55 protein-coding genes and 1 pseudogene (1 of these 56 only partly in view) are annotated in these 57,671 nt (G+C 47.6%); 17 read left to right on the forward strand and 39 right to left on the reverse strand.

What is annotated here, in order from left to right:
- Nucleotides 1-178 precede the first annotated feature (178 nt).
- The 5 genes from ABXS70_RS16665 to ABXS70_RS16685 all read left to right on the forward strand — a co-directional run bounded on the left by ABXS70_RS16665 (nucleotide 179) and on the right by ABXS70_RS16685 (nucleotide 6,527).
- On the forward strand, nucleotides 179-1,546 hold the full coding sequence (locus tag ABXS70_RS16665) for a YheC/YheD family protein (RefSeq protein ID WP_366289292.1): 1,368 nt from the start codon (nucleotides 179-181) through the stop codon (nucleotides 1,544-1,546).
- 30 nt (nucleotides 1,547-1,576) lie between these two features.
- Entirely contained in the window at nucleotides 1,577-2,770 is a 1,194-nt protein-coding gene (locus ABXS70_RS16670; protein WP_366289295.1) for a YheC/YheD family protein, read from the forward strand.
- A 61-nt stretch (nucleotides 2,771-2,831) separates the two neighbouring features.
- Nucleotides 2,832-4,205 carry a YheC/YheD family protein gene (locus ABXS70_RS16675; RefSeq protein ID WP_342555184.1) on the forward strand — a complete coding sequence of 458 codons (1,374 nt, stop codon included), beginning with the start codon at nucleotides 2,832-2,834 and terminating at the stop codon, nucleotides 4,203-4,205.
- Entirely contained in the window at nucleotides 4,205-5,311 is a 1,107-nt protein-coding gene (locus ABXS70_RS16680; protein WP_342555183.1) for a YheC/YheD family protein, read from the forward strand. Before ABXS70_RS16675 ends, ABXS70_RS16680 begins: the two co-directional genes overlap by 1 nt.
- A 37-nt stretch (nucleotides 5,312-5,348) precedes the next feature.
- On the forward strand, nucleotides 5,349-6,527 hold the full coding sequence (locus ABXS70_RS16685; RefSeq protein ID WP_342555182.1) for a YheC/YheD family protein: 1,179 nt from the start codon (nucleotides 5,349-5,351) through the stop codon (nucleotides 6,525-6,527).
- A 160-nt stretch (nucleotides 6,528-6,687) separates the two neighbouring features.
- Here ABXS70_RS16685 and ABXS70_RS16690 read toward each other — a convergent pair whose 3' ends face one another.
- The 9 genes and pseudogenes from ABXS70_RS16690 to ABXS70_RS16730 form a co-directional block, all read right to left on the reverse strand.
- Complete coding sequence (locus ABXS70_RS16690) at nucleotides 6,688-8,598, reverse strand: alginate lyase family protein (protein WP_366289299.1); 1,911 nt, start codon at nucleotides 8,596-8,598, stop codon at nucleotides 6,688-6,690.
- A complete protein-coding gene (locus tag ABXS70_RS16695) occupies nucleotides 8,595-8,930 on the reverse strand; it encodes a cupin domain-containing protein (RefSeq protein ID WP_342555180.1) in 336 nt (111 codons plus the stop codon). Before ABXS70_RS16695 ends, ABXS70_RS16690 begins: the two co-directional genes overlap by 4 nt.
- A 106-nt stretch (nucleotides 8,931-9,036) precedes the next feature.
- Nucleotides 9,037-10,437: a sugar ABC transporter substrate-binding protein gene (locus ABXS70_RS16700; protein WP_366289302.1), complete on the reverse strand. Its 1,401-nt coding sequence runs from the start codon at nucleotides 10,435-10,437 to the stop codon at nucleotides 9,037-9,039.
- A 129-nt stretch (nucleotides 10,438-10,566) separates the two neighbouring features.
- Nucleotides 10,567-12,174, reverse strand: a complete 1,608-nt coding sequence (locus tag ABXS70_RS16705) for a helix-turn-helix domain-containing protein (protein ID WP_366289305.1) — start codon at nucleotides 12,172-12,174, stop codon at nucleotides 10,567-10,569.
- Nucleotides 12,175-12,188: 14 nt separating this feature from the next.
- A complete protein-coding gene (locus tag ABXS70_RS16710; protein WP_342555177.1) occupies nucleotides 12,189-13,934 on the reverse strand; it encodes a histidine kinase in 1,746 nt (581 codons plus the stop codon).
- 115 nt (nucleotides 13,935-14,049) lie between these two features.
- Nucleotides 14,050-14,932, reverse strand: a pseudogene (locus tag ABXS70_RS16715) (carbohydrate ABC transporter permease).
- A 28-nt stretch (nucleotides 14,933-14,960) separates the two neighbouring features.
- Nucleotides 14,961-15,851, reverse strand: coding sequence for a sugar ABC transporter permease (locus tag ABXS70_RS16720; RefSeq protein WP_342555175.1), 891 nt, complete (start codon nucleotides 15,849-15,851; stop codon nucleotides 14,961-14,963).
- Nucleotides 15,852-16,047: 196 nt separating this feature from the next.
- Nucleotides 16,048-16,734 (reverse strand): HAD hydrolase-like protein, encoded by a 687-nt coding sequence (locus ABXS70_RS16725; protein WP_342555174.1) that lies wholly within the window; start codon nucleotides 16,732-16,734, stop codon nucleotides 16,048-16,050.
- Nucleotides 16,735-16,764: 30 nt separating this feature from the next.
- Nucleotides 16,765-17,733, reverse strand: coding sequence for a Gfo/Idh/MocA family oxidoreductase (locus ABXS70_RS16730; protein WP_366289310.1), 969 nt, complete (start codon nucleotides 17,731-17,733; stop codon nucleotides 16,765-16,767).
- A gap of 347 nt (nucleotides 17,734-18,080) precedes the next feature.
- Between ABXS70_RS16730 and ABXS70_RS16735 the strand changes: the two genes are divergently transcribed.
- The 4 genes from ABXS70_RS16735 (at nucleotide 18,081) to ABXS70_RS16750 (ending at nucleotide 21,689) form a co-directional block, all read left to right on the forward strand.
- Nucleotides 18,081-19,721, forward strand: coding sequence for a thiamine pyrophosphate-binding protein (locus tag ABXS70_RS16735; protein ID WP_342555172.1), 1,641 nt, complete (start codon nucleotides 18,081-18,083; stop codon nucleotides 19,719-19,721).
- Nucleotides 19,722-19,730: 9 nt separating this feature from the next.
- The gene (locus ABXS70_RS16740) at nucleotides 19,731-20,102 is read left to right on the forward strand and encodes a carboxymuconolactone decarboxylase family protein (protein ID WP_366289313.1); all 372 of its coding nucleotides are present in this window, start codon (nucleotides 19,731-19,733) and stop codon (nucleotides 20,100-20,102) included.
- A gap of 190 nt (nucleotides 20,103-20,292) precedes the next feature.
- Nucleotides 20,293-20,634 (forward strand): hypothetical protein, encoded by a 342-nt coding sequence (locus tag ABXS70_RS16745; protein WP_342555170.1) that lies wholly within the window; start codon nucleotides 20,293-20,295, stop codon nucleotides 20,632-20,634.
- Between the two features lie 62 nt (nucleotides 20,635-20,696).
- Nucleotides 20,697-21,689, forward strand: coding sequence for a 3-oxoacyl-[acyl-carrier-protein] synthase III C-terminal domain-containing protein (locus ABXS70_RS16750; RefSeq protein WP_366289316.1), 993 nt, complete (start codon nucleotides 20,697-20,699; stop codon nucleotides 21,687-21,689).
- Between the two features lie 186 nt (nucleotides 21,690-21,875).
- On the opposite strand, the gene ABXS70_RS16755 is transcribed toward ABXS70_RS16750, so the two are convergent.
- From ABXS70_RS16755 to ABXS70_RS16785, 7 genes are all read right to left on the reverse strand, one after another.
- A complete protein-coding gene (locus ABXS70_RS16755) occupies nucleotides 21,876-22,445 on the reverse strand; it encodes a manganese catalase family protein (RefSeq protein WP_342555168.1) in 570 nt (189 codons plus the stop codon).
- 22 nt (nucleotides 22,446-22,467) lie between these two features.
- On the reverse strand, nucleotides 22,468-22,743 hold the full coding sequence (locus ABXS70_RS16760) for a spore coat protein CotJB (RefSeq protein ID WP_342555167.1): 276 nt from the start codon (nucleotides 22,741-22,743) through the stop codon (nucleotides 22,468-22,470).
- Entirely contained in the window at nucleotides 22,736-22,972 is a 237-nt protein-coding gene (locus ABXS70_RS16765; protein WP_342555166.1) for a spore coat associated protein CotJA, read from the reverse strand. The genes ABXS70_RS16760 and ABXS70_RS16765 overlap by 8 nt, the downstream gene beginning before the upstream one ends.
- Nucleotides 22,973-23,250: 278 nt before the next feature.
- Nucleotides 23,251-24,597: a hemolysin family protein gene (locus ABXS70_RS16770; protein ID WP_342555165.1), complete on the reverse strand. Its 1,347-nt coding sequence runs from the start codon at nucleotides 24,595-24,597 to the stop codon at nucleotides 23,251-23,253.
- A 46-nt stretch (nucleotides 24,598-24,643) separates the two neighbouring features.
- The gene (gene yfkAB / locus ABXS70_RS16775; protein ID WP_342555164.1) at nucleotides 24,644-25,780 is read right to left on the reverse strand and encodes a radical SAM/CxCxxxxC motif protein YfkAB; all 1,137 of its coding nucleotides are present in this window, start codon (nucleotides 25,778-25,780) and stop codon (nucleotides 24,644-24,646) included.
- Between the two features lie 219 nt (nucleotides 25,781-25,999).
- The gene (locus ABXS70_RS16780; RefSeq protein ID WP_366289321.1) at nucleotides 26,000-27,121 is read right to left on the reverse strand and encodes an HD-GYP domain-containing protein; all 1,122 of its coding nucleotides are present in this window, start codon (nucleotides 27,119-27,121) and stop codon (nucleotides 26,000-26,002) included.
- Between the two features lie 69 nt (nucleotides 27,122-27,190).
- On the reverse strand, nucleotides 27,191-28,621 hold the full coding sequence (locus ABXS70_RS16785; RefSeq protein ID WP_366289324.1) for a bifunctional UDP-sugar hydrolase/5'-nucleotidase: 1,431 nt from the start codon (nucleotides 28,619-28,621) through the stop codon (nucleotides 27,191-27,193).
- Between the two features lie 118 nt (nucleotides 28,622-28,739).
- Between ABXS70_RS16785 and ABXS70_RS16790 the strand changes: the two genes are divergently transcribed.
- Nucleotides 28,740-29,483, forward strand: coding sequence for a molybdenum cofactor biosynthesis protein MoaE (locus ABXS70_RS16790; protein ID WP_366289327.1), 744 nt, complete (start codon nucleotides 28,740-28,742; stop codon nucleotides 29,481-29,483).
- A 126-nt stretch (nucleotides 29,484-29,609) separates the two neighbouring features.
- Nucleotides 29,610-30,656: an HD-GYP domain-containing protein gene (locus ABXS70_RS16795; protein ID WP_342555160.1), complete on the forward strand. Its 1,047-nt coding sequence runs from the start codon at nucleotides 29,610-29,612 to the stop codon at nucleotides 30,654-30,656.
- Between the two features lie 88 nt (nucleotides 30,657-30,744).
- On the opposite strand, the gene ABXS70_RS16800 is transcribed toward ABXS70_RS16795, so the two are convergent.
- From ABXS70_RS16800 to ABXS70_RS16845, 10 genes are all read right to left on the reverse strand, one after another.
- Nucleotides 30,745-30,885 (reverse strand): YjcZ family sporulation protein, encoded by a 141-nt coding sequence (locus ABXS70_RS16800; RefSeq protein ID WP_342555159.1) that lies wholly within the window; start codon nucleotides 30,883-30,885, stop codon nucleotides 30,745-30,747.
- Nucleotides 30,886-30,975: 90 nt separating this feature from the next.
- A complete protein-coding gene (locus ABXS70_RS16805) occupies nucleotides 30,976-31,686 on the reverse strand; it encodes a M23 family metallopeptidase (RefSeq protein WP_342555158.1) in 711 nt (236 codons plus the stop codon).
- Between the two features lie 212 nt (nucleotides 31,687-31,898).
- Nucleotides 31,899-33,254: a jacalin-like lectin gene (locus ABXS70_RS16810; protein ID WP_342555157.1), complete on the reverse strand. Its 1,356-nt coding sequence runs from the start codon at nucleotides 33,252-33,254 to the stop codon at nucleotides 31,899-31,901.
- Between the two features lie 186 nt (nucleotides 33,255-33,440).
- Nucleotides 33,441-34,838, reverse strand: coding sequence for a Fe-S cluster assembly protein SufB (gene sufB / locus ABXS70_RS16815; RefSeq protein ID WP_342555156.1), 1,398 nt, complete (start codon nucleotides 34,836-34,838; stop codon nucleotides 33,441-33,443).
- Nucleotides 34,839-34,858: 20 nt separating this feature from the next.
- On the reverse strand, nucleotides 34,859-35,290 hold the full coding sequence (sufU, locus tag ABXS70_RS16820; RefSeq protein ID WP_090920111.1) for a Fe-S cluster assembly sulfur transfer protein SufU: 432 nt from the start codon (nucleotides 35,288-35,290) through the stop codon (nucleotides 34,859-34,861).
- On the reverse strand, nucleotides 35,280-36,500 hold the full coding sequence (locus ABXS70_RS16825; RefSeq protein ID WP_342555155.1) for a cysteine desulfurase: 1,221 nt from the start codon (nucleotides 36,498-36,500) through the stop codon (nucleotides 35,280-35,282). The genes sufU and ABXS70_RS16825 overlap by 11 nt, the downstream gene beginning before the upstream one ends.
- Entirely contained in the window at nucleotides 36,497-37,801 is a 1,305-nt protein-coding gene (gene sufD / locus ABXS70_RS16830; protein ID WP_366289334.1) for a Fe-S cluster assembly protein SufD, read from the reverse strand. The genes ABXS70_RS16825 and sufD overlap by 4 nt, the downstream gene beginning before the upstream one ends.
- Nucleotides 37,802-37,825: 24 nt before the next feature.
- The gene (gene sufC / locus ABXS70_RS16835) at nucleotides 37,826-38,608 is read right to left on the reverse strand and encodes a Fe-S cluster assembly ATPase SufC (protein WP_342555153.1); all 783 of its coding nucleotides are present in this window, start codon (nucleotides 38,606-38,608) and stop codon (nucleotides 37,826-37,828) included.
- Between the two features lie 436 nt (nucleotides 38,609-39,044).
- Nucleotides 39,045-39,623, reverse strand: coding sequence for a DUF1802 family protein (locus ABXS70_RS16840; protein WP_342555152.1), 579 nt, complete (start codon nucleotides 39,621-39,623; stop codon nucleotides 39,045-39,047).
- Nucleotides 39,624-39,767: 144 nt separating this feature from the next.
- Entirely contained in the window at nucleotides 39,768-40,229 is a 462-nt protein-coding gene (locus ABXS70_RS16845) for a Dps family protein (RefSeq protein WP_342555151.1), read from the reverse strand.
- Nucleotides 40,230-40,526: 297 nt separating this feature from the next.
- Between ABXS70_RS16845 and mtnK the strand changes: the two genes are divergently transcribed.
- Both mtnK and mtnA read left to right on the forward strand, forming a co-directional pair.
- The gene (gene mtnK / locus ABXS70_RS16850; protein WP_342555150.1) at nucleotides 40,527-41,744 is read left to right on the forward strand and encodes an S-methyl-5-thioribose kinase; all 1,218 of its coding nucleotides are present in this window, start codon (nucleotides 40,527-40,529) and stop codon (nucleotides 41,742-41,744) included.
- 5 nt (nucleotides 41,745-41,749) lie between these two features.
- Nucleotides 41,750-42,832, forward strand: a complete 1,083-nt coding sequence (mtnA, locus tag ABXS70_RS16855; protein ID WP_342555149.1) for an S-methyl-5-thioribose-1-phosphate isomerase — start codon at nucleotides 41,750-41,752, stop codon at nucleotides 42,830-42,832.
- Between the two features lie 203 nt (nucleotides 42,833-43,035).
- Here the strand turns inward: mtnA and ABXS70_RS16860 are convergent, their stop codons facing one another.
- Nucleotides 43,036-43,338, reverse strand: a complete 303-nt coding sequence (locus ABXS70_RS16860) for a DUF1805 domain-containing protein (RefSeq protein WP_342555148.1) — start codon at nucleotides 43,336-43,338, stop codon at nucleotides 43,036-43,038.
- A 231-nt stretch (nucleotides 43,339-43,569) separates the two neighbouring features.
- Between ABXS70_RS16860 and ABXS70_RS16865 the strand changes: the two genes are divergently transcribed.
- Nucleotides 43,570-44,151 carry a hypothetical protein gene (locus ABXS70_RS16865; RefSeq protein ID WP_366289340.1) on the forward strand — a complete coding sequence of 194 codons (582 nt, stop codon included), beginning with the start codon at nucleotides 43,570-43,572 and terminating at the stop codon, nucleotides 44,149-44,151.
- Nucleotides 44,152-44,278: 127 nt separating this feature from the next.
- Here ABXS70_RS16865 and ABXS70_RS16870 read toward each other — a convergent pair whose 3' ends face one another.
- Nucleotides 44,279-44,665 carry a DUF423 domain-containing protein gene (locus tag ABXS70_RS16870; RefSeq protein WP_342555146.1) on the reverse strand — a complete coding sequence of 129 codons (387 nt, stop codon included), beginning with the start codon at nucleotides 44,663-44,665 and terminating at the stop codon, nucleotides 44,279-44,281.
- A 157-nt stretch (nucleotides 44,666-44,822) separates the two neighbouring features.
- Here ABXS70_RS16870 and ABXS70_RS16875 point away from each other — a divergent pair, with 157 nt between their 5' ends.
- Nucleotides 44,823-45,296, forward strand: coding sequence for a hypothetical protein (locus tag ABXS70_RS16875; RefSeq protein WP_366289343.1), 474 nt, complete (start codon nucleotides 44,823-44,825; stop codon nucleotides 45,294-45,296).
- Between the two features lie 113 nt (nucleotides 45,297-45,409).
- On the forward strand, nucleotides 45,410-46,258 hold the full coding sequence (locus tag ABXS70_RS16880; protein WP_342555144.1) for a DegV family protein: 849 nt from the start codon (nucleotides 45,410-45,412) through the stop codon (nucleotides 46,256-46,258).
- Between the two features lie 164 nt (nucleotides 46,259-46,422).
- On the opposite strand, the gene pdaA is transcribed toward ABXS70_RS16880, so the two are convergent.
- Both pdaA and ABXS70_RS16890 read right to left on the reverse strand, forming a co-directional pair.
- Nucleotides 46,423-47,202, reverse strand: a complete 780-nt coding sequence (gene pdaA / locus ABXS70_RS16885) for a delta-lactam-biosynthetic de-N-acetylase (RefSeq protein ID WP_342555143.1) — start codon at nucleotides 47,200-47,202, stop codon at nucleotides 46,423-46,425.
- 101 nt (nucleotides 47,203-47,303) lie between these two features.
- Complete coding sequence (locus tag ABXS70_RS16890) at nucleotides 47,304-47,711, reverse strand: hypothetical protein (RefSeq protein ID WP_342555142.1); 408 nt, start codon at nucleotides 47,709-47,711, stop codon at nucleotides 47,304-47,306.
- A 147-nt stretch (nucleotides 47,712-47,858) separates the two neighbouring features.
- On the opposite strand from ABXS70_RS16890, the gene cysC reads away from it, so the two are divergent.
- Nucleotides 47,859-48,497, forward strand: a complete 639-nt coding sequence (gene cysC / locus ABXS70_RS16895) for an adenylyl-sulfate kinase (RefSeq protein ID WP_366289347.1) — start codon at nucleotides 47,859-47,861, stop codon at nucleotides 48,495-48,497.
- A 116-nt stretch (nucleotides 48,498-48,613) separates the two neighbouring features.
- Here cysC and ABXS70_RS16900 read toward each other — a convergent pair whose 3' ends face one another.
- The 9 genes from ABXS70_RS16900 to ABXS70_RS16940 form a co-directional block, all read right to left on the reverse strand.
- On the reverse strand, nucleotides 48,614-50,458 hold the full coding sequence (locus ABXS70_RS16900) for an ABC transporter ATP-binding protein (protein ID WP_366289350.1): 1,845 nt from the start codon (nucleotides 50,456-50,458) through the stop codon (nucleotides 48,614-48,616).
- Nucleotides 50,455-51,588 carry a nucleotidyltransferase family protein gene (locus tag ABXS70_RS16905; protein ID WP_366296674.1) on the reverse strand — a complete coding sequence of 378 codons (1,134 nt, stop codon included), beginning with the start codon at nucleotides 51,586-51,588 and terminating at the stop codon, nucleotides 50,455-50,457. The genes ABXS70_RS16900 and ABXS70_RS16905 overlap by 4 nt, the downstream gene beginning before the upstream one ends.
- A gap of 52 nt (nucleotides 51,589-51,640) precedes the next feature.
- Nucleotides 51,641-52,123: a lasso peptide biosynthesis B2 protein gene (locus ABXS70_RS16910; protein WP_342555139.1), complete on the reverse strand. Its 483-nt coding sequence runs from the start codon at nucleotides 52,121-52,123 to the stop codon at nucleotides 51,641-51,643.
- 4 nt (nucleotides 52,124-52,127) lie between these two features.
- Nucleotides 52,128-52,427 (reverse strand): lasso peptide biosynthesis PqqD family chaperone, encoded by a 300-nt coding sequence (locus tag ABXS70_RS16915; RefSeq protein WP_342555138.1) that lies wholly within the window; start codon nucleotides 52,425-52,427, stop codon nucleotides 52,128-52,130.
- Nucleotides 52,424-53,371, reverse strand: a complete 948-nt coding sequence (locus ABXS70_RS16920; protein ID WP_366289354.1) for an aldolase — start codon at nucleotides 53,369-53,371, stop codon at nucleotides 52,424-52,426. The genes ABXS70_RS16915 and ABXS70_RS16920 overlap by 4 nt, the downstream gene beginning before the upstream one ends.
- A 135-nt stretch (nucleotides 53,372-53,506) precedes the next feature.
- Nucleotides 53,507-53,647, reverse strand: coding sequence for a paeninodin family lasso peptide (locus ABXS70_RS16925; protein ID WP_342555136.1), 141 nt, complete (start codon nucleotides 53,645-53,647; stop codon nucleotides 53,507-53,509).
- Between the two features lie 35 nt (nucleotides 53,648-53,682).
- Nucleotides 53,683-55,614, reverse strand: a complete 1,932-nt coding sequence (locus ABXS70_RS16930; protein ID WP_342555135.1) for an asparagine synthase-related protein — start codon at nucleotides 55,612-55,614, stop codon at nucleotides 53,683-53,685.
- Nucleotides 55,611-56,879, reverse strand: a complete 1,269-nt coding sequence (locus tag ABXS70_RS16935; RefSeq protein ID WP_366289359.1) for a sulfotransferase — start codon at nucleotides 56,877-56,879, stop codon at nucleotides 55,611-55,613. Before ABXS70_RS16935 ends, ABXS70_RS16930 begins: the two co-directional genes overlap by 4 nt.
- A gap of 298 nt (nucleotides 56,880-57,177) precedes the next feature.
- A protein-coding gene (locus ABXS70_RS16940; protein WP_366289362.1) for an MFS transporter crosses the window boundary here: on the reverse strand, nucleotides 57,178-57,671 show its 3' end. Its footprint extends 847 nt past the window's final position; 494 of the gene's 1,341 nt are visible here — the last part of the coding sequence; the start codon falls outside the window, past its right edge; its stop codon occupies nucleotides 57,178-57,180.

A 57,671-nucleotide genomic window follows, 5' to 3' on the forward strand; every position in this document is an offset into this window, starting at 1 on the left:
CTCAAACAAAAGGTTCTGGATCAGGCCGCCCAAAAACGCCCTGAATCAAACACATTTAATTCCGGTTGGGTCAATCACCAAGGGGTATATGTCCTCATATGATGAAGCACATGCCATGTTCAGATGCCGTTCAACTTCAAGATCAGACATCAAGCTGCCGCCCGGAAGGAGATCCGTGATGTCCACTAAAAAAGTAACGATACAGGTTACCGGCTCGGGCATCCTGCAGGACGACGTCATCATGCTGGGCGAAGGGGTCCTCAAGGCTCTAAAGATTCCTTCGGGAAGACCTCTTCAGCTGCAATTCGGTTCTTACCGCCGCGAAGTTACTGTTATTCCGGTTCCCCGGTATGACGGATTACGACTCAATCAGACGGTAGCCAGCAAAACCGGCCTTGTCCCTCGTTCGGTCCTGAGGGTATCTTACCGTGCTTCCAGCCATACGCTTCGCCTGGGACCTTACATCAGCGTTATGGTAAGCCGGGATTACCCCGAACAGCCCGATCGGCCCTTTGGCTCGATTACGATGTTCTGCCAGGAATTAGTGCACGCCTGCAGGAAGCAGGGCGCCTATGTATCCTTTTTCACACCGGAGGACATCGGAGCAGTAACCGGCTATATGAAAGGCTGGGTGTATGATGACGGCTGGAAAAAGACCGTTCTGCCTGTAGCAGATGTGGTCAATAATCGGCTGACGTCCCGTAAACTCGAGAACAAACCTAGCGTACAGCATTTTATGAAAGAAGTAAAATCGCTTTACGGCACACACACCTTCAATGAAAAGTTTCTGGACAAAAACGAGGTGTTTGACGCACTCAAGTCCATCCCGACACTCAAACGGGTGCTGCCCGAGTCTCATCTGCTCAAATCATCAGCGACCCTTAAGACGATGTGCCAGCGTTATCCGGTTATTTTTCTGAAGCCGGTGCGCGGCTCACTGGGTAAAGGCATTATCCGGGTCTCCCGTCAGCCAGAAGGAGGATATCTGACTCTGGCGACAAGTGTCGGAGGTACCCGCAGACAATCGTATGCTTCTCTGGATAAACTGTATGCCAGCATGTCTGGAAAAATGAAAACAACGCGTTATCAGATCCAGCAAGGACTGACCCTGATTGATCACAGCGGCAGACCCGTTGATTTCCGTGCGCTCGTGCAGAAAAACAAGACAGGTAAATGGAGCGTAACCTCTATCGTTGCCCGGATTGCCGGAGGCAGTCACTATGTCTCCAATCTGGCGCGAGGCGGAAGCCTCAGCACTGTTAAAGATGCCGTAGCCAAAACACAGCTGTCCAGTTCCGCCAAAGCTTCGGCATATGCAGGACTTCATACGGCTGCGCTGGAAATCGCCAAAGGCATTGAGAGTGCCATCCCTGCCCACTTTGGTGAACTCGGTATTGATCTGGCCCTGGATACAAGTGGCCGTGTATGGCTGCTTGAGGTGAATTCCAAACCATCCAAAAATGATAATACACCGCTGAGCGAGAGCAAAATTCGCCCTTCGGTCAAAGCTATGCTTGAATACTCCACCTATCTGGCCGGTTTCTAAACATTCATTCCCTAACGGAGGTGCAGCTTGATGTACACATCATCACCAAAGAAGGACACGATGGCGGTTCTGGTACGCGAAGCGGAAGGCTCACCTCTCTTCACGGATGAACGATTCTGCCGTCAGCTCTGTGTGGAAAGCCCACGATACGGGATACGAGTTGTCGTTATTCCGATTCCGGCCGACCTCGCCGTAAGCAGCATTCGCAGAGGATACGTATATCACCAGAAGCAGTGGAAGAACATTCGTATTCCTTCCCTCGATCTGGTGATGAATCGCTGCCTGCGTCCTCTCTCCAGAGGTGCAAGGCAGCAGTTAGAGATGTATTTACCTCTTGGCTCCGGCCTTTATCAGCGATCCTGGTCATCGGCTCTTCCCGGCAAATGGGAAGTTCATCGCGTTCTATCCAGGTCAACCACGCTTCGAGGACTGCTTGCTCCAACTTCCAGGGCCAGGCGGCCTGTTCCCTGGAAAATATGGCTTGCACGCTGGCCCAAAGGTTTGTTTTTCAAACCTGCTTCAGGAACTCATGGCAGGAATACCTTTCGCCTATCTAGGGGAGAAACGCCATCTGCCTGGATTGTGGAAGGTCGTACTGCGAGCAACGAAAACTTTTGCATCACATTTCATCAAGCGGAAGACGTATCTTCCTGGCTGGAATCACATCAGGCTGTACAAAAGATGATTGTGCAGCCTTATCTGGAGCTTAGCCATCAAGGAAGGGCTTTTGATATACGGGCGCTGGTTCAAAAAAATGGGCAGGGCCGCTGGGCACTGACGGGATGCATGGTTCGGGAAGGTGCTGAAGGCTCTCTCACCTCCAATCTTCATGGTGGCGGTAACGCCTATCCCGCAGAAGCATATCTTATCGAACGGTACGGAAAGGTCCGGACTGCATCGCTGCTGCTGCAGATCAGACATTACGCCGCTCTCATCCCTCCGCTGCTGGAGAGCCGCTTCGGCAGACTTGCGGAACTCGGACTTGATTTTGGAGCCGATGCAGACGGACAGCTGTGGCTGATTGAAGTAAACTCAAAACCAGGCCGCACCTCATTTGCAGAAGCACAAGATGAACACATGCATGCCCTGACATATACACAACCGCTTGCTTATGCCCGTTATCTGCTGCAGCAGTATGTTCTCGCGGACGTTTCGCGTCCAATGAAAATGCCGAATTCATCCAGCAAAGCTGGCCTGAAACGTATCCCGATTCCAGGCGGCTGAGGTTTGTAATGCCCGCTTGCCATGGAGCACAAGGATGTTTTTCAGGATAGGAGGATAAATCATGAGTTTGACCTTTTGTAATCTGCATTTCACCCAAAAACCCGAAAAAGTGGTGTACGTATCCAATGCTTTAATGAAAAGCCTCAATCTGTCCGGCAAAAAGACGATACACCTGCGTTTTGGACGTGATCGCGTGCCCGCCACGATCAAGCCCATTCGCAAAGCCGGTAAGCATCTGTATCTGGCATCAGGCATCCGTAACTTGATGAACGTTCCCAAACGCGGAAGCATCTATCTTCGCAACCTCCAGAATGATGAAGTGCAGCTTGGCCCACTCATCGGGGTGCTGTCGGACGGTTCTTCTTCAAGCTCTAATCCGTTTGGTTCGCGAACAGGTTTTATCAAGCAGCTGCTTCGTGAAGGAAGCCGCAAATCGTATATCTATGCTTTCACCCCGAGAGATATCAACTGGCAGAACGAGACGGTCTCCGGTTACTTTCTCAATGAGAGCGGCACTTTTTTCCGCAGAACCGTACCCCTGCCAGATGTTGTCTACAATCGTTTACCGAGCCGCCGCTCCGATTTTTCACCAGCGATCAATCAGCTGCGGGAACGGTTTATCCGCCGCAAAATCCCTTTTTTCAACTGGAGTTTCTTCAATAAATCGGATATTTACAAACTGCTGGAGAACGAACCGACCGCAGGGCGTTATATCCCGGAATCCATCACCAACCCAACGGTCGAACAGATGAAGGAGATGCTGGAGCGGCATCAGTTCGTTTATTATAAACCAACCGCAGGCAGTCTCGGAAACGGAATCTATCGTTTAACCTATTCGCCCAAACGTGGATATTTTGCACGTTATCGCAAGAAAGGCGGCAATGCCCTGCTGCGCTTTGGCTCGTTTAACAGTCTGATGCGCATGCTTCAAGGCAGACATGGCAAACAGCTGCGCGGTTATGTCGTGCAGCAGGGAATACGGCTGATCGAGATTGACGAGTGCCCTATTGATTTTCGTTTCCATATGCATAAAAACGGAAACAATCAGTGGGTTGTAGTCGGCATCGGCGCCAAGAAAGCAGGACGAGGAAGTGTCACCACACACATCAAAAACGGCGGCTCTCTGATGACGCCTGAACAGGCGCTCAGCCGCAACTTCGGGGACCGTGCGGGCGAGGTTCTGCAGCAGGCCAAATCCGTCGCTATTACACTGGCCCAGGCGATTGAATCCCAGCACCAGCATCTGATTGGTGAGATTGGCTTTGATCTGGGCATTGATCAGGAGGAACATGTATGGATGTTCGAAGCGAACGCCAAACCCGGGCGCTCCATCTTCCGTCACCCTTCACTCCGGCTGGAGGGAAAATCTTCGGTGGAGCACATTTTGGAGCACTGCCTGTATTTGAGCAAATTCCGGAAGAAGGAAGACATTTGATGAGCCTCCATGATGATTTCAAACCTGTGATTGCCGTGCTCACCATGCATGATCAACGGCGCATGTTCAGAGGAAATCATCAAAACTTTCAGGATATTCTGCAAACAGGTGAAAGCATGGGATATGTCGTTTATATCGTGACCGTTCGGGATCTTGATGTGACCGGACCTACCGTGAAAGGATATACGTACAACAAAGGGAGCGGCAAATGGACTTCACAGCCGTTTCCCCTCCCTCATGTTTTGTATAATCGTATCCCTAACCGGGAAGACGAACGCAAGCCTTCAGTACAGCGAAAAATTGAAGAGTGCCGACAGTCCGGTATCGAGCTGTATAATCCGTTTTTTTTCAACAAATGGAACCTGTTCGAGTGGCTGAAAAAATCCAAGTCCACCCAGCAGCTGATTCCGCATACCCGGCGGATGCGCAGCGCTTCTTCACTCGGTACCGTGCTGCGCGCCTATCCGTATCTGTATCTCAAACCCGAGAGCGGCAAAGCAGGCAAAGGCATCATGATGCTCAAATTCCAGGAAAAAGAAAAGCTGCCTTACCGACTTAAAATACAGAATACCCGGAGAAGTATGACCTACAAGGCGGCCACGTTAAGCAAGTTATGGGCACGAATTCGCAAAGAAACCGGACATACGCCTTATATCATGCAGCAGGGAATTGAGCTGGCTTCCTCGCACAAGCGCCCTTTTGATCTTCGTGTACTTGTGCAGAAAAATGGCAAGGGACAGTGGAGCGTTACCGGAATCGGAGCAAGGCTCGCAGGCTCCCGCAGCATTACAACTCACGTGCCTCGCGGCGGAAGTGTCGAAGATCCGGAGGAACTGCTCACAGAGTTGTTCGGAGAGGAGATGACAGCGGCTTTAATGAAGCGGGTCAAGTCCACCTCATTAATGATCGCAAGACAGGTTGAACGCGGATCAGGACATACACTTGGTGAAATGTCCATGGATCTGGGCGTCGATGACCTGGGCGAGATCTGGTTCTTTGAAGCCAATGCCAAACCGATGAAATTCGATGAACCACAGATCAGACGGCGTTCACTGGAACGCATTTTCCAGTACAGCGCTTATCTTGCCCGTCAGTCTGTGCAATGACGGACAGGAATACTGTATATAAAGAAGGTGATTGTTTGTGTCCTCACCTGTTCTGGGCATTATGACGTTGTATCTGAATGAACACCGCGCTCTGGAAGAACGAAGCATCTATCGCCGAATGATTCTCGAAGGGCGCAAACGGGGACTCGATATTTATGTGTTTACACCTGCTGATGTGCATTCCAGCGGCAAACGAATTGAAGCGATGGTATACGACGAAAAAAAGGGCTGGTCCAGGGAATGGCGCGCATTCCCGGATCTGATCTTTGACCGATGCCGCATTCAGCGCAACCATCGTTTCCAGCAGCTGCTGGTATTTCGTCAAAAATATGGACATCTGCTCTTCCTGAACCGCCCGCTGCGCAATAAGTGGACCATTCATCAGACCCTTTCCGAGAAAGCCGTCTTCCGGCAGCATCTGCCGGAAACGATATTGTTTCAGGACATGTCCGATGTAAACCGTATGCTCAAGACTTCTTCACTGATCTATCTAAAACCGATCAACGGTACGGGCGGGCGAGGCATTCTGCGCGTAGAGCGCAGCAGCAAGGAACCCAGTACGGTGCTTGTACAGGGACGGGATCAGAAAAGGCGCATAATTACACCGCGCAGGGTCCATCTGTCCAGGCTTGGTCCACTGCTTGAGCATTGGAACATGAAAGACAAATATCTCGTGCAAAAAGGAATCCAGCTCCAGCTCCCGAACGGAAGAGTCCATGACTACCGCATGCTGGTGCAGAAAAATGGAGAAGGCGAGTGGGAACTTACAGGCTGTGCAGGGCGCATGGGCGCAGAGAAAAGTGTAACCTCGAACCTCCATGGCGGCGGTCAGGCGGTTGCCATGCAGCGATTAATGAAGCAGTGGATTCCTGAAGAGGAGCTTCGGCAAGAAGTGACTGCAGCTGCCGAGAAATTCGGGATTGATGTGGCTGCATTTCTGGAGGATACGTATGGGGATCTGTGCGAGCTTGCGCTGGATCTGGCGATTGACAAGAGCGGACATATCTATCTGCTGGAGGTCAACCCCAAACCGGCTCGCGAGGTCTTTGCCCGAATTGGTGAACGAAGCATCTATTATAAAGCGATCACACAACCGCTGGAATATGCCTTGTGGGTGTACCGCAACCGACCTGCCGAAACAGTCAAAAAACCTGTTTCTCCCAGGCCCGCTGCTTCTAAACCAGCGCGGGTGAAGCGAAAACGGAGAATCAAATAAGTCAGCTGTTCAGACGGGTTGGGACATACAGGCCAAAAAAACAGGATAGAAGGTTGAGTATCTGAACCTTCTATCCTGTTTTCATCAATTCAAGACCCATCCCCTGTTTTCATCAATTCAAGACCCATCCTGTTTTCATCGGTTCACGTCCTTTGGAGCGCTAAGTCCAGGTTACCGTGTGCTCATCCATCACGATCCGGGCTTCCCTACCTTGGTACACATACGACAGCGTAAACCTCATATGATCTGGCTCCAGCATATATTTTGTCACGTTCACAGTCTCTTCTGATTCGTCAGCCGGCAGGCATACTGCCGCAACTCCCACTTTGCCTGAGAATTCGGCTTTGCCCTGAATGACAGCCGTTTCAGACTTTGCGCCGTACACTTCAGATACCCAGCCCGACTGTTCTGTCACCTCGAACGATTCACTGCCATCTCCTGCCATCAGAAATCGAATGCACAGCTTGACGGAGGACTGGTCAAATCGGATGCCTGCCCGCTGTTTGGCGTAATCGTCTTTGTTCAGTACAAGCCTTGCTTCCGGATGCAGATGAAACCGCTGCTCCAGTGTATGGAACTTCTCGGCTTCCAGCCAGTCCACGATCAGAAATAAAGGTACACTTTTGCCTGCAAGCACCCAGCGGCGATGGCTGACCGGATCAGGCAGGTGCGTATATCCATCTTGGGAAGCATCCATAAAGTGATAGTTTGCGTGACTTTCATAGCGATGTGTTGTCGCTTCTGCCTCAGGTTTACCCCATTGTTGAGTAGACAAATAGGGTGTCTGATCTGTCCCGTCTACAGTAACTGTATTATGTGCCCTTGTGCTTTTGAAATAATGGCGCCACTGCCCTTCTTCATACGTATAACGTCCGGTATCCGTGAAGAACAATCGGTTATTCCACATCCATTCGATGTTTAAGGCATCAGCATGACCATGAGCACCGCCCATGGATGCTGCATCAAAGAACAGGTATTGACGCTCATCCCTCATCACATAATATCCGGTCTGTGGAAAAGTCCGGCTTGTCAATGAACGTGAAGTTCCAGACTGCAGCCGAACGCACCGCTCATATTTTGCCACACCCACTAACCAGAGGCACTCGGAACTGTCGGTACCGCGGGCCATGAGATCCTCGTCTCCCAGAATTGCCCCCAGCAGCGTCAACCGCTGACGCCCGTCACTAAGCCAGTCTGAATCTCCAATGCCCGTCGATTGATGATCCGGTCTGATCATAGCTTCAGTGAATGAAGCCATCCTGCGCAGACATTCTCCATACCATGCTGAAAACGGGTGTCCCGAAATTCCCGCCAGCAGATACGGTGTACCAAACATCTCAATGCTGGCATTATGATAATGCGTATTTAACTCTACCTGAATGCCCTCTTCGTTCAATTGATGCAGCAGACACAGCTCCAGCCGCTCCGCAGCCACTTGACGCCAATATGGACTGCGCGGATGCTCCTTATAGAAAGCAGCAATCATAAACAACCCCTGCATATGCATAATAGCGTGATTAATCTCTGTGCTGCCGAGATAATGCGTCAGGAACTCTGCATGCTCCTCAAGCCCTTGCAGAAATTCGGTTCGAAATGCTTCGTCCAGCTGCGGGCTTGATTCCATATATTTGTACGCGGTAATCCAAGACTGCACACGCAGACCTGTTTCAAGCAAACGCCAAGGACCCGGTTTCTGAAAATAAACGGCCTCATTATACGGAAGGCCAGCTGGCACTGGATTTTGTTCTCTCCAGGTACGGAAATGATCTATAAATGCAGTCACATATAACGGATTGCCTTTCATTAAGTAAGCTTTGCCCAAATCCAGCATATGCCAGTGCCTGTTAATCCCCCAAGTGAACTCCAGATCATTGGTCGGATTATGAAGCCAGTCCACTGGCGTCCCGAGTGGAATCCAGTTGGTCAGATCATTCGTATATGGCACCATAAATTCATTCAGAACAGCCCGGTTGGCAATCGTCACTGAATTCCGGGCTTCATCCGGAAAGTGTTCCCGGTAATATCGAGCCGCCTGTTCCAGTTCATCCGCAGAAAGGTAAAAATCGCTCATTGCTCTTCCTCAAGAAAATCCTGACGGAATGGCGTGAACACATCCAGTATGACTGCATCTTCCAGCGCCTTTACCCCATGCGGCACATTTAAGCCAGCATAGAAGCTGTCCCCCGCTTTTAGAATACGTGTTTCATCACCTACCTGAACCTCAAAGCTTCCCTTCACAATATAACTGACCTGCTCGTGCGCATCATGGGAGTGGACTTCGCCAACTCCACCTTTGCTGAACGTCACCTCGACCATCATCAGTGTGCCGCCCATACCCAAAATTTTACGCGAACTTGTCTCATTAATAACATGCGCTTCTACGGATTGCTGGTTAATGATCATTTGATTTTCCCCTCTCACACTAAACTGATCTTTCAACAAATATGCACGGCTCTCTCATTAAATATAAACGGCCGCAGTATTTAAACAACGGCCTCCCTGTAAGGTTTTACTCTTCTTTGGACAGTTTACCTTGAAGCTCCGATGAATCAAACGAAGGATCGGCCGCAATTTTAGTCAGACCTGCTGCTTTGCTTTTCTCAAGTGCTGCATTATAACGTGTGTTCAGATCCTTGATTACGCCATCCAGATCACCGCCAGTGAATACATAAGCGGAGAAGGCCTCAGCCCATTTCATGCCTTCAAGCGAGCTCTCTGTAATGACACTTGGATTGGCAGGGAAGATCGCGTCAACTTTTTTCGGCAGGAAACCTTCAATGCCTGGAATGCTCGGTTTCTTATCAGAACTGAGTACCGCAGGAATCAGGGAGATACCGTACCCTTTTTCGTAATACTCACCCTGCAGATCGGTACTGTATACATACTCCATGAATTTCCATGCTGCTTCCTTGTTCTTTGAGTCTGCATTGATGCCGATATAGGAACCACCAATAACTTGCGAAGCCCCTTTAATCGTACCATCCTCTGTTGGCACAGGAGCTGCACCCCAGTTTTCTTTGGTTGGGAATTGATCTTTGTAAACACCTGGCTCACCGGAGTGATTGATGTACATCCCGATTTTGCCTTGGGCAAACTGCGCTCTCAATGGATCGATATCCAGGCTCTCCACACCCGGAAGCATACTGCCATCTTGATTCATCTGACGAAGGGCCTCGGCAATCGACTTGTACATGTTGAAGTCAAATTGACCTGTCTTGTAGTTAAAACCGTCGATACCTTCGTTCGTACTTGCACCAGCAATCGTGTTTGCCGCTCTCCAGAAACCGCTGCCACTTTTGAATGGGCTGGCAAAGCCATAGATGCCTTCACTTTTACCTACTTCGGTAATTTTCTTCGCGTCTGCTACCATTTCGGCAATGGTTTTAGGCGGTGAAGCAATGCCTGCTTTTTGGAAAATATCTTTATTGTACACCAGTCTCCAGATCTGGCCTGTGTTCGGAAGGGTATAGACTTTTCCATCAATTGTATTTTTATTTTCGATCAGGCTGTCCTTGAATGTTTCCTTCATGGCATCACTCATATACCCGTCGATTGGAGCTAGATACCCCTTTTGATAGTACGTTTGGAAATCGTCGATCTGAAACACATCAGGAGCTTGTTTACTCGCAAAAGCGATATCAACGGCCTGCGGATAATTGTCACCCATGACGGTCATTTCCACTTCAATGTTATCTTTGTTAGTCTGGTTGAACTGCTCAATCTTGGATTTCATAAAATCAGCATCGTGCCGATCCGGAGTCCAATAGACCACTTTCGTTTTGCCGTTACTCTGTTTTCCGCCGCCAGCTGCAGCCCCGCTGCCCGTTGTCGTTCCACTGTCTGTCGAACAACCGGCTACCGTTAATGCAAGCACAGCACTTAGTGCAGTCATCATCCACTTCTTAACCATTGAAATGCCCCCTTATGCTTGTCTGGACAACCTGTTTGGTTCCCCGTTAACGTAATGATAAACGTTCCACTTCTATCAAAGTGAGGGACATTCTGACTATGCAAGGTGGGAAAAATGACGATCTCTGTCTTATCCGTTCTCGTACATCTGCCGGAAGTGTGTCGGGGTCATACCGCAGTATTTCTTGAAAAGACCGCTGAAATAGGGCCTGTCCTCATAACCCAGCATCTGGCATATTTCCTGTACCTGCACTCCCGCAACCAGCAGCTCCTTGGCCTTTTCCATTCTTAACTTTGTAATATATTGAATAAGCGTCATACCCGTCTCCTTCTTGAACGCATTCGCAAAGTAACTTGGACTTAAGTGAACCGACTGGGCACAAGTCTGCAATGTGAGATTTTCGGACAGATTCATACTGATAAACTCTTGCGATTTGCTGATGGCCTGTTTGACATCAGTAAGCCTTTTCTTATCCATAATCTCACAGCCCATACTGCTGAAATGCTTGATGTAATCTCCCCAGCCGTCAAACGTCAACGACCGCATCGCTTCCAGCACGGTCAGATCTGCTTCCAGACGAAGCCGTTCTTCTTCCGTGATTTCATCACAGAACGCACGGTAGATCGCAAATGCAAGTCCTGACAACAGACGGATCATCGTCAGCGGCTCGGGTAAACCTTTGGCGTTCTGCCAGACTTTCAAAATATCATCGATAATTCGGTGACAAGAACTTTCATTCCCACATTTCAATGCGTAAAATAGCTCCTTTTCCTTTTCCAATGGATAGACGGGAACCACCGTATCCTGATTTTCCAGCTCTGCATACTGAAAAATGCAGTTCCCTTCACTGTAAAAACGATAGGATATCGCTTTATCCGCATTGGCATAGGATATCCAGATTTCTTGGGGTCTGCGGGCGATCGTGCCGACTCCAATAGATATGGTCTTTTTGCTGTACTGCTTCACATTGTGACGGCATTGCTCCATAAGCTCGAATACCTCAATCTGGTCGGATATATTAAATATAGCTGCCAGCCGGTAACGATTTTCACGCAGTACTACGCTTCTCGTATACCGGTTCAATGTTTCACTGACAATATTCTGAACCGCAAATGGAACGATCTCTGCATCCAGATGCATCGTCGATCCGTAACGTGTATAGCCATCAACCTCAATGACCATGACATTGAGGTTGGAAGAATCCAGCTCAACGTCAAGCTCATCCCACCGGCCTTCATTCAGAAACCCACCAATCTCATGCCGAAGCAAACCTAGGAGATAACTGTGACGTTCATACTCGCTGCTGCTAACCGCTTTCTGTTTCAGCTTTTGAAGCTGCTGCGACTTCGCCTGTTCATTCTCAATAACTTGTCTCACTTTCGTTACAGCACCCAAGATTTCTTCAGGGGTAAACGGTTTGAGCAGATAATCGAAGGCTCCGAGTTTGATCGCTTCCTGAGCATATTGAAAATCAGAGTAGCCGCTAATAAAAATAAACTTGGATCGCAGTCCAACATCCATTGCCCGTTTCATGAGTTCAAGTCCGCTGAGCCGAGGCATTTTGATATCCGTAATGACAATGTCTGGATGCTGTTCAACCAGAAGTGACCAGCCTTGCTCTCCATTGTTCGCTGTGCCAACGATTTGAACCTCATGCTCCTCCCAGGGGATGGTGGAAACGATGCCCTTGACCACAGCCTGAATATCATCCATCACACACATCGTCAGTTGCTTCATACGTACGTCCCCTCCTAGCTGATCGGAATGGTGATAACCACTGTAGTCCCCACGTTTATTTCACTATGAAACACAAGCGAAGCTTGTTCACCGTACTGCAGATGTAATCGGTCAACCAGATTGGATATGGCATATCCTTTCCGATGACCCTCTGCTGCTTCTTCTGCATTCATTTTCGCTGCATCCATACCGCACCCATTGTCCGTGACCTCCAAACGAAGTGTATCTTCATGGCGATCCATTCGAATAAGAATAAGCCCGAGATCTTCCTTATCATTAAAACCATGCAGGATCGAATTTTCCACCAGAGGCTGGAGCAAAATTTTTAAAATTTCGATCCCCTTGCAGGACGCCTCTGCCTCAATCCGGTATTCAAACAAGTCCTCGTAGCACTGCTGCTGCAGCTGCATATATTGCTCGACATGTTTGATCTCCTGCTCCACGGTCGTGATGTCTTTCCCATCATTCAAACCAAGTCTGAAGAGAAGGGACAGAGAGACAATCATGGCGCTGACATCCTTCTTCTCTCCACTCTCGCTCTTCCAGAACATCGTATTTAATGTGTTATACAGAAAATGGGGATCTACCTGAGCTTGAAGCGCCTTAACTTCCAGCCGCCGCTTGTCCTGTTCCGTGTCACGTATTTCTTCAAACAAAATCTGAATCTGGTCCAACATCCGGTTAAACCGATGGCCCACGGCACTCACTTCATCGTCATATTTGCTGCGAAACCGCACGTCCAGGTCATTGTACTCCACCTCAACCATAAGACGGCGCAGCTTGTTCAGCGGTTTCAGAAGCGCAGAAGACAGCAGGTCGGACAACCCGAGCGCAAGTAAAATACAGAACATCATAATCAGGATGACCAGCCAGCGGATCTTCTTCAGTGGAGATAATAAATCGGACTTGGACTGAACGCTGACCATAACCCAGTCCTCATTCATAGTTAGAGCCGAGTAGTTCACCAGCATGTCTTCTCCATGTTCATTGGCATAGGTGAAATCACCCGCACCACGATTCAAGCGCTGTGCAAAGCCAGACTCCGTTACAAGACCAAATGTCCACGATCCTGGACGAATGACTTCACCTCCGTTTTTATGGAGCAAAAACAACTGTATCTGGCTGTTCATCAAATCCTGATTCAGAATGTCCCTCATCGCGGCTTCCTTCATATTGACAACCATATACACTTCCGAAAAAGTATGATTATCAATGACGATGGGTTTAAGCAGCAGGGATAACACATTGCCGCGGGACTGGAACAACGCGCTGGAATGTGAACCAAACCACATCGTGTTCCAGCCAGGCTGCTTTACAACCTCTCCATACTCCTTGTCAAATGCGCTGCTTTGATTCGGAAAATCTTTCGTCGAGAAAAAGCTGCCAATGGGTGTCTTCAAATAGGCCGTATCAATTAGCGGCTCTACCAGTTTCAACTGAGCAAACGCGGTTTGAAGCAGAGATAAATTTTGATAATAACGTTTATCATTGTGATTACGCACATCCTGCATCACCTGTGTGAATGTGTCACTCAGCATGAACGAATAGGACGAAACGACGATGTGACGCAGATGTTCATCCATGACCTGAACAGACTTGTTCAGAATGCTTTGTTTTAATTCAAGAGCATTCCGTTCTATGCTCCTTGCAGCAAATAGATAAGAGCAGATGCCCGTCACACTGATACACAAAACAACGAGAAAAATATAGATAAGCTGTATCCGTTTTTTCAGAGACATTTTGTAGAAATATGACATCATAGGCGGTCGCTCCTTGAACAAGGGCTGGCCCTGTCCGCTGTAATTAAAAAGAGTATAGCACAGCGGAATCTGCACGGAATACCGTTCCCCGAAATCTCTTCCTAGCTTTACCGCCCTAGCCTTTGACAGCCCCCAGCGTCACCTGCATAAATGATTTATTCGCAAAGATATAGACGACTAACAGCGGCAAAATGGACAAACAAGCTCCAGCCATCATTAACTGCACCTCGGTCTGCAGCTCCGATGCCGTAGCGCAGGTTGGCCAGACCAACCGGCAGTGTCTGCAGTTTGGGATTGCTCATCGTGAATACAAAAGGAAGAATATACTCATTCCATGAGTTCTGGAACACACCCAATCCGGCAACAGCCAGGCCCGGACGCAGCAGCGGCAGAATAATACGCCAGTAGGTCGTGAAGAAATTACAGCCGTCAATCATCGCAGCCTCATCCAGTTCCCGGGGGATGCTCTTGAAGAAACCAACCAGAATAAAATAGGTGGCTGCATGGGCACTAATTAATATAATAATGACACCCCACAGTGAATTATTCAGACCCAGCTTGACCATAAGATCAAATTGAGGTCGGAGTACAACGGCACCAATTGAAATAAACAGCGTGGATGCCATGAGAAGGGTATAAGCTTTTTTGCCTTTAAAATTCACCCGATCCACTGCATAGGCTGCCATGGAGGATACGAGCAGTGTACCGATCGTTGCTGCGATACTCACAAAGATGCTGTTCATCGTAAAACCGGAAAAATTCGCAGTTTTCCACGCCTGAGCGTAGTTCGTGAATTGCCATATTTTCGGCCAGATCGTTGCTCCTCCGGTAAGTTCCTGGTTCGTTTTGAACGATCCTAACAGCACCAAAATAATCGGGAACAGAGACAAGAGAGCAATGATCAGGAGAAATATAAAGAGAATGGTACGCTTAGTCCAGCGAGCCCAGCGGAATGAATTCAATTTCGAAACTGCAGGTGCAAGCACAGTTTGAGTCATCTTGGTTTCCTCCTGTTCGTAATTAGTATTAGTAAACATCATTAAGCTTTTTGGAAATCTGGAAGTAAATGAGCGTCACTGCCCCTACAATGAGAGCTGTCGTGAAGCCGACTGCACTTCCGTAGCCGAGCTGCTGCAGAGACTGTGTATCGGCTGAAACAGGGAACAGCAGTTTGAACAGATACAAATACATGACCTCTGTTTTGCCATAAGGTCCGCCCTCAGTCAATACCATAATGCTCTCATATCCTTTAAGTGCCGTGGTGATGGCGAGCATAATAATCATCTGCATCACCGGTCCGAGCAGCGGAATCGTTACATTACGCAGTTTCTGGAACTCGCTCGCTCCATCCAGCGATGCTGCCTCGTACAGTTCCTCCGGAATGCTCTGCAGACCCGCAATGAACAACAACATATAGTTCCCCACAGCACCCCAGATGGCAATAATGATCGTTGTGAGCATCGCGTGATTCGCATCAAGCCAGCCAATCGGCGCGGAAATGATGTGATACTTGAGCAGCAGCTGGTTCAGGATACCGTTATATGAATTGAAAATGATGAAAAAGACAATCGCCATAACAGATGCACTAAAAATCGTTGGAAGATAAAAAACAGCTCTGAACAAGGAGCGTCCACGCCATTTGCGATTCAGAATAATGGCCAGAATCAGGGACAGCGGAATCGTGATGACGAGTTTACCCAGTGCGTATACACCAGTATTTTTGACAGAATCCCAAAATTGTCCGTCACGGATTACCCGTCCAAAGTTATCAAGCCCAATAAATACCGGTTTGCCGATGCCTTGATAATCATAGAACATGTAGCGCAGCGCCCATAACAACGGATAGATTCCGAATACCAGTGTGAGAAAGAGACTCGGGATGATGAAGATGTAGGCGTTCAGTTTGGATGGTTTCATCAGAATCAGACCCCCTATAGCTTTTGAATGAAAGTATAGAGGGATTTACATCACATGCGGGATAGGGAAATCAACTTTCTAAAGGGGAGGATGTGACTGCGTGAGCAGAGCAAAAAAAACCGCACAGGTGCGAAAAACACCCATGCAGGTTTATGATAAAGGGATACTATATCCAGGTTTAAGCCGAGTTAACAACTTATTCTGCTTCTTCATACAGGCGGAGCAGGTCGGTGAAATCCGAGATCAGCGCATCGGATCCGGCAAGTTCTTCATCACGGCCAAATCCTGCATAAGCACAACCGATAACGGTCTGGTTGTTCATTTTACCTGCTTCGACGTCGGACGAACGATCGCCTACCATCCAGGCATCCTGAATCCGGTGTTTCTGCAGCAGAATCTGTACCAAATCAATTTTGGAAGGTGTCTTGTACTGACCCGCACTATACACTCCTTCAAACAGCGGCATGATTTCATGTGCGAATGCTACGCCTTTGACATAATCCTCAAGACCGTTGCTGGCAACAAACAGGCGGATACCTTGGGCTTTCAGCGCTGTCAGCGTTTCCTTCACGCCAGGATACAGTTTGGAGTCGCCTCCATCAAGTCCTTCAATCTCCAGTTGGAGCAGCAGTTCGTCTGCCCGACGGTGAGCCGCTTCGGATGCCTCAGGCATAACCACTTTCCAGATATCCTCAAGCAGCATACCCAGACTTCCCAGCATCCGCTCTTCCGGCGGCGTTTCTCCTTCAAAATGTCCCTCGGCACGCAGTGTATCAAACAGCTGCTGATAGGCAGGCAGAAGCAGGGTTTCTGTCTGGAACAGCGTACCATCCATGTCAAAAATCATCGCTTCCGGTTTACGTAAACCGTTATTTGTCGTCATATTTAAACTTCCTTTCTGAGTGAGATTCGTCTAGTGGCTGCCCCGAAGTGCTTCGAGTACTTGTTGTGCCTCATACCCGTCATGGAATGTATATATTCTGCCAGGCTTACCTTGAATCCGTGCAATCACATGTTTGAGAACAGGCAGCTCGCTGGATGAGTCCAGTACTTCCACTGGAGACAGCGGTTGTCCGATGGGTCCGCTCAACAGTTCCTCCCAGTTTTCCAGTGCAATGGTGCCTTCGGTTCCATACACAACCATGGATACGCGCTCCTCACCGGCAAAATGAGAGATTCCCTGTACATGAACGCGGGTTCCATCCTGTACTTCAAGCACAGCTTGTACTTCCTGTTCGCATGAATCCGGCTTATCGTCCGGATAAGTTACTTGAGCGTTCAGCAGGCTCAGCCGTCCGAATACCGTCTGGATCATATGAATCCAGTGAATGCCCACCTCTAAAATAAAGCCACCTTGATCGCGACTCATAATCCAGTCATTCTGCTGCCATGAGCGCGGCCACTGCGGGAATTGCAGAATCAGGTCCATTTTTCGAATGTCACCCACTGCATGTTGATTAACCATCTCCTGCAGCTTCAACACAGCAGGCTCATGCGGCATCGAAAAATGAACAGCATGAACAACACCAGCCTGTTCTGCGGCTTCCACCATCCTGCGCGCTTCGTCCAGACTGTTTGCCAGCGGCTTTTCACAGAATACATGAATACGGCGTTTAAGCACCTCCATCACGACCGGATAATGATACTTGGGCGGCACGGCAATGTACACGAGGTCAATCTGCTGCTCATTCAGCAGCTCTTGGTAAGTACGATATGTTTTCACTGATGGATGGGATGCGGCAAAATCCTGTAAACCCTGCTCATTCGCATCACACACCGCCGTAATTTCCACAGGCGTGTCCATCGGTGTATTCTCCACTTGATCAATCATATGTAAACCCATCTTGCCCAGGCCGATCACAGCCATTTTCAATACTTTCATACCCTTCCCTCCAATTCAACTTTCAGTATAGCAGAAATTCCGGGTTAGTTACGCTGTCTGTTTATCACATCATTTCATTATTGCATCATTGCGTTAATATATGTAGGTAATTAGTTGCATCATTTATTTCTATTTTATGAAATCGGATTCATAAAATTTGAAATGTTCACAACTTAAGCCGCAGGAAGTTTGGATCAGGAAAAACGTTGACAAAAAACCACAAAAAAAGATACGATTCCTAATGCAAAGGAATTCTTCCTTTTACAACCTTAGACAAATACTCGCATGTACGATTGCACAAGCCGCCTGGTTCTAAAAACCTATTACTTGAAGCGAGGTGTCCACGCGTGAGAACTGTTGCGGACTATTTAGCAGAAACGCTGCGTAATTTGGGTGTCACTCATGTATTTGGTATTATCGGAAAATCAATCTGTCCTGCCCTTCTGAAAATGGTAGATTACGGTCTGGAATTTATTCCCGGCCGCCATGAGGCCAGTTCAGGCTTTGCTGCATCCGGCTACGCATTGCAGACTGGTCGTCTGGGTGTAGCATTTGCCACCTCCGGTCCGGGAGGAACCAACCTGCTTACTGCAGCGGCCCATGCCAAAGCAAATAATCTTCCCGTTCTATTCCTTACCGGCCATCAATCCATTCAGGAATTGGGCATTCCCCAGTGTCAGGATTCCTCTTCTTATCTGGCTGATCTGTCTGAAATGTTCAGACCGGCCACGCTGTTCAGTAAACTTGTAGAGCGCGGGGATCACTTCGGAACGATTCTGAATCATGCCATTTCGATTGCACTAGGCCCCAACAAAGGCCCGGTCCACCTCTGCCTACCTTTTGATGTACAGACTGAGCAGCTTCCGCACTTCCGTATGGCTATTCCTGAACCTGAGCCACTGCTCAGCATCTCTAATTTGAAACGAATACTGCCTTTAACCCAGCAAGCTCAGCGTCCCTTGATTATTGCAGGGAAAGGTGTAACTCGTTCGGGAGCACACGAGGAGCTGCGCCAGCTGGCTGAGGCATTGAATATCCCAGTAGTGACAACCCCCGGCGGGAAAGGAGCTATTGCTTGGGATCACCCCCTGTATCACGGCCCTTGCGGCGTAGGTGGTTTCCCACATGGAGACGAAATGCTGAATCAAAGTGATCTATACCTTGTTCTCGGATCGAGGCTAAGCGATATGACTCTCTGTAACCTCAAACCGGATAACCATCCGGCACAGCTGATTCAAATGGATACGGACCCAACATTCGTCGGAAAAATTCTTTCTTCTCAGACTTTACATATTACAGGAGACATCAAGGACAACCTGCAGTACCTGCTGAGCATCCTGCCGTCCGTTCCTGCTTCCTCACCTTATGAAGGTGCCCTCGAACCGTTCCCGTATCAAGTCCCGCTGCCGGATCTGCCGCATTTGTCACTCGCTTCCGTACTGGATCAGCTGAGCGATCTGCTGCCTTACCATCACAAATTGTTTGTGGACGATGGAAGCCATGGCTTTCACGCCGTGCAGCGCTACAAAGTGAAGAAACCCGGCAGTTTTATATTTGATGCCTATTTTGCCTGCATGGGCAATGCGATTGGCATGGCTATCGGTGCCAAAGCAGCCGCGCCCGAAGAGACGGTTGTATGCATCACCGGAGACGGATGTTTTATGATGCTGGGTACGGAAATTAACACAGCCGTTTGTAAAAATCTTCCGGTCATTTTTATCGTAGTCAACAATAAACAGCTGGATATGGCACTGAAAGGTATGGAAAAAACAACGGGACGTATCGACGGTACCTTGTTCGAAGTTCCGATGGATGCGGTTAAATTTGCCGAGTCACTTGGAGCGGCAGCTTTCCGTGCAGAGACTTTAGCGCAGTTTTCCGCTGCACTGGAAGCGGCTTTGAAACTGAAACAAACGGCTGTTATCGAGCTGCTGACGGATCGGGACGAGATCCCGCCAACAGCCCATCGAGTTGTTAATTTGGATTAGGAGGCAGGAATGATGAGTGAACAGATAACACAGGGGTTAGATCGCTTCGCCAAACTTTCCGGGGAATATGGTGCAAGAGCTCTGGCACCAATCAAAGAGCATTTTCCGGAACTGTCCGAGTTTATTATGGGAACAGCATATGGTGATATTTTTCAGCGGACAACCATTACCGATCAGTGGAAAGAGGTTGCTATTATTTCGTCATTAATTACGCAGGGACAGTTCGAGCAGCTCGGAGTTCATTATGCCATGGCTCTAAGCGTTGGCGTTACGGTTGAAGAGCTTAAGGGTATACTTCTTCATCTGGCACCTTGTGTAGGCGCTCCGCGTATTATCAGCGCATTTAATGTACTGCTTGCCACACTTGAAGAAATCCAATAATTCATCGTTCTACATTTTTATACAAAATTCGACCTGATTATTGATCTTTTTACATTATTACCTTTATAATATGGGTAAATTATCCTTCCGACCTGTCACAATCTGGTCCCCCTCTTTTTAGGGTCCAATGGACGGTATCATTCCATAGAGGATAGCTTTTACTCATCTTACAAAGGAGCGAGAACATGTAATGGGAAAATTTATATTAAATACGGATGCTTCAAAGAAAGTGCTGCACATTGAACTGGAAGGTTCTTTTTCTCAAGAAGACGGTCTTCGTTCAATCTCGGCATACCAGGATACGATTGCTTCAATCAACACCAAGGATTATGACCTGGATATCGATTGCAAAAGACTGAACGTGACTGCCCCCGAGATTGTACCTCTCCTTGAGGGATGTCTTGCCATGTTTAAGAAGGATGAATACAAAAAGGTGGTATTGACGCTGGAGAACAATGCCATACTGAAAATGCAGCTTGCCAGACTTGGACGGACCGTAGGATTGGACAATCTGGAAATTGTTTCAACGTAACAGCCCAGCTCACCTAACATTTTTGCTGCAGCTCTGCCTTTCCACTTAAAAGGAGGATGACGATGGCTGGAATTCGTATTGTAGATATGGATATATATCACCCCGAAACCAAGGTGCACAACGACTTTTATATTGAACACTTTGATGCAAGAGGGGTAGATATTCGTGGTTTGTTAAAAGCACTCGGGCGTGATTCACGTTACAAAATTGATCGTGATGACGAAAATTCACTGACAATGGCCTTCGAGGCTGCCCGAAACCTGCTGGCTAAAACCGGATTATCCGGACAAGATATCGACTTGATTGCGTATGCAAGCCAAACACCGGAATATATTTTTCCTACGAATTCCTTAATGATTCATCATCTGATTAGCGGAGCATCTCACGCCATCTGTATTGACAGTAATGCCAACTGTGCGGGGATGACCGCAGCTTTTGAACAGGTCAGCCGGCAGATGCTTGGTAACCCGCGGATTAAACGGGCTTTGATTATCGGCTCGGATTATATTGCTCCTCACGCAAGTCCGGATGATCCGGTCTATTATGCGAATTTCGGGGATGCTGCTGCAGCCGTTATTGTCGAACGAGATGAACATTCCATTGGTTTTATTGATTCCATCTATCAAACAGATACCTGTGTGTATGAAAATTCATTATTTCCTGCGGAAGGGCTGGCCAAGCTTGGAAGCACAGGTGTAGATGCCGGAGCTTTTCACGTGAAATTTACACCCTTTGATGACTCGATCTGTGTCGATGCCGCTTCTGAATCCATTCGAACTTTGCTGGCACGGAATGAAATACAGCCGGACGAGATTAAAGCCGCCTGTTTCTCCCAGCTTTCCATTGCCAACATCCGCGCAGTTTCGGAAAATATCGGCATAGCTGATGATATTGCGGTCTATGTGGGAGATGAATTTGGATACACCTCCACCAGCAGTCCGTTTATCGCACTGCACCGAGCCATTACTTCCGGTAAAATACAGCGCGGCGACAAAGTATTATTCTGGACCGTTGGCGCCGGGTGGCAAAATGTTGCCATGGTCGTTGAATACTAGAGCACTTATTCTGTACTTATTTTAAATCTGCAGGACGATTTTTAGGGTCAACACCCTTTCATTCGTCCTTTTTTTGATTTTATTTTTCCAGTAACATTTCGGGTTACGGTTGATTACGAATAAAAAAGCAGCCCTTTTTCGGACTGCCCGTTCTTCATCTCTGGTTTCATACTTTTTTAGGTCAGGTCAAAATATTTTTTTCGTCTCCCGGTCATCTTTGAGAATTTCAACGGCTTCCCGGAACCGCAGCGAATGCACAATTTCGCGTTCCCGCAAAAACTTCAGGCTGTCCTGCAAATCCACGTCATCCGTTAAATCGATTAACCACTGATATGTAGCCCTAGCCTTTTCCTCGGCTGCGATATCCTCGTACAGGTCGGCGATGGGATCGCCCTTAGCTTGAATATAGGCAGCAGTGAAAGGTACACCTGCAGCATTGTTGTAGAAAAGTGCCTTATCATGTGCGGCGTAATGAGCATCCAGCCCGGCCTGTTCCAGCTGCTCAATCGTGGCATCCTTCGTGAGCTTGTAGATCATTGTTGCAATCATCTCTAGATGCGAAAATTCCTCCGTCGCAATGTCATTGAGCAGACCGATAATTTTGTCAGGTATGGTATAGCGCTGATTCAGATATCGTAAGGCTGCCGCGAGTTCTCCATCCGCACCGCCATACTGTTCCATCAACAGCTTCGCCATATGAGGATCACATTTACTCACCCGAACCGGATACTGCAATTTTTTTTCATATACCCACATGTACAGGACGCCTCCTTTGATTTTATACCTGCCAAGGCCAAGGTGTCTGGGACCACTCCCACGGATATTTGGAAAAGGCGTGGCCAAAATTCGTCAACGGACCATACAGCTGCTGAAATTCATGGGCAACGCGCATACGTTCCTGACTGAATTTGTTGTACTGTTCAATGCTTTGAAAATCTCCCGGATGGGTGTCCAGATACAGATTCAGCTCAACAAGGACAAAGTCCAAGGCCTGCAGCTCTTCCAGCAGCTCGTAATACTTAGCATCACAGGCTTTCGGCTGTTCCTTATCCATCGTTCTCCACCGCCCTTTCTTTCGTTTTTTTCGATGTATACGGACTATACAGCGCAGGCCACAGTGTCCCCAGTCTCAAAGCTTCAGCCGGACTGTATTGCGGCCAGCCCATCGGCTGAAAGGGGATAAACAACTGTGGTGGAACCAGGTACGTTCGAATACCTATCGGCTTACATGGATCAAACGGACCCACGAACGGCATATAGGCGCGAACCTGAGGATCTTTCATTCAAAACGCCTCCTTTATCGTGCAGATGACCTGCATTCTGGTATTCCTTCACAGCATGCAGTACGATCCCATCATTTCCTGTCCTTATAACCATATGTCAGGCTGAGCCAATATCATTCCTCTTTACCGAAACTGTACAAAAAAAAAGACCTTCAAAAGCCGCCTGAGCTGCTTCCAAAGGTCCTCTATATTTAATTTACGATCTCTGGCTCCGGATGTTAAAATCACAGATCTAAACGACACCTGAGAAATAATCATCATTCTGAGACTGAAGCAGCTCACTGCTCCTCTTGTGAATCAGCATTTGATTCTTTCGGCTGTCTATACACTCTAACCCGGGTAATTCGTAATCGTGTGGATTCTTCTACTTCAAAAACATATCCGTTCTGTTCACGTGTTTTTCCCTTGACCGGACTGCCTTCCAGCTCTTTGAACAGCCACCCGCCGATCGTATCTACTTCTTCGTCCTCAATAATCGCCCCGGTCCATTCATGAACTTCTTCAATCAGCGAACGTCCGTCGATCGAAAAGGCTTCACCGATGCGTTCCATATGTGGACGCTCATCTTCAAACTCATCATAGAGATCGCCAACGATCTCTTCCAAAATCTCTTCAGCGGTCAACAATCCCGCAGTCCCCCCGTATTCATCGACTACAAGGGTCATCTGAGAATGCTTTTTCTGCATCAGGCGAAGCACATGACTGATCTCCATCGACTCCGGTACGTTCAGAATCGGGCGTACAAGTGAAGCCAGATCCTGCTGCTGCTCCGGTTCAGCCAAGAGCAGATCCGTAATATGGATAAATCCGATAATCTCATCTTTATCCTCCACAGCTACCGGATATCTGGAATGTTTCGTTGCGTTAATAATCTTTAAGTTTTCTTCCAGGGGCAGATGGGTGTACAAGCAGTCCATATCTGTACGAGGCAGCATAACCTCACGAGCCAGCATGTCAGAGAAATCGAAAATGTTGTCCATCAGCTTGATCTCATCCTTGTCGATGACTCCGCTTTTGGCACTTTGTTTCATCAAAATGCGAAGCTCATCCTCGGAATGGGCCTCACTTTCACTCGCGGGTTCAATACCAGCCAGACGCAGCAAAGCATTGGCTGATGCGTTCAGAACCCAGATAAATGGGAAGAAAATTTTATAAAACAACAGCAGCGGTGCGGATAAAAGCAGCGCGACACCATCTGTTTTTTGAATCGCCAGAGATTTGGGCGCCAGCTCACCAAGTACGATATGCAGGAACGTAATGATACAAAAACCAATAATGACAGATACGGTTGTAATCAGACTTGTATCCGACACGCCCAGCTTAAACATCAGTGGTTCCACAAGCAGCTTGGAGATTGCAGGTTCTCCTAACCATCCCAGTCCGAGAGAAGTCAGTGTAATTCCGAACTGAGTTGCTGACAGGTAGGCATCCAGTTTACCATTCACCTTCAAAGCATAACCAGCCAGACGGTTTCCTTCACTCTGCAGTTGTGTCAGGCGCGTCTGTCTTACTTTGACAAGAGAAAACTCTGCTGCCACAAATACGCCATTCAAAAATACGAGCAAAAAGACACAGACCAGATTAAATACCAGCTGTCCAAGATGAAATTCGGTATGAATCTCCAAGATGTAACTCCCCTTCTCTGTCTATTTCAGGAATGCACCTGGAATATTAACGTGTAATGGCCTTTCTGGATTTAAAGTCCACGCCTTTATAATACATATCGGCCACAAGCAGGTTTGGCCCGCAGCATGATGCTGCATCACAATGGCAGTTTACCGTCTGATTCAGCGGATGCTCCGCAGACCATTCGTGGAACACGTCATCCAGTTTCCGGTCATGAATGTTACCGAATGCAGGGATATCGGCAAAATCGGTCACATATACGTTACCGGTGAACATGTTGACATTAACACGGTTGCGTCCATCCGGATCGTTGCGAACGGTCACATTCGGTTCGCTGTACAAGCGCTGAATCAATTCACGATCCTGCTCGGCCGTACTGCACGCGAAGAACGGCAGTGTTCCGAAGAGCATCCACATCTCTTTATCACGTACATCAAGCAGCCGATGAATGGCAGCTCTCATGTGATCGAGCGACAGCACGGGCAGCGCGGATGCAAAGTTGGAATTGTACATCGGATGGACTTCGTGCCGAACGCAGCCCATTTCCCGAATTAATTGATGAATGCCATCCAGCTTATCGTGCGTACGATAATTAATCATCGACTCTGCAGAGATAAACATGCCGGCTTCACTCAGCTTCCGAGAGTTCTCCATCATCTTCTCATACATTTTCACGGCAACCTCACGCTTCACCGCTCTGCCGCTGTTGGCAAATCCAACCTGATGGAAGTCATCTGCATTCAGATAATTGAAAGAAATGTGCATCACATCCAGGTATGGAAGCAGCTTTTCGTATCGGCTGATATCCAGCGTCAGATTAGAGTTGATCTGACTGCGAATACCGCGTTCTTTGGCATATTTAAGCAGCGGAATGATCATTTCATCCACCGTCTTCTGGCTGAAGCTTGGTTCGCCGCCTGTCAGACTGATCGTCTGAAGGTGCTCCACCTCGTCCAGTCGTTTCAACATCAGTGAGAGCGGAAGTGCAGGCGCCTCCTGCATCGTAAGCATATCCCCTACGGCACAATGTTCACACCGCATATTGCACAGATGTGTCACCGTCATTTCTACACTGGTCAGCACATGCCGTCCATATGTACGCAGAGAGCCAATCGGATCCCACGGATCATTCGTTGGCGATAAAGGCATCGGCTGTACCGATCCTGAGTTTAGCATGGTCATAGTTCTTCACCTTATTCCTTTTATTAACCGAAAAAGTTTTATTTACATCATATCCGAGATTACTTTTTTGGAAGCTGTCTTTTATCATAGCACAATTACAATTCTTCCGGCACATCCAAACCCTGTCCATTACATGACAAAAAACGCTCATGCATCTTCGAAAACTTGTCTTCAAGTCTCCGATAAGACGATTGAGCGCCTGCACCATATTCTGTTTGCTCAGCTTTTCAGAGGTTCACCTGTCAGGAGTGAAGAAGCATCTGCCACGCCCTCCACACCTGTAATCATTACTGAAAGTTCAGTGGCAAGGTTTATTTCATATGGTGCAGCGAGCATCTGCCCTTCTGCATCCTTGAGAACACGAATCAGCGGCCGCTGCGGCACGCGCGGTTGAATCGCAGCAACAACGCCGACTTCCCCGGTGCTCAGCGTTACGGATAGACCTACGGGATAGATCGCGACGCAGTCCCTGAACTTTTCAAGCATTCGCTGCTCATAAAGGGTCCCGGAACCTGTGTACAGCACTTCCACAGCTTGATGCGGCAATAAGGCTTGACGATAGACGCGGTTCGTCGTCATTGCATCGTAAGAATCTGCCAAAGCAATCCACTTTGCATATTCATGGATTTCACTGCCTTTCAAGCCGAAAGGATAACCGCTGCCATCAATTCGTTCATGATGCTGCAGTGCACAGTGTGCTGCAAGCAGAGGGATGCCGGGTTCATCCTTCAGAATCCGGTGCCCGTATGTCGTATGCTGCTGTATAATCTTGAATTCTTCATCACTGAGGCGTGAAGGCTTATGTAGAATGTCGGAAGCAATCTGTGTTTTACCAATGTCGTGCAGCAGTGCACCCAAACCAATCTCCATAAGCTGCTGACGTGTATAACCTGAGGCTACTCCAAGCACAAGGGTATATACGCAAACATTCAGCGAGTGATTGTACAGGTCAAAATCGCTGGAGTTCATGTCCATTAACATGATCATCGCTTCCTTTTGACTGCCGATGTCCTCCAGAATGCTGTTCATTACACCACTAAGCGCTTTACCGAAGTGAGGGATCCGGTTTTTACTTTTCAGGCCGGACATATGTTGGAACTGCTGTTTGATCTCTACAAGCGCCCTTCGCTTCGTTTCTTCCTGGAGCATGTCAGGCACGACGATATCCTCTGTCGCCGCATCCTGAATATAAACATATCCAATCCCGAGTTCTTTCAATCGTCCGATCAATCTGCTTGTTAATTCTACATCCTCACTGAGTAAGACCAGACCTTCTTCACTAAAAATTCGTTTCCCCAGCTTCATGCCAGGCTGCAATAAGTTTATATGTACTAAACGCACAGCCTATCCTCTCCCGCTCCGTAGATGTAATGAACACTAGCCGCCGCATCAGCAGAAGGCAGTCCTGTTCTAGCTTTGAAACCAGCGAGCATGCTGGCTCTCCTCCAGTGCACCTGGTCGTTTTAATTCCCGTTCCAGCAAATCACGTATAAATTCAGGAAGATAATATTGTATACTGTTTCCTTGGGCCAAGGAAGGATATCCCACATTAAACGTAAACATGTCAAGTGTTCCAACAACATATTCACGCTGTTCATCCATAGGAATTCCGTTTACGTAAATGGATTGTATTTTGTTATCCGCTGCCGCCAAGGGATCATAATGAACCTCCATTCCGTCCATACAGATCGTCCCGAGAATTCGCCCCCGAAACCCGAATCCTGTAATCGGTTTATGAATAAATTCTTCAAGTAATGACTGCTCCAGTGCTTCACGAATCTGCTGACCATTCAAGCATATTGTACAAGCATTTATCGGAGATGGACATAGGGAATGTAACATTCCTTTGGTAATGTCTCCCTGCGGGAGGCCGCCAAGAAGCTGCCCCGCATTCACAAGTGCCAGTTCAGCCCCTGTAAACTGCCGGACTGCTTGTGCAAGCAGGTTGGCAAAAGGCGACTCCTGTTCGTAGTTGATGGGCAGCGTTCGATCCGTAATTACGGCTGTCTGATCCAGCGTTCTCTCCGCTTCTTTAAAATTTGTGGCAATCGCCAGGGACACCTGTTCTTCCAATAGGGTCTGCTGTACGGGCACACATCCACTGCTCACCAGCTTCACGGGTTCGGCTTCGCCTGCTCGTTCCAGCACTACCTTACCAAGCCATTGTCCGAACTTACCTGCTGCTCCAAGCACAGCTTGACCTATAACCAGAGGTTCCTCCAAGACATGATGGGTATGTCCGCCCAGAATAACATCTATACCGGCAATCTGTTCCGCCAGTCTTTTATCCGTTGATAGACCAAGATGAGATAAAATGACAATCACGTCCACTTGCTCACGCAGCATGTTAACCTGTTCTTTTAACGTCTCTACAGGGTCAGTCACTTCCCACCCCAGAAGTTCATAGAACGTATTAAATGGAGCGGTCGCTCCCAGGAGACCAATGCGGAAAGGTCCTTTTTCGATAATAATCGACGGTTTCATCCAGACAGGAGGGCGCCCTGTATCCTGTTCTACTACGTTGCCGCATACGATTGGACAGAGCAGTCCGGAATAGGACTGTGCAAGCTGGGCCGGTGTAAACGTCAGCCCTTCATTATTGCCGATCGTAACGGCGTCATAACCTGTCAGATTCATCACATCCACGTTGGCCATGCCGAGTGTACCTTCCGTCTCAACAGCCATTCGGTCCATATGGTCCCCGATATCAAGGACAAGCAGATGCCTTCCTTCAGCGCGTTCCTCATGAATCATGGCAGCGATGGCGCTCATGGAGCTGAAATGACTATGAATATCATTGGTGTGCAAAATGGTTAATGTTTGCTTCTCGCTGCTGTGCATAACACTGCCTCCCTGCCGTTCATTAAACGTACATTCTTCTAATGGATAAGCATAACATTTTCTACGGCGTTATGATATATTTATAGGGTTTAGAGATCAAAAAGGAGAGATCCATTCCATGAAATTTACAATTCAACTATTTGCAGGCATTGCCGAGCGTTTAAATACATCCCAACTGGATTTTGAGTGCAATGGCGAGATGATTACGGCTTATGAGCTGAAAGAACAATTAGGACAGGCATATCCCGAGGCTGCTTCGCAGATTCGTTCCTCCTTCCTGGCAGTAAATCAAAAATACGCTCCTGCCGATACTATACTTAAGGCCGATGATGAACTCGCCTTGATTCCTCCTGTATCCGGAGGAGATGGTACTTCTAACCAGAATCAAGATCAGCAGCCGCATACACAGGAACACCGCACGGAAGACGGCCTGTTTATGATTACGGATGCGCCTCTGTCTGTTGAGGAAGTCACCAATCGGGTGATTACTGCCAACCATGGCGCCGCACTCACTTTTGTAGGGACGACTCGTGAAATGACGGGCGAGCAGCGCACTGTACATCTGGAATACGAAGCATATGTTCCTATGGCTCTTTCCCATATGGCTGCGATTGGTACGGAAATTGCAGCACGCTGGCCAGGTGTAATCTGTGCGATCAGTCATCGTATTGGCAAAGTTGACGTGGCAGAGATCAGCGTGGTGATCGCCGTATCCTCCCCTCACCGCAGCGACTGTTACGATGCAAGCCGTTATGCTATTGAAAGACTTAAACAAACGGTACCGATCTGGAAAAAAGAAATTTGGGAAGACGGTTCAGAATGGAAGGGACATCAATTAGGACCCTGGAACCCCATGGAATAGAAAAAAATGAGTCTATACGCTGTTTACATGAACCTTTAAACAGTAAATAAGTCGTTGTCAACCCATTTTTTTCTTGTTATTATAATGATATGTGTCGATATTAGTCGAGGAAAAGGTGGTTTATACGTGAGAGTGCATGTTACAGATCTTAGACCCGGCGACCTGCTAAAAAACGATATCTACAATTCTTCAGGTCTCCACATGCTGATGAAAGGTTCCGTTCTCAGTGAAGATGACATATCCAAACTGCTGCAGCATGGAATTGATTTCGCAGATGTAGAACATACATCTAACCTTCACTCTGATGAACAAAACTTGCCTTCCGATCAGACCCGTCTGTTAACCAATCTGTTTAACGACACGATCAAAGGCACGGAATCCCTGTTCCAACAAGCCATTGAGAAGGGATTTATTGATGAATCACAGGTTGATGAAATTTTAGGCACCCTGACGGGTCAGCTTGAAAAACAAAAAGATGTTGTCTCTCTCCTGCTTATGCTTGATGGAGATAGCGACTATACGTACAATCATTCTTTACAAGTCGGCATGCTCGCTTTTTATATTGCTGGCTGGATGGGCTATGACCCGGAAGAGTGTCTTACGGTAGCCAAAGCGGGGTATCTTCATGATATCGGAAAGTCCAAGATTCCTTCTGAAATCTTACATAAACCAGGCAAACTAACGACCGAAGAATTCGCAGAAATGAAAAAACATACCTTTTACGGTTATGATATTATCAAAGCTTCTACACAGGACGAAATTTTGGCATTGGTTGCCCTCCAGCATCATGAACGCGAGGATGGGAGTGGTTATCCGCATGGATTGAAGAGGGAAGAAATTCATCCCTATGCTCGCATCACTGCCGTAGCTGACGTGTACAGTGCCATGACAACGAATCGGGTCTACCAAACCAAGCAGGAGCTGATCTCTGTACTGTGCGAGCTCTACAGTCTCAGTTTTGGTCAATTGAATGGTGAAGCAACTCAGGAGCTGATCAAACATATGCTTCCGAATTTTATCGGCAAAAGGGTACTTCTCACAACAGGACAGACGGGTGTCATTGTTATGAATAACCCCGCCGACTATTTCCGCCCACTCGTTCAGACCTCTACAGCCTTTATCGATTTAGCGAAAGAAAGAGACGTGGCTATTGTTGAAATCTACGTTCAATAAGCCGCAGCATCCGATTAAATTACCATTATTAAAAGGGAAGCTCACCGGAGCTTCCCTTCGTTTTTTAAGTGTTATTTTGTCGGTCGTGTTATACGCAGAATGCTTTTGTGATGATTACCAACAGGATGAACAGTACCAAGATCGCGCCAACGGATGTACATGGATTGTATCCACCTACACCGCCTACGTTACCAACATTGCCCCCACAGCCATATCCTACTTCGCTCATGTGATTGCCTCCTCTTTATCAGGTATACCCTAACATATGATGCTTCTCCCCTCGGTGAACCGGGCGAAACGGCAATCTTCCGGATTTGGTTCACAGCCCATCTAACTTTTTCCCCGTTTCCTTCCGATGCATGATTACAAGTATTCTCCAAAAGTCATAACTCCCTGTGTCATCCTCAATAAAGGGACGATAATAGGCCAGTGCCTCCTGAGCCCACACAGGGCAGCTCATATTAGTCAAACGCTTCTGTTCCTGAATCCATTTTCCTTGAAGCTGCAGTGTTTTCTGCATCAGCGTAAACAGCTCTTTTTCCTCATTTGTCATCGGCGTTCCCTCCTCTTCCTGAGAGATCATTCCGTATTCTTTTAACAAGTATGCTCCTGGTTCAACAACTCCATGTTCACTTGCCGTGTATCCATAGGAAGGTGAACTTGTTTTGCGAATCTCATAATGTACATGCGGACCTGTGCTCTGCCCAGTACTGCCCTGGTAACCGATAAGGTCGCCTCGCTTCACCTTCTGACCAATGCGAACAGCAATACGAGAAAGATGACCATAACAATGCAGGTATCCACGATGATCTTCCATAGCGACGGTAAGCCCATATCCTCCAAAACCGGAGCCTGTGCGTCCTTCTGCCGCAAAACGTACCGTTCCTTCAAGAAATGCGTATACGGGACCATTCCAAGGCTCTGTGACCAGGTCTACACCTCGATGAAACGTTTGGCCTCCATGTATAGGATGGATTCGATAACCGAATGAACTTGTAATCCGATACCCTTCGAAAGGGTTTGCATTCATAGCATCACATCCTTTTTCTATTATAAAATGCTCAACTCTATGAATTGGCTTGTGCGTTTCGTCAGATTGGAGCAAAAAGAGCACCCCTCGGAATACGATCGTACGATAACCTTTCGGTTTCAATAATCGTTTCAAGCGGTGCGGCTACTTATATGATTTATGCTCTATTTGAAAAAATACAGAATGAAAATACGTAAAACTACATTACCTACTTACTCAGCATGGATTGGCTTATACACGACACCAAGCTGATCTAATTCCTGTCCTGCTCTTCCGTAAAAACCGGCAATGTACCAGCCCGCAGGCGCTTCCAGCTGCATCTGGTCTGATGTCCTCTGACCACCTGCAATTTGTTGACCCAGGTTGGTCGTTAACTCTACATAGAAGATGCGTTTATCTCCATTTCTCGTCCCCTGAGCAATCGTCATGTGTGTCAGGTATTCCCCATGAGCCAGGTTTAAGGCAGCCGCACTGGCACTGCCTCCGTGGCTCAAGGTTGTGCCGTCTCTATATGCCACTGTGATACCGTCCACGCGGTTACCTGTATTGATTACGATGGAACTAGGCTCGGCATCAGGAATATGATTCAAATCGTTAAAGCCTGTACCTCCAGACCCGCCTATCGACGAACTCAGCTGATATTGCGAAGATGTGCTGTACACTAGTGATGCTGTAATCGGATAATGATCCGATAACTGATTTCCTTTAGAATCAACAAAGACTTGGTCTTCCAGACGATAGCTCTGAGCATGAAGGGAAAGTGCACTGCTTCCGCGATACAAAATTTTATCTACAACCTCGTAATTCGGGCCGTTTTTATTCGTACCATCCATAAGAGCGTCTCCGTCAGCAGGGATATTTCCCCCACGAATAAGGTCAATCCATGGATCTCTCAATCCATTTTCAGACATAAGCAGCTCAATATTGTCGGAAGCACGGGTGTACCTTGTATTTGTATCCCCCATAACGATGACCGCATTACCGTCCGAATGCTCTTTGATGTAGTTGGAGAGCTGCCGGATGTTATCGCGTCTTGCCTCAAGCGAATTAGCATCACCGCCAGCATCTGCATGCAGGTTGTATACATCGACTTTTACGCCTGGTGCAATCTCGTACACTGACGCTGTAAAACCCTTTGGTGTCAATTCATCATTACCATTATCAAAGAAACCCGAACGCTTATTCCAGGTCACACGTTTCAAATCACGGAAGGGATACCGGGATAAACTGTTGAGTCCGCTTCCAAAACCTGCAGGCCCACTGGTTTGGGTCAGGTAGGGCAGCGATACCTGCGAGATCAGTTCATTATGATAATTAAAATCTTCCTGTACGTTAATAATGTCATAGTTATTGAGTTTGGGAGAAATCTGAACGGTGTATTCTTGAGGTTTGGAACTGGATACAAGGCTCGGAAGACCACCCACATTATAACTTAGTACCTTGAATGAACCCGTTACTACTCCACTTTCTTCTGCCTGTACCTTTGGTGATCCTGCCTGAAAACCCGTCAAGATTACAGCAGCAGTTAAAAGCAGGGCTGCCCCCTGTTTTATCCAATTCCTTTTCAATCATCTCACTCCTTCTATGCATATTCCTTTGCATTTAGTATAACTTTTGTTTAGATGGGTATAAAAAAACACCTCATAGACAGACATTGTTCTAAAGTCTGTTCTAAGAGGTGTTTTAGTGAAAAGGCTGGGTCTGTCACAGAGCTTCTGCTGCAGTACCCAGCTTATTGTAGAAGGCTGTATCGCTTAACCGATGGAGCCTTCCATTTCGAATTTAATCAATCTATTCATCTCAACTGCGTACTCCATTGGCAATTCTTTTGTGAACGGCTCGATGAAGCCCATGATGATCATCTGTGTTGCTTCCGCTTCGGTCAGACCACGGCTCATCAGGTAGAAGAGCTGATCCTCGGATACTTTGGATACCGTTGCCTCATGCTCCAGCATGATGTTATCATTCATGATTTCGTTGTATGGGATTGTATCCGATGTGGACTCATTATCGAGAATGAGTGTGTCACATTTGATGTTGGATTTCGCGCCCTCAGCTTGACGTCCAAAGGAAGCCAGACCACGGTACGTTACTTTCCCTCCATGTTTACTGATCGACTTGGATACAATCGTGGAAGTTGTATCCGGAGCAAGGTGAATCATTTTGGCGCCTGCATCCTGGTGCTGGTTTTTACCTGCAACAGCGATCGACAGAACGGAACCTTTAGCTCCACGGCCTTTCAGTACAACCGCAGGATATTTCATCGTCAGTTTGGAACCGATGTTACCATCAACCCATTCCATCGTTGCGTTCTCTTCAGCAACCGCACGTTTGGTAACGAGGTTGTAGATGTTCGGTGCCCAGTTTTGGATCGTTGTGTAACGAACGCGCGCATTTTTCTTACAGATGATCTCAACTACCGCACTGTGCAGGGAGTTTGTGCTGTAAATCGGTGCAGTACAGCCCTCTACATAGTGAACGAAGCTGTCTTCGTCTGCAATAATCAATGTACGTTCGAATTGACCCATGTTTTCAGAGTTAATCCGGAAGTAAGCTTGCAGAGGCACTTCACATTTTACGCCTTTTGGTACGTAGATGAAGCTTCCTCCAGACCATACCGCACTGTTCAGCGCAGCAAATTTGTTATCTGCTGGCGGAATAACGGTAGCGAAATATTCACGCAGGATTTCCGGATGCTCTCTCAGTGCCGTATCGGTATCCATAAAGATTACGCCTTGGTCTTCCAGTTCCTTTTGCATGTTGTGATATACAACCTCGGACTCATACTGAGCCGATACCCCTGCCAGGAACTTTTGTTCTGCTTCCGGAATACCCAGTTTATCAAATGTTTCTTTAATTTCGGAAGGAACCTCTTCCCATGTTTTCCCCTGCTTTTCGGAAGGACGAACATAGTACTGAATATCGTTGAAATCCAGCTCATCCAGGTCGCCGCCCCATTTAGGCATAGCCATCTTCTCAAACTGTTTCAAAGATTTCAAACGGAATTCCAACATCCACTCCGGTTCGTTCTTAATCCGGGAAATTTCAGTAACAACTTCTGCCGTCAGACCTTTACCGGTTTGAAAGATGGATTTATGCTCATCGCGAAAACCATATTTATACTCTTCCATTTCTGGTGCTTTTTTAGCCATCTTACTCGACCTCCCTATCGTTATTGTACATTGTCCTCTTCGTCAATTCCTTTGCGTAGTGCATTCCAGGCCAGAGTGGCACATTTGATGCGTGCAGGGAACTTATTCACACCGGATAGGGCTTCGAGATCTTCATAATCGTCGAAATCGACTTCTTCCCCTTGCATCAATGAGGAGAAACGGTTAGCCAAATCGAGTGCCTGCTCAATCGTCTTGCCTTTGACAGCTTCGGTCATCATCGATGCCGAAGACATGCTGATCGAGCAGCCTTCTCCCGTATACTTGGCTTCCTGAACGATTCCGTCATTCAGCATCAGCTGCAGTGAAATCCGGTCGCCGCACGTTGGATTGTTTAAATTCACCGTGACGACATCATTGTCAAACGTTCCGCGATTACGCGGGTTTTTGTAATGGTCCATTATAACACGTCGGTACAGATCATCAAGTTGCATCGCCAAAATACTCCTTCGTCTGGATTAAGGCGCTCACAAGCCGATCCACATCTTGTTCGTTATTGTATAGATAAAAGCTCGCACGAGCCGTTGAACTTACTTCAAGCCAGCGCATAAGCGGCTGACAGCAGTGATGTCCTGCACGAATCGCTATACCGCTCGCATCCAGCACAGTCGCCACATCATGGGGATGGACATCTCCCAAATTAAAGGTCACTACGCCAACGTGACGTTTAGCCGGACCATATATCGTTAGTCCATCAATCTCGGACAGGCGTTCGGCTGCATATGCGGCCAGTACACCTTCATGATGCGCGATTTCATCCATGCCGATCTGCTCCAGGAAATCAATGGCAGCGCCCAATCCTACTGCTCCAGCAATAATCGGGGTTCCACCTTCGAATTTCCACGGCAGCTCTTTCCAGTTGGAATCGTACAATCCAACATCATTAATCATCTCACCGCCGAATTCAATCGGTTCCATGGACTCCAGCAGCGCCTTTTTGCCGTAGAGTGCACCGATACCGGTTGGGCCGCACATTTTGTGACCAGACAGTGCGTAGAAATCACAGTCCAAATCCTGCACGTCTACCTTCATATGCGGTGTGCTTTGTGCTCCATCTACAACGATAACTGCTCCGTTGCGATGGGCAATTTCAGCGATTTCTTTCACGGGATGCACAAGACCCATCACATTGGATACATAAGCAATCGCAACAATTTTAGTCCTGCTCGTGATCGTCTGCTCCACGTCTGCCAGTTCAATATGACCGTCGGACTGCAGCGGAATGTATTTCAATGTGGCCCCTGTCTCCTTGGCGACCTGCTGCCAAGGAATCAGGTTGCTGTGATGCTCCATCTGCGTAAGGACAATTTCATCGCCTTCTTTGCAGTTGGCACGGGCATAAGACGAAGCCACCAGATTCAGGGCTGTCGTTGTGCCGCGCGTGAAGATGATTTCCTGTGTACGGCGAGCGTTAATAAACTTCGCCACCTTCTCGCGAGCGCCTTCGTAAGCATCCGTTGCACGGCTGCCAAGCGTATGAACACCGCGATGCACATTGGAGTTTTCATATTCATAATAATGTTTAACCGCATCGATTACAGCACGAGGCTTTTGTGATGTTGCGGCACTATCTAGATATACGAGCGGGTGTCCGTTGATTTCCTGGTGGAGGATCGGGAACTGCTCGCGAATGGATGGGTTCATTGTCCCAGCTTTTTCTCAATCAAGGACTGCAATTGGGTACGCAGTGCTTCCAAAGGAATATCCGCCACCACCGGTGCGAGGAAGCCATAAATAATGAGGCGTTCCGCATCCGTACGGTTAATCCCGCGAGACATCAAGTAATGGATCTGCTCCGCATTCACTTGACCGACAGAAGCCGCGTGACCTGCTGTTACATCATCCTCGTCAATCAGAAGGATCGGGTTGGCATCTCCACGTGCTTTAGGACTAAGCATCAACACTTTCTCGGTTTGCTGTCCATCGGCTCTTGTAGCGCCTTTCTCGATTTTCGTAATGCCGTTAATGATTGCCGAAGCCTCTTCACGCATAACCGCACGTGTAATCATTTGGCTTGGCGTATTTTTACCGAAGTGACGCGCTTCGGTTGTATAGTTGATTTTTTGGGAACCGGAACCGACTGCGATCACTTTCGAGTCCGAAGTGGAACCGTTGCCTTTCAGAACACTCATCGTGTTGCTTGCTGTATCCCCATTATTCATTTCACCAACGATCCATTCAATGGAGCCGTCATTCTCCAGCACAGCACGGCGGAAAGATACATCCGTTACGTTGACGTTCAACTGGTGTACGGTAGCGAAGCGTACTTTTGCACCCGATTTAACGAATACTTCCACCGCACCGTTATGGAATACCGGTGCAGACAGATCGCCAGACACATAGTTGTCTACGTAAGTCACCGAGCTGTTCGCTTCAGCAACAACGAGCACGTGAGGTGCAAACGTTGCAGAAGCATCGTCAGTAAGCAGCACCGCTTGCAGCGGAACTTCAATGTTAACGTTTCTCGGAACGTACAGGAACACCCCGCCGTTCCACAAAGCTGCATGTAATGCGGCAATGGAATGCTCGTCGGCTTTGACCGCTGTGTTCAGGTAAGGTTTTACCAAATCAGCATGTTCACGAACAGCTGTTGCCAGATCTGTGAAGATGACACCTTGCGCTGCAAGATCAGCAGACAACTTGGAATATACGGCTCCAGAGTTGCGCTGGATAACCAGACTTCCTTCTGCCTGGTCCTGAACCAGTTCTTTGATTGATGCAGGTACTTCTTCCAGAGAAGAGATCGCTGCGCCTGCTTTATATGTGCCGTACTCGCTGATATTCCAGCGTTCGATTTTTTGTTTTTCCAGTTTAGGAAGCGCCAGCTCACTCGCAAGCTTCAAAGCTTCGAGACGCTGTTCAGTCAACCAGCCGGGTTCATTATTGCTTTCCGACAAGGCGCGAAGCGCTTCAGATTCAACCGGAAGAATTGTTTGTGTAGTCATCTATTACCCTCCTCCGTTTTGTCTTTACGCTTCTTGACCTACAGTTTCATCTGTAATTCCCAGTTCTGCTTTTACCCAGTCATAACCTTCTGCTTCCAGACGTTGAGCCAGTTCAGGGCCACCGGACTTCACGATACGACCCTGCATCATCACGTGAACGTAGTCAGGTGTGATGTAGTTAAGCAGGCGCTGGTAGTGGGTAATAATCAGGAAACCACGATCTTCGCTCTTCATTGCATTTACACCTTCTGCAACAATTTTCAGAGCATCGATGTCCAGACCGGAGTCGATCTCGTCAAGAACTACGATTTTCGGGTCAAGCAGCATCATCTGCAGAATTTCATTCCGTTTTTTCTCACCACCGGAGAAACCTTCGTTCAGGTAACGATGAGCAAACTCAGGGTTCATATCGAGTTCTTTCATTTTGGATTCCATTTGACGAATGAACTTGATCAAGGAGATCTCGTTGCCTTCGCCGCGGCGGGCATTAATTGCACTGCGCAGGAAGTCGGAGTTCGTTACACCCGCGATTTCGCTCGGGTACTGCATAGCCAGGAATAGACCTGCACGTGCACGCTCGTCTACAGCCATGTCGAGTACATCTTCACCGTCAAGTGTTACTGTACCGTCTGTTACTTCATATTTCGGATGTCCCATCAGGGCAGAAGCCAAAGTGGATTTACCTGTTCCGTTCGGTCCCATGATCGCGTGGATTTCTCCACCTTTCATCTCCAGGTTAATGCCTTTCAGGATTTCTTTACCTTCAATGGTCGCTTTCAGACCTTCAATGACGAAATTCGTAGTCATGTGTAATGTTTCCCTCCATTGATTAAATTGATGTTTACTGTCGAAAAAGAAAAAGCGCCTATTATATCTGAACAGGGCTTCCCCTGACTTTCTCTGTGATCATACATCTGTGATGCCATTTCTTCATACACCCTAGAGCAATTCCTTCAAACGCTGTAGAGCAGCAATCACTTTAGAATAATTCTAAACTGATTCTCAATGATTATCAAGTCATTTCCTATCAATTCTTGTCCTTCACAGGAAACTTCATTCCTATTGATTCTATAATAAATGACTGTTTGAATCAAATGAGAAAACAACTTCTCTGTGGTCGGACAGTGATATAAATCACAAAATTCACAGTTTGTTCAGCATAGGCACTGAATTAAAAAGGACTCATCCATTTCTGGATAAGCCCTTTTCAATTCCAGCTATTAACTTTTCACGCACAGCCGGATTACATTCTGAGTGTTTCGTTAATCTTCTGTACCTGTTCGGCAAAATCCGCAACGTCCAGCACCGGCGTCATTTCGCTCGTCGCCAAACCATTCGGAATGGAAATCCATGAACGGCAACCGTTATATTCGGGTAATACGGGAATCTCCATCGGTTCCTGCAAACGGTACACACGTAAAATCAAAATGTGGAGCGGATCTTTCTTTTTCCACTTCAACCGGGATTCAGCAAAATCCGCTGTCCACATATGATATTCCAGAAGTCGATCCAGCATTTCCTGATCTCGAATCTCCAAATCCTGCGTTACTTCAGCATACGCTGTAATGCGGACGGTTGAAGCTTCAGGCACCCATTCGGCCAACGACTCTTCAACATAGGATTGATCCAAGGACTTGATCAGTTCTTTACGCTGATGCTCATAAGTCGGATACAGGTAAAATGCCGGACTTTTCAACTCAAAATGTTTTGTTTCCTCCACAATGCCGCCTTTGCGCATCACCATAATCTGGCGTCCGCTTTCCAGCGCTTTGATCGCAGAGGCCCATTCCTTTAACGCCGGTTTTGCTGCCTTATCTACCATCGTGATCACCCTCCCTGTCGCTTTGTCAGCAGTATAGACGCTTAATGCTTTTCTGACAACTTACTGGCAGGAAGGACGGAATCACGATGAAAGAACCTTTACGAGAACAAAGTCAGGAATAGCTGTATGTCAGTCGTGGACGAATTAACCCAAGTATGCACGAAGCATCCACATATGTTTCTCCAGATCCGCTTTGAAGCCGGTCAGCATATCGGCAGTTGGTTGATCTTCAGCTTCATCAGCCAGATCAATACCTTCCTGATACTCACTGCACAGCGTCGCGAAGTCTTCAATCAGATTCTGCACCATGGCATTGGCATCTTCCTTACCGGAAGCCTCTTGAATGGAAGCCATCTCCAGATATTCTTTCATCGTTGCTGCAGGGCTGCCTTTCAGTGTGAGCAGACGCTCAGCAATTTCGTCCATTTGAACTGTAATTTCGTTATAGAATTCTTCAAACTTCACATGCAGCGTGAAGAAGTTCGGGCCTTTAACATACCAGTGATAGTTATGGACTTTGACATACAGTACGTTCAGGTTAGCCACCTGACGGTTAAGTACTTGTTCTACTGATTTTGCTTGATCTGTTTTGTTTTTTGTAGCCATATTCTATCCCATCCTTTATTTAAAATGTAGTCCGCCCGACGTGATATCAGGCTGCCCTGTACGAAGAACAGAGAGTAAATATTAGAAACCCGCCAACTCGGCAGATGTGCGCTGCGGCTCGGTTTTCTTAACCGTCCGCCCTATTCGTTTTTACCCTTCCGTCTGATCTTCGAATCACAGCAGGCGTGACTTGTCTCAAAAAAAAGTTCAAAAACCGCGCTGTATCCGATATACTGTCATAAACCAAGCAAAGAAGTGGGTTTTCCTGTTTCTTCATATATATGGAGGTGGCACCTTTTGACTCAATATCATCCTTTAAACCCCCAAGAAGCGATCGAATTAGCCAAAACCTTACCGGGTCCATTTGCGGCAGATACGAATCTGGAATGTCGTGAGATTGGGGACGGCAACCTGAATCTCGTTTTCCACATCACGGATCCGAACTCCGATAAAAGTATCATTATCAAACAAGCCCTTCCTTATGCGAAGGTGGTGGGCGAATCTTGGCCGCTTTCACTCGTACGTGCCCGGATTGAACGTGAGATTTTGCAGGAAGAATACCGCTTATGTCCAGGAATGGTGCCCCAAGTTTATCATTACGACGATGATCTTGCGTTAACCGTTATGGAGGATTTGAGTGACCACGTTATCATGCGAAAAGGTCTGATCGACGGAGCCTCCTACCCTCTTTTTGCCCAGCATATCGGGGAGTTTATGGCAAGAACCCTCTTCTTCACATCAGACCTCGGCATGAATCAACAGCAAAAGAAAGAACAGCAGGGACGTTTCGTTAACCCCGACCAATGCAAAATAACAGAAGACCTGATCTTTGATGAACCGTATCGGATTGCCCACAATAACAATTATGACGCAGCGATCGAGGATGAAGCCGAAGCACTTCGCACCGACGAAGAGCTGCATCTGGAAATTGCTTTGCTGCGAGCAAAGTTCCTGACCCAAGGACAGGCACTGCTTCATGGTGACCTGCATACCGGCAGTATTTTTGTGACACCAGAGTCGACCAAAGTGATTGACCCCGAGTTTGCTTTCTATGGACCGATGGGTTTTGACATTGGCGCGGTTCTAGCGAACCTGCTGCTTCATTATGTTTCACTGTCAGGTCGTATTCAGAATATGTCATCTCGCCAGGATCGCGAAGCAGAGCTGCTGCAGATGGTGCAGGATGTCTGGACCGAATTCGAAACTCGTTTCCGTGCTCTGTGGGTATCCGATCTTGTTGATCCGATGGCCAAAACCCCCGGATATCAGCATCTGTATGTACAGCAGCTGTTCAGGGACACGGTTGGTTTTGCTGGAGCCAAAATGGTTCGACGTATTGTGGGACTCGCCCATGTGGCTGACATCGATACGATTGCGGATGCTTCTGAGCGTGAACGCGCGCAGCGCAGGGCATTGGCTGTTGGCAAAACTCTGATTAAGAATAATCGCCAGGTAAACACAATCGGTGAGGTGCTCGATCTGATATCGTCCGCCTTCGCTGCCGTAAAAGCCTAAACAAAATGAACGGAGGAACATCCATGACAACCCCTGAACATCAGCCTCTGTCTTCTCTGAACTGGAAAAAGGACAAGCTTGAAATGCTCGATCAGCGTCTGCTGCCCGAAACCATTCTGATGCTGAAACTATACACCCCTGAGGAGGTGTGGGAATCCATCCACTCTATGAAAGTTCGCGGGGCACCTGCCATCGGTATTGCGGCCGCATTCGGCGTTGTGTTAGGTGCCAAAGCTTACGATGGCACTGCCATCCAAGGCTGGCTCGAGCACGTTAAATCGGTCTGCGCACATCTGGCCACATCCCGTCCAACCGCGGTGAACCTATTTTGGGCACTCGACCGCATGATGCAAAAAGCTAATCAGGCTGCCGAGGTCGGTTTAAGTTTGGAAGAAAGTACGGATGCTCTTGAAGCGGAAGCGCTGCTCATTCAGAAGGAAGACGAGGAAGTGTGCCGCATGATCGGTGAACATGCCCTTCCTTTGTTTGAAAACGGCATGGGAGTACTAACCCACTGCAACGCAGGCGGCCTGGCAACAGCCAAATACGGTACGGCAACGGCGCCAATGTATTTGGCTCAGGAACGCGGCATTCATCTCAAAGTATTTGCTGACGAGACACGCCCTGTTCTGCAGGGAGCTCGTCTGACAGCGTTTGAGCTGCAGCAGGCAGGAATTGACGTTACGCTGCTGTGCGACAATATGGCAGGGATGGTCATGTCCAAAGGCTGGGTTCAAGCTGTCATCGTAGGTACAGACCGGGTTGCGGCGAATGGCGATGTTGCCAATAAAATCGGCACGTACAGTCTGGCCGTTCTTGCTAAGGCGCACAACATCCCGTTTTATGTGGCCAGCCCATTATCAACCATTGACTTGTCTACGTCATCCGGCGATCTGATTCCAATTGAGGAGCGTGCTGCTGAGGAAGTTACTGAAGGGTTCGGCAAACGTACTGCACCGCAGGGGGTAAAGGTATTTAATCCCGCTTTTGACGTAACTCCTAACGAGTACGTTACAGCCATAATTACCGAAAAAGGCATCGTTCGTGCACCTTTCCAGGAAAACCTGGCCGCTCTGTTTGCGCAATAAAAAGACGGTGAACGTATAAAGCTTTGAAGAGTTTTGTATAAGCAGCTTTCGAGGATTTAGTTAAGATAGGAAATATATAAGACAAGTGCACCTAGAAGCAATTGCTGTGGGTCTGTAAGAAGAAGGGACAAGAAGGATATCCGACTTGGTCCCTTTTTTTCTGTTCTATTTCTATTTTGACAAATAGGAATCCAAAACTTGCTTCAAATCATTTTCAACAGTGCTTCTACACCTGTCATTCCTGCTGTAATACCCATAGCTTCTGCCTCGGTTGTCACTGATTCCATCGGCGCGTGAAGCAGCTGTTCAAGTGTGCGCACACCGACAGCCCGCGCTGCCACAATCTTGCGATCACCCAGTTTCTCATTCAATAAACCGACATCGAGTGCGCCGCACATGATATACCCTTTGGATGTATTAATCGTCAGCAGCGTCGTTTTGGGAAGCTTGACTTCTACCCCTACGAGTACATGCTCTCCTACTACAATAGGCTCCATCGTCACCATAGTTTCCCGGTCCACCTCCTCTTCAACAGATCACGATATTTGTATGCCTCTCGGTGATTCCTCGTGTGGACACCTGCCATGCATGAAGAAAAAGTGTATTCAAAATAAGATAATATAACCTTTATATTCGATGTTTTCTAAGTCTTCGGTACTATGATTTCAAGCATATTAATGCTATAGTATACTAGAGTGTCTTTTTTGCTCACACATTATTTTACGGGGCTGGGATGAATGAAACAAACCTTATCCAATCAAGATGAAATCGGCTATTTATTCAATGTCGATATACTTATTAAAAGCCGTTCAAATGCATTGGCACTGCAGTCCCTGATGGAGTTCATTAATAAACAAGAACAAATTGCGGACTTTCGGATTCATTCCGGAATAGAACTTGGCAAAATGATTGAAGCTATGCTTCAGGCCGAAACAAACTCCCCTGACTCCGATCAGCCGAAGCTGGAGTCATCACCATTACTTAGTCAGCAATTAACCTCTAGCAAGCCAGACAAGAAAGCCGAATCTGTTTCTTCCGGATTACATCAAGAATTAACGACCAGCGCTGCCAAAAAAGAAACTTCTGTCGACACTTCACATGTTGCTGACGCTAATTCGTTCGATGCCTGGATTGAATCTTTAATTAAAGAAAATCGCCTCACGCGAATTGTTGTAAACAACAAAAATGGCAAACATCAGAGCATACCTTGCCGAATTCTTAATTTTGACCGGGACAATAATGTGGTAACTATCTACCATGTGGATGAAAAACAAGTGTATACGTTCCGAACGAACGAGATTGATGAGTTTTTGCTGTAGACCTCATTACAAGCGCAGTACAGCTGAGCTCAAATTTTATTCAAACCAAAAAAGCAACCTGAGCTGGAATGCAGAACATTCGACACAGGTTGCTTTTATTATGCTGCTGTCTTTGCAATAGAAGAAGTTACAGACTCTTCTTGCCTCGCTGCCATACATCCATTGCAAACAGCAGCCAGCCGGCGATAAAAGCGACACCACCGATCGGTGTAATTGCTCCCAATATTTTGATACCCGATATACTGAGTATGTAGAGGCTGCCTGAAAAAATAATTATACCCGTGAACAGCAGACGTGCCGCCCATTTCAGCTTTGTTGATGATCCCAGCTGCCCGGCCGTTAATCCAACAATCAGCAGAGCGAGTGCATGTATCATGTGATACTGCACGCCTGTTTCGTATGTAGCTATAGCACCTGCACCAATTTTGTCCTTAAGCATATGTGCACCAAATGCACCAATGGCTACAGACAGCATGGTTAATATGGCCCCAATCATCATCCATTTTCGCTGCATATTCATTCTCTCCCTTAACTCGTTTCTAACTCCATTTATTGTAGCGAATTCGTGAGCTAAAGTAAAAGGAGCATGGTATGCCGAATAATCCCGGAATCACAGTCCGCTAAGCGGGGTAATAGATTACACTGATCATTAAAAGGAGGAGTCCTGCATCATGGACCATCAACATTCTCAGAACTCAGGCATGAATGACTCATCATCGCATGCCAGCAGCTCAGACCCCTATAATACGGGAAGAAGTGACACATATTCACCCGATTTCGCCGAGCCTCCTGCAGAACATCTGAAACACTCAGGCCCCGGTATATCCAGTTTCATTGTTGGGTTGGTCGGACTGATCGGGCACATTATGATCTTTGTACTGCTCTACCTTGCCCTGTACAGTTCTTTTGGAATTTTGGACTCATCCATCAGTCGTGAAGAACTTGCTCTGCATCCGGCAGTCATTCTCTCTTCGTTAGCTTTCCTTGTATGCCTGATCCTGAATCTGGCCGGGCTCGTCCTTGGTATCATCGGATTGGTGCAAAAAAACCGCAGAAAGGTTTTTGCGATCATAGGTACCATTATGAATGGACTGCTTATATTGCTGTTCGCGGGACTCGTACTTGGAGGGATATACATGGCGTAATACTTTGCATGAATCCTCAGGTTCATTATAATTAAACTCAGACGGCCTGTATCCGGTTCAGCCGCACTTTACTTATTGACTGACCAAATATATGTATTCTAAAGGAGAACGACATGTCACGAATCAAAATTTTTGCGGACAGCACCAGTGATCTGGCTCCTGAGTGGATCCAGCAGTATGATATTGGCATCATCCCTTTGTATGTGGTGTTTGGCCAAGAATCGCTGAAAGATGGAGAAGAGATCAAACCAGAGCAGCTGTATGACCGTGTGAGCCGTAATGGTTCTCTTCCAAAAACAGCTGCACCTTCACCTGCTGATTTCATAACCGCATTTCAACCTTACATAGAACAAGGCGATGATATTTTCTACATCTCCTTATCCTCTGAACTTTCTTCAACGTACCAGAATGCACTGCTTGCGAGTTCCGAATTTCCAGAAGGACGCATCTCCGTAGTAGATTCACAGAATCTTTCCTCAGGAATTGCTCTAATGGTCATGAAGGCCGTTCATGCTGCAGAGCAAGGACAAAGCCTGGCTCAGATTACCCAGCTGATTGAAGCCATGAAACCTACGGTGCGTACAGAGTTTGTTATTGATACACTGGAATACCTGTACAAAGGCGGACGCTGCTCGGGTATGCAGAACCTGATTGGAAGCCTGCTTAAGATCCGTCCCGTGATTCGAGTCACGGATGGTAAGATGTCTCCCGCCTACAAAGTACGCGGTAAACGGGAGAAAGCGCTGGAACAAATGCTTCAGAATACGCTCAGCAATAAAGATCAGATTGATCGGGATCTAATGATTGTCGTTCACACGATGGCGGAGGAAGATGCACTCAACCTGAAAAAAACACTTCAGGAGCAGACCGGAGCACGCGTAGAATTGACTACAGCAGGCTGCGTGATCTGCAGTCATTGTGGTCCAAAAACAACAGGAATTATATATAACACCCTTCACTAGGATCGAAGAATGCTGGGGGCAGGCAGCCTCAAACTCTGTCAGTTTCTTACCTCACTTCGCTAACAAAAACAAAAAAGGGCATGCTCAGCGAATTCGCTTGGCATGCCTTCTTTATCTTCATTAAAGTCTCCTAGATTCGTTCTAAGCATCGATACGTTCGTGACTTAATAACATTTGGTTTTCAAGTCATTCAAACTTTTGAACACATAACCCTGCTTCCTTGCATCATCGATAATAGAACCAAGTGCCTCGGTGTTGTCTTTGGATACCGAATGCAGCAAAATGACTGCTCCGGGGTGAAGCTGCTTCAGCACTTGCTGATGAGCATATTGTGACCCTCGCTGTACATTGGTATCCCAGTCCTTGTATGCTGCAGACCAGAACACGTTGATATATCCCTGCGCATAACTCTCGGCAAGCGTACGGTTGTTAAAAATGCCGCGAGGCGGACGCAAAAAAGTACCCTGCTGTCCCGTAAGACGCTGTACCTCCGATTTTACCTTCTCCAGTTCCTCTTTGATCTGAGCATTGGAGATTCGAGTCATGTCCGGGTGGCTCCAGGAATGGTTTCCGACAATATGTCCTTCCGCCGCCATACGTTTGACAAGTTCAGGCTGGTCCTTCAGATAATGTCCTGTAACAAAGAAAGCAGCAGGCACTTTCTTCGCTCGAAGCACATCCAGTATTGCAGGGGTAAATCCGTTCTCATAACCGTTATCAAAAGTCAGATACAGTTCTTTTTGTTTGGTATCCCCCAAAAAGATGGCATGATTGTGTTCCAAAATGGACTTAAAGCCTTCCTGATCAATCGAAGGCAGCTGACCATTCTGACTTTTTTTGAAACCAAAATGGTACGCTCCATTAATAGGAGATGCTTCTGCCTGTGATGCCAGCATGCTGATCGTTAACAAGCCGAGCAGCAGATATAGAACCGTTCGCCTCATGTTATACGCCCCTGTTCCTGAATATTTCGGTTTGTTTAATCATCTACAAACACCTTCAGGTAATATGCCTCAGGAACGTCTATATTATGTAATCTTAAAGGTTATATCCGTTTATTTGCTCGGGAATTCGAGGTTGGTTGGTGAAACAGCTCAAGTAAGGTCTGAGGTTTACCGCTGGCAGCCAGCCATTCTTTAACCGTTTGAATCGCACGAGTCTGACCATCTCCCTGATCACGCCAGGTCAGAAGTTCAATCACTTTGATAATTAGTGCCGACATATTATGATTGTCCTGTTCAGTGCGTTCAGCACGCAGCTTGTGATATAATGCCTCCTGCTCCCAGTCCAGCAAAATTTCATCTCCAATCGTCGGTTTCATGAGTGTATAGGCCCGATTGCATCCTCCGCAGCGAACGGTGTTAACCTGCTCCTGCATGAAATATATGTTTATTTCCTGCCCGCAATCAGGGCATTGGAACCCCACTTGTATATTTTGAATATGATCACTCATGATATGGCCTCCTGGTCTCTGTGTATAACATCTATACCCGATAAACAGACCCTTTACGCTTTTTTTGCAGAAAATTCTCATAGTCTATAATCTACTAAATATGTTAAAATATTATACATTCCAGTAGGCGAGAAGAGGCGGGATAACATGTCAAAGGACGAGCACAATATTACCTGGCAGGCATCAAGTCTAACCAGGCAGGATCGGGAGGAAAACAATGGGCATCGCAGCCGCACCTTGTGGTTTACAGGTTTATCCGGTGCAGGTAAATCATCCATTGCGTTTGCACTGGAGCGATTTTTGCATGAGCAGGGTGTTCGCTGTTATGTGCTTGATGGCGATAACGTGCGGCATGGATTAAATCGGGATCTTGGTTTCACTGCAGCGGATCGGCAGGAAAATCTGCGGCGGATCGGAGAGGTGTGCAGGCTGATGGTAGACGCTGGACTGTTTGTGCTCTCGGCGTTTATTTCTCCCCACGCCCAGGATCGGGAGATGGTTCGGCAGCTGATCGAACCGGAAGATTTCATTGAAATCTACGTTCGCTGTTCCATTCAAGAGTGTGAGCGGCGTGATCCCAAAGGACTCTACCAAAAAGCCCGAAAAGGTGAAATCCCTCATTTTACAGGCATCTCTGCTCCTTATGACATCCCTGAATCCCCTTCATTCATCATTGATACCGAACTATGCACTATTGAAGAAGCCGTGCAGGAGATTGTGGGGCATCTGCAGCAGATCGGTGCATTACATCTTCCTCTGCAAACCAATTCAGCCCTGATCTATTAATCCAATTCCAAGCAGCTGCACAGCAGGATAGAAAAGGCGTCCCTTCGCGGGCACGCCTTTTTGATGCATCTCACTTAAAAATTCGGCAAAACCTGCTTCTTTACTTTTTTAGATCTTCACTGCCCTGCCGCACCAGCCTGCATATTAAGCAGCTTGCTGAACGTACCTGTCGAATCCGTAGAAAGCTGCTGATAGCCGCCCTCTTGAATAACACGTCCTTCTTCCAGAACAATTACACGATCCGCAGTCCGAATGGTCGACAATCGATGGGCAATGACGATAATGGTAACGCGGCCTTTCAATCGTTCAAGTGCTTCGTGAATGTGCTGTTCATTTTCGCTGTCCAGTGCACTTGTCGCCTCATCCAAGACGAGCACCGAAGGATTACGGAGCATAGTCCGGGCCAGCACAAGACGCTGACGTTCACCTCCTGACAGACGTATCCCGCGATCGCCAATAACCGTATCCAGACCTTGAGGCAGCCTGCGAACAAATGCGGCCGAGGAGGAAAATTGCAGTGCCCGCCACATCTGCTCTTCACTTGCATCAGGATCAACCAGACGTAAATTTTCACGAATGCTTGTATGAAACAAAAAAGGGTCCTGAGACACATAACCAATCGAACTCCGCCAGTTCAATAACCGTTCCTCTGTCAAGGGTTCCCCATCAATCAGAATGCGGCCGCTTTCTGGTTTTACTAAGCCCATAATGAGATCAATTAATGTGCTTTTGCCCGCACCGGATTTACCAACGATGGCAGTCATACCTTTAGCGGGAATGGAAGCATGCACACTCGCCAAAGAATAACTGTCACTCCCTTCGTAACGATAAAACACATCTTCACAGATGATTTCATCGTTCAGATCAATGGGAATGATCTGCTGCGCGGGAGCGGAAGATGTGCTTACCTCTCCTGCCTCTCGCTGTGCAGCGGTCTGTTCGCTAATTTCGCGGCTCCCCTCTGTCTGGACCTGCAGCTCTCTCACGATTCGAAACGCCGGAAGCATCGAGCTGATGTACTCCAGATTGGACTGAATAGCAGTAAACCTTGGCCATAATCGTGAAAAAATCAATATTATTAGCAGCAGACTGGCCGGGGGCACCGACATCACCTTTAACGATAGATAGATAAACGCCGCGATAATCATCGCCGCGGATACCCGGTGGATGAGCTGTGTACCCGTGTTAAGCTGGCTAAACTGCACCACGTTCTGCTCAATCTGTCTGCACATACGCTCGAACCAATGGATATGTGAACGTTCCAGCATGTTGCTCTTGATGTCCTTGATTCCGTTAAAATGCTCGGTAATTCCATAATAATAGCTTTGTGAGAATTCTGAAGTCTGATCCCCAATCTGTTTGGCACGTTTAACGAATTTTCTCAGGAGAACAAACAGCAGCAGACCACAGACAAACACAAGCGTCGTAAGCTTCGCGGACAACCAGAAAGCCAGACCAATCTGAACAGCAGTAAAAATCAGTGAAGCTGCCATCTGCAGTACCAGACTTGTTCCCTGACTTACACGGGCCAACTCTGTCGTTAATATATGGTTAAAATCGGATTTTCGTTTTTGGAGGAAAAAGGACCATTGTGCCTTAAGGACAGCACTGTAGGTTTCTATACGCAGCGTTCGTACGAACTGCTGCTGAATACGGGTATTACGGATCGTCTGGAGGCGCTGCATCCACGCCTGCCCGGAGACGATGAGTACAAAGGAGAACAGAACAAATATCAACTGACTACTTTCTGAAAATCGACCGAGTACTTCGGTTAACCAAGGGATGTGTATACCAGAGGACCCCATTTCAAAAACACCAATCAGACTCAGCATAGGAACGAGCATATAGATGCCGATTCCTTCCATTAACCCAATACAGACCATGCCCAGCAGATTCCAATATAGAACTGGCCCAGAGACTTGATGAAGTTTTCGCATAAAATAGTTTAATTCCGAGATCATACTTTTCCCCTCTCTGTCATCGTGCTTCGTTTCAAACGTCGCCAGAACCAGAGAAACGGGCGTAACGGAAAATACAGAAAGAACAGCCGACGCGGAAGAGGGAACTGCTGCACGTCCCAGGTACTTGGATATAAACGTTCAACAAAGAAAAACCATTTCTGTCTCGTACTCCGGAGAGAAAATAAATAGGAGCGGTAATGCTTCAACTGATCCGGACTGTCCAGCATATCATTCATAAACAGCGCACCTTCTCTTGCTAATCGCCGGCCTGCGCGCTCATTCATAGTCTGGATCGATGTGAAAGCATCATCCAGCGGTGTGTGCAGCAGATCTGAAGTCAAGTGCAGTGTTTGCGAACCAATAGATAAACGGCCCTCGGCTTTCAAACGCCGCTCAATCTTTTTCATGTCCAGCGGCATCGTTCGAATCATCTGATCAATGTCCAGCAGCCACCGCAGCCTGAACCAGCCATGCCTCGCTCCATGGGTCACCAGATAAACCCACAAATCTTCTCTTTCGAGCATACGCACAGGTGTCTGGGTATACGAGCTGAACCGGCTTCGTTTCCACAACACCTCAAAATCCGTTTCACGGCCAGAATCGGGATTAAGCCGCCAATGGATCTCCACCTGCGTGCGTTTGTCCGGATGAATATAACAAATATGGTGCTCCCGCCACTTCCAGCTGCGGACCGTAAGTGCCCTCTCGCCTTCTTTACACTGGTAACCAAGATCGATAAGTATACGTTCAGCTGCCTCGACGTCCTGTACGGGAATCAGAATATCCAGATCTTTGGACGTCCGCATCGATACTTCCCCGTATAGGTCATGGGCCAGAGCAGGTCCTTTAAGTGTTATCGTACGGATGCCTCGTTCGCGGAATGCACCACATACTTGCTCCATTTCTGCCGTTAACTGCAGCATACGAAAGGTGTTGATCGTGTACTGCTGTTTCAGGCGTTCCATCACCGCTGCAGGAACAAACGGACTGTTCAGCTTTTTTAATTGGACATAAATGACCGAATACAGCCGATGGTGGTACGCAAGCTTTAGAAATAGCGGCCAATCTATATTATGCAGCCGGCTCTTGATCTCCTCCGAAGTCAGATCTGTCAGATCACCTCTAAGCATGCTCAAGATCAGCTTGAGCTCCTTTGGAAACCGTGTCCCATAAAGTTCAGTTTCATGTGTCATAGACAATCTCTCCAGATCCCTTCTCAGGACATCGTTTGCCAAACACGCCGACAACCGTATACTGGTCCATCGTATCTGCACCGGTTACGATCAGTTTTCCGCTTCGCAGCCAGGCGTGTGCCTTCAGTTGTCCTTGTTTATTCCGTGCAGTGCCCATGTACAATGTACTTGCAATTTTACGTCGTTCCAGCATTTTCATTGCAGCTATAGCCATCACGAGACATTGACTTTCCCATAACGTATACTTACTGGCGATCAATACAGCTTTGGAGATATTCCTTATTTCGAGCACTTGGCTGCGATCCAGCCCGGTCACAGGTGTTTCAACCATAGGCGCTCCAAGCCCTGGAGCAATTTTGGCAAAAGGTCTTGCCTTCTGGATTCGTGCCCAACCCAGCAGCACATAAGCTTCCCACACCAAACGCCTTATCGGACCCGGGAGAGAAAAGTATGACCTCGCTTTATGAAACATCTCGCTACACTCCGCGAGAAATGGCGATTAAACCTTCACGGGAAAGATGCTCCAAAAAAGGCACAACCTGCTCACGGCATTGATCAGGCTGAATATCGTATTCCGCGGCAAGTGTCTCGATCAATTCGTCCAGCGTATGTTCTTCGGCAATCAGTTCCCAGATTCGTCCGCCTGTGCTGCCCAGATTGTAATACTTGCCTGAACTGATGCTCATCATCACCTTTTCGCCGCCCATATCACTAACCAGATTGCCTTCCTTCCGGGTTACCACGTCATTGGCATAAATGGGTGTAACTGCTGTCATATGCTTGTATGCACTCCTTTGCTTATATGATTGATGATCCGCTCCACCATTTCAAATGCCGTAAAATCCGGCCCGGTTCTGCTTAATCTGCTGACTTCTACACTTGCTGAAAGTCTTGAAGACGTTTCAAACAGCCATTGAGCAAGCCCCTGACGTGTCACCAGTCCACCACGAAAAGTATGAGAGCAGAGCACGTGCAGACGTTCAAGACCGCTGATCGCTCTCAGCTGTACAGGTCCCGGTTCAAGATCAGGCTGGGGTACAAGCTCATATATACCCGCCAGCGGCACAGCGCTCTCGTGGAAGTAGTGCTGAACCGGTATGGCATACTTGGTAACTTCAGCATGGACTGTAGCATAATTTTCCTGGTTCATGCCGAAGCCTTCCAGACTGGGCTGCCATAATTTCTGCTGAGGATATCCTGGCGATACAATTGCCCTCCCTCCAGCATCCCATGTTAAAGCCACTACATCATCTGTGAGCAGCGGATACCCGCGTGATGCCAGCGCTGCTGACAGTGTTGATTTTCCTGCTCCAGAATGACCGACAAATGCATAAGCCCACTCATCAATAACAACTGCACTTCCATGCAGTGGAAGTATACCGCGCTGCATCATAATTACGGACATGCATGTCCCCAGGATAAATAATCGAATCTTCTTCTCATCCGCCCCGGGCACTGGAGAGACAGCGATCCTTTGACCGTATTCCATTAAAAACAAACCCGTATCTTCGATTTTGAAAAAAAGACATCCATCCCGTGCCACAAAATTGTCGCTGCCAACATCCCATTTCTCCCATAAATCGGTCAGATCGCAGGCATCGATATTCACATCCACTGTCTGCTGATCCGTCCCTGTATTCGGCACTGCAATCTGCAATTCAGGCATCGGAATCTGACTTAACCAGACCAAACCGTAAGCTTCATAATGCACAGGCAGCAATAAAAAATCCTCCTTCGTTAATAGATATGAAAAAAAGCCCTGATATTCATGTGCTCAATATTAGGGCGGAGGCGGAAAAGCTGGACTGGCTGCAGTTCCGCCCTTTAAGTATGGTGATCCTATGGGAAATTAGAATTAAGACGTTGTTGGATCGTACAAGTCGGCATCATGAACCGTAATCCAGTCGATTTGTCTGTAGCCGGTACCTGCCATTGTTTCATTTACGTCCAACACTTCAAGTACGGGTGCTTGCCATTCCTTTTTTTCGTTTTGCATCGTATTCACCTCCTTTCAAGTGGATAAGATAGAGATCAAAATTGCTGCATAAAGCGGTATACAATCAGGCTGTGCATCATTAAACGCAAATCTGGATGGGACGCTAATTCAGGTCGTGGGCTTGGAAAATGAGCCAGAGCCGATTGGATACGATCCGTGTTTAATATGCCGGCAACCCGGCTGTCAGAACACAACGTTTGAAGCTCGGAGGTAAACCTCTCCCAGTCGGGCAAGATGCGGTGCAGCCAATCCGCAGGCTGTACTCCCCGTACACGCTGGTTTAGTCTCACTTTATCGGGCAGTTCGGGTGAAGCAGCCCGGCGAATCAGGGATCGGTCTGTCCCCTGCCGTACATACTGCTCAATGGGCACGGAAAGACAAAACCGGATTACTCTTGGATCACTGGTCGGATCACGCTCCCACACCCGGTAACGGAGGGAGCATTTGGTGGCAACAGCCCCATTTTTATTAGCAATAGCCAGATTGTTGAACTTGTCAGCTCGTACTTTAAGCGCATCAGCTTGTGCACTGCTCTGCAGCACAAGGATGGATTTAAGTCGATCAAGCACACCTGTTCTTCGGGCAAACTCTGGATGAATCAACTGCACGCCTGCAGGCTGAGCCGCCCCGTTGCGGTGTGACTTGAACAAATCAGGAAAAGCTTTACGGCCTGTAATTTTGGCGATGCGTGTGAAGGCCATCCCTGTCCGCTCGCTGTACTGCTGCATCTCGCGAAACCAGCGGAAATATCGACCGCTCTTCAGCAAACTGGCGTAGTAATCCAGTGCAGGTCCCCAGGAGATCGTAAAATTACCGCGTGCGCCTGTCAGCAAAATGCCAGCATCCTGCTCACTCGCTTTTTCATAAAAGCCGCGGATCCAGAATGAATTTTCAAAATATTTATATGGCATCTCCATCATATTGAGCCACGTATCTACTTCACTAAGTGGACTGCGTCCTTCGAAATCCAGATAGTTTTCCGAGATGTTACCGACATGATTAATGGTAGATCGAATAAATGGCCGCTCGTCAGCCAGTAATGTTTTCGACGTGTAATCTGTAAAATCCGGAACTGGCACATAACTGTATGCATGAAGCTGTTTACCCTGGCTCCGGAGCGTACCGGAAGCAAAACCGGCAACAGCCCCTGAATCCAGTCCTCCGCTTAAAGCTGCCGCCACCTGTCTGTGGGTCCGCAGCCGCGAACTGACAGCTTGACTGAACACTTCACGAAAAGCTTCTACATAGTCATCATCCGATTTGAGGCGAAGTGGTTCAACATCGTCCCAGTGATGATACTGCTTCAGTTCAATCTTCCCGTCTCGTAACGTCAACGTGTGCGCAGAGGGAAGCTGCTGGACGCCGCGATATACCGTAGAATGAATATCTGCCGAATCATGCATGTCAGGAATGGCCAGAAATTCGGATAACCAGGTTTCGTCGAGTGATTTCTGTACACCTCCAAGCTCAAGCAGTGGTTTCATCAGCGTACAGAAGGCAAACCGCATACCGTCATGACGATAATAAAATGCTCTCATACCTGTAATATCTCTCGCGGCAAACAGCATGCGGCGGCGTTCATCCCAGATTGTGAACACAAAATCCCCGAGTAAGTGCCTCGCCACGTCTTCTCCCCAGTGCTGATATGCACGTAAAATCACTTGACTGTCCGCCAGCACAGCCAGCTCTGCTCTTGAAATCTGGAGCTGGTCGGCCAGCTGCTCCCGGTTGTCCAGAATTGCATCGGCCGTAATAATCATTCGACTTTCTTCATCATATAGAGGTAATTTCTCGTTTACGGACTCTGGCGTAATCCACTGGGCATGACAGCTGAGAAACGCTTCATCCCCTTTCCATACTCCCGTTGTATCTGCCGGGATATGTCCTAGACTGGCGTATAACCGCCAGCTGTCCTCCCATAGCGCCTGCTGACCATCCATATGTACGATTCCGGCTATGGCACTCATGACTTTCCTCCCCGAACCATTCTGCGCTGGGATGCCCATGCGCTGATTTGACGACCAAATGGTATCCATGATTTGATTCGCTGCAGTTTACTATGGGCAGAAGCAAGCTGCTTCTTCAGACGTTCCCGTTCCGTATATCCGCGTTCCAGCCTCTGATCCGCTGCTCGAAGAGCTGCCTGCAGCTGTCTAATCGTGACCATGGCTTCCAGTGCCGGATCACGCTTGGCAGGTTCATCCTGCTCACTGCCGTTCTGCATCGGAGACGGATGCTGCCCATTGTTCTTCCATGCCTTCATTTGGTAATTTGGCTGCCACCGACATCCGGACGCCACCGACAGCTGCTGCTCAAGCCGATGTAACACTTCCTGATCGGGATTATCTTCCACCCGAACTCCTGTCCATTGTTCAGCTTCCCGCAGCTGTTCACTGTAACCCATCCGGTGGAACAGGTTTGCTCCCAGCACACGGCAGTACATTTCAACCTCCTGCCGATCAAGTATTTCTTTCCAGTTGTTAACAGAATTCTGATGAGCTTCCTGATGTGATGAGAGGAAAGGGTCCCCCACACCCATACTGTAAAACATGTCCGCTTTCGTACTATCAACAAATTGCCCATACTGTTCCATTCCCTGTTCATACGAGATGTCCAGAAAAGCACATAACTTTTCAAGTTCTTCCCGTGGTCTCATGACCAAGTGCTCATACTTCAATTCGTAAGCAAAGGAATGAGGCTCGGCAAAGTAATCATTTAAACGAGTTAAACCAAGGGTCAGATCGACTGCCTTCATATCAAGCTTCGGACTATTTAAACTCTGGAGCAGATCAAAGCTTTCTCCGGTATGGCGGTTCACTTTTTTAAAGGATGCGGCTGTCGAAAGGGGGTTACGCTGAAGATGGATGCGCCTGGACTGTGGAAACAAACGATCCAGCCATTCCAGCATGTAATAATAACGCGGAGATTTATCAACGATGAAGTCTGCTCCGCTCCCTTCCAGGAATCCATTATATATTTCAAGAGCAAAGCTTCTGCATGCCTTTTCGAAAACATCTTCGGACACCATCGCTTGATAAAATTGGCGGATGATGGAGCTGCCGCCATATACCCGGGAGTCTGCCTTGGATAAATCGACAAGGTTCATCAGAAACCACATCTCCTGGGTGGCAAATATGCGGCTGTGATTCTGCAGCATGACGGTGGACAACGAACTTCCGCTGCGCGGGATGCATAGTAAAAAGACAAGTCCATTTCCCTGCGTATCTATCAATGGCAGCCTCTCCTCTGTATATTTATAAGAATATGCTGTGGGATGGGATCGACCGAATGATCATTACCTTACAATTGACAGGAATTTTCGACACTCTAAGATACACTATGTATTCATACCTTTACTCTATGATACAAAATGTATCATGTCAATCTTTTATTTTCACCTTTTCATAATTTCTTTATGTTCCCTTGTCCTGATTATGGAGCAGGACAAAAAAAGCCCCAGACCTCTGTTCTGCTGTGAACTAGGTCTGGAAGCTGGGGCAAAAACGATACGGATCAATACACTACACTACTCACCCGGTAAAAGGAACTCCGTCCCCTTTTCCCTTCATACTTCTGCCTTGAATGCGTTCCCGTTCTTCCTGGTCAGCTAACTGTGCATCCTGCATCCCACGCTGCACCTTCACTGTCAGCAGCATCGCAATGCCCGCCGCGAAAAAGAAGATCAATGACAGAATGCCCCAGCGAGTCGAGCCCGTGATCTGCCCAACGTAACCAAATACAAATGGACCAAAGATGGAAGCAAATTTACCCGTAATGTTAACAAATCCAAAATACTCTCCCGTTCTGCCTGCAGGCATCAGATTACTGAACAACGAGCGCGACGTTGATTGGCTTATTCCCTGCACAACCCCCACAAGTCCGGCGAGCAGATAAAAATGAACAGCTTGAGTCATAAAGTAACCCAAAATAACAATACAGATATAGATGCTTAAACTGACCAATAGTACCTGCTTCGCTCCCCATCGCTGCGCCCATGCCCCCAGAAGCAGCGTACAAGGAAAAC

Source organism: Paenibacillus sp. AN1007, from assembly GCF_040702995.1.
Lineage (GTDB): Bacteria > Bacillota > Bacilli > Paenibacillales > Paenibacillaceae > Paenibacillus.

Bases quoted from the DNA above. Each gene is read 5' to 3' on its own strand.
- ABXS70_RS16870 (WP_342555146.1), bottom strand. From the start codon at position 44,665: ATGCAGCGAAAATGGATGATGATTGGGGCCATATTAACCATGCTGTCT.
- ABXS70_RS16680 (WP_342555183.1), top strand. From the start codon at position 4,205: ATGAGCCTCCATGATGATTTCAAACCTGTGATTGCCGTGCTCACCATG.
- mtnA (WP_342555149.1), top strand. From the start codon at position 41,750: ATGAACGGAGGAACATCCATGACAACCCCTGAACATCAGCCTCTGTCT.
- pdaA (WP_342555143.1), bottom strand. From the start codon at position 47,202: ATGAGGCGAACGGTTCTATATCTGCTGCTCGGCTTGTTAACGATCAGC.
- sufD (WP_366289334.1), bottom strand. From the start codon at position 37,801: ATGACTACACAAACAATTCTTCCGGTTGAATCTGAAGCGCTTCGCGCC.
- sufU (WP_090920111.1), bottom strand. From the start codon at position 35,290: ATGCAACTTGATGATCTGTACCGACGTGTTATAATGGACCATTACAAA.
- ABXS70_RS16705 (WP_366289305.1), bottom strand. From the start codon at position 12,174: ATGAAGCAACTGACGATGTGTGTGATGGATGATATTCAGGCTGTGGTC.
- ABXS70_RS16800 (WP_342555159.1), bottom strand. From the start codon at position 30,885: ATGAGCGAAGTAGGATATGGCTGTGGGGGCAATGTTGGTAACGTAGGC.
- ABXS70_RS16805 (WP_342555158.1), bottom strand. From the start codon at position 31,686: ATGAATGCAAACCCTTTCGAAGGGTATCGGATTACAAGTTCATTCGGT.
- ABXS70_RS16675 (WP_342555184.1), top strand. From the start codon at position 2,832: ATGAGTTTGACCTTTTGTAATCTGCATTTCACCCAAAAACCCGAAAAA.
- ABXS70_RS16845 (WP_342555151.1), bottom strand. From the start codon at position 40,229: ATGGCTACAAAAAACAAAACAGATCAAGCAAAATCAGTAGAACAAGTA.
- ABXS70_RS16925 (WP_342555136.1), bottom strand. From the start codon at position 53,647: ATGCAAAACGAAAAAAAGGAATGGCAAGCACCCGTACTTGAAGTGTTG.
- ABXS70_RS16880 (WP_342555144.1), top strand. From the start codon at position 45,410: ATGTCACGAATCAAAATTTTTGCGGACAGCACCAGTGATCTGGCTCCT.
- cysC (WP_366289347.1), top strand. From the start codon at position 47,859: ATGTCAAAGGACGAGCACAATATTACCTGGCAGGCATCAAGTCTAACC.
- ABXS70_RS16755 (WP_342555168.1), bottom strand. From the start codon at position 22,445: ATGTGGGTATATGAAAAAAAATTGCAGTATCCGGTTCGGGTGAGTAAA.
- ABXS70_RS16865 (WP_366289340.1), top strand. From the start codon at position 43,570: ATGAAACAAACCTTATCCAATCAAGATGAAATCGGCTATTTATTCAAT.
- ABXS70_RS16695 (WP_342555180.1), bottom strand. From the start codon at position 8,930: ATGATCATTAACCAGCAATCCGTAGAAGCGCATGTTATTAATGAGACA.
- ABXS70_RS16745 (WP_342555170.1), top strand. From the start codon at position 20,293: ATGGGAAAATTTATATTAAATACGGATGCTTCAAAGAAAGTGCTGCAC.
- ABXS70_RS16690 (WP_366289299.1), bottom strand. From the start codon at position 8,598: ATGAGCGATTTTTACCTTTCTGCGGATGAACTGGAACAGGCGGCTCGA.
- ABXS70_RS16840 (WP_342555152.1), bottom strand. From the start codon at position 39,623: ATGGTAGATAAGGCAGCAAAACCGGCGTTAAAGGAATGGGCCTCTGCG.
- ABXS70_RS16740 (WP_366289313.1), top strand. From the start codon at position 19,731: ATGATGAGTGAACAGATAACACAGGGGTTAGATCGCTTCGCCAAACTT.
- ABXS70_RS16720 (WP_342555175.1), bottom strand. From the start codon at position 15,851: ATGAAACCATCCAAACTGAACGCCTACATCTTCATCATCCCGAGTCTC.
- ABXS70_RS16710 (WP_342555177.1), bottom strand. From the start codon at position 13,934: ATGATGTCATATTTCTACAAAATGTCTCTGAAAAAACGGATACAGCTT.
- ABXS70_RS16665 (WP_366289292.1), top strand. From the start codon at position 179: ATGTCCACTAAAAAAGTAACGATACAGGTTACCGGCTCGGGCATCCTG.
- sufC (WP_342555153.1), bottom strand. From the start codon at position 38,608: ATGACTACGAATTTCGTCATTGAAGGTCTGAAAGCGACCATTGAAGGT.
- ABXS70_RS16825 (WP_342555155.1), bottom strand. From the start codon at position 36,500: ATGAACCCATCCATTCGCGAGCAGTTCCCGATCCTCCACCAGGAAATC.
- ABXS70_RS16905 (WP_366296674.1), bottom strand. From the start codon at position 51,588: ATGCTTAGAGGTGATCTGACAGATCTGACTTCGGAGGAGATCAAGAGC.
- ABXS70_RS16785 (WP_366289324.1), bottom strand. From the start codon at position 28,621: ATGCACAGCAGCGAGAAGCAAACATTAACCATTTTGCACACCAATGAT.
- ABXS70_RS16725 (WP_342555174.1), bottom strand. From the start codon at position 16,734: ATGACGACAAATAACGGTTTACGTAAACCGGAAGCGATGATTTTTGAC.
- sufB (WP_342555156.1), bottom strand. From the start codon at position 34,838: ATGGCTAAAAAAGCACCAGAAATGGAAGAGTATAAATATGGTTTTCGC.
- ABXS70_RS16670 (WP_366289295.1), top strand. From the start codon at position 1,577: ATGTACACATCATCACCAAAGAAGGACACGATGGCGGTTCTGGTACGC.
- ABXS70_RS16860 (WP_342555148.1), bottom strand. From the start codon at position 43,338: ATGGTGACGATGGAGCCTATTGTAGTAGGAGAGCATGTACTCGTAGGG.
- ABXS70_RS16875 (WP_366289343.1), top strand. From the start codon at position 44,823: ATGGACCATCAACATTCTCAGAACTCAGGCATGAATGACTCATCATCG.
- ABXS70_RS16750 (WP_366289316.1), top strand. From the start codon at position 20,697: ATGGCTGGAATTCGTATTGTAGATATGGATATATATCACCCCGAAACC.
- ABXS70_RS16700 (WP_366289302.1), bottom strand. From the start codon at position 10,437: ATGGTTAAGAAGTGGATGATGACTGCACTAAGTGCTGTGCTTGCATTA.
- ABXS70_RS16760 (WP_342555167.1), bottom strand. From the start codon at position 22,743: ATGGATAAGGAACAGCCGAAAGCCTGTGATGCTAAGTATTACGAGCTG.
- ABXS70_RS16790 (WP_366289327.1), top strand. From the start codon at position 28,740: ATGAAATTTACAATTCAACTATTTGCAGGCATTGCCGAGCGTTTAAAT.
- yfkAB (WP_342555164.1), bottom strand. From the start codon at position 25,780: ATGACCATGCTAAACTCAGGATCGGTACAGCCGATGCCTTTATCGCCA.
- ABXS70_RS16900 (WP_366289350.1), bottom strand. From the start codon at position 50,458: ATGATCTCGGAATTAAACTATTTTATGCGAAAACTTCATCAAGTCTCT.
- ABXS70_RS16765 (WP_342555166.1), bottom strand. From the start codon at position 22,972: ATGAAAGATCCTCAGGTTCGCGCCTATATGCCGTTCGTGGGTCCGTTT.
- ABXS70_RS16910 (WP_342555139.1), bottom strand. From the start codon at position 52,123: ATGTTTCATAAAGCGAGGTCATACTTTTCTCTCCCGGGTCCGATAAGG.
- ABXS70_RS16915 (WP_342555138.1), bottom strand. From the start codon at position 52,427: ATGACAGCAGTTACACCCATTTATGCCAATGACGTGGTAACCCGGAAG.
- ABXS70_RS16930 (WP_342555135.1), bottom strand. From the start codon at position 55,614: ATGAGTGCCATAGCCGGAATCGTACATATGGATGGTCAGCAGGCGCTA.
- ABXS70_RS16730 (WP_366289310.1), bottom strand. From the start codon at position 17,733: ATGAAAGTATTGAAAATGGCTGTGATCGGCCTGGGCAAGATGGGTTTA.
- ABXS70_RS16890 (WP_342555142.1), bottom strand. From the start codon at position 47,711: ATGAGTGATCATATTCAAAATATACAAGTGGGGTTCCAATGCCCTGAT.